Annotated in this window: 57 protein-coding genes and 1 tRNA gene (2 of these 58 running past the window's edge); 28 read left to right on the plus strand and 30 right to left on the minus strand. The window is 65.3% G+C overall.

Annotated features, from left to right (window positions below):
• On the minus strand, positions 1-287 hold the 5' end (the start) of the coding sequence (locus AC5RWO_RS14175) for an ArsR/SmtB family transcription factor (protein WP_498732061.1). 367 nt of this gene lie to the left of the window's left edge; only the first 287 of its 654 coding nucleotides appear in the window; the start codon lies at positions 285-287; the stop codon falls past the left edge of the window.
• 74 nt (positions 288-361) lie between these two features.
• A complete protein-coding gene (locus AC5RWO_RS14180) occupies positions 362-1,888 on the minus strand; it encodes a DUF7059 domain-containing protein (RefSeq protein ID WP_498732328.1) in 1,527 nt (508 codons plus the stop codon).
• Positions 1,889-1,991: 103 nt separating this feature from the next.
• Between AC5RWO_RS14180 and AC5RWO_RS14185 the strand changes: the two genes are divergently transcribed.
• Positions 1,992-2,609, plus strand: coding sequence for a GNAT family N-acetyltransferase (locus AC5RWO_RS14185; protein WP_498732062.1), 618 nt, complete (start codon positions 1,992-1,994; stop codon positions 2,607-2,609).
• A gap of 66 nt (positions 2,610-2,675) precedes the next feature.
• Here the strand turns inward: AC5RWO_RS14185 and trhO are convergent, their stop codons facing one another.
• On the minus strand, positions 2,676-3,569 hold the full coding sequence (trhO, locus tag AC5RWO_RS14190) for an oxygen-dependent tRNA uridine(34) hydroxylase TrhO (RefSeq protein WP_498732063.1): 894 nt from the start codon (positions 3,567-3,569) through the stop codon (positions 2,676-2,678).
• Positions 3,570-3,667: 98 nt separating this feature from the next.
• On the opposite strand from trhO, the gene AC5RWO_RS14195 reads away from it, so the two are divergent.
• Positions 3,668-4,342, plus strand: coding sequence for a GNAT family N-acetyltransferase (locus AC5RWO_RS14195; protein ID WP_498732065.1), 675 nt, complete (start codon positions 3,668-3,670; stop codon positions 4,340-4,342).
• A gap of 103 nt (positions 4,343-4,445) precedes the next feature.
• Complete coding sequence (locus AC5RWO_RS14200; RefSeq protein WP_498732066.1) at positions 4,446-6,788, plus strand: DEAD/DEAH box helicase; 2,343 nt, start codon at positions 4,446-4,448, stop codon at positions 6,786-6,788.
• Positions 6,789-6,792: 4 nt separating this feature from the next.
• Here AC5RWO_RS14200 and AC5RWO_RS14205 read toward each other — a convergent pair whose 3' ends face one another.
• The 7 genes from AC5RWO_RS14205 to ssd form a co-directional block, all read right to left on the minus strand.
• A complete protein-coding gene (locus AC5RWO_RS14205) occupies positions 6,793-7,182 on the minus strand; it encodes an Rv3654c family TadE-like protein (RefSeq protein ID WP_498732067.1) in 390 nt (129 codons plus the stop codon).
• Positions 7,179-7,571: a TadE family type IV pilus minor pilin gene (locus tag AC5RWO_RS14210; protein ID WP_498732068.1), complete on the minus strand. Its 393-nt coding sequence runs from the start codon at positions 7,569-7,571 to the stop codon at positions 7,179-7,181. Before AC5RWO_RS14210 ends, AC5RWO_RS14205 begins: the two co-directional genes overlap by 4 nt.
• Before the next feature lie 71 nt (positions 7,572-7,642).
• Complete coding sequence (locus tag AC5RWO_RS14215) at positions 7,643-7,945, minus strand: DUF4244 domain-containing protein (protein WP_498732069.1); 303 nt, start codon at positions 7,943-7,945, stop codon at positions 7,643-7,645.
• Between the two features lie 142 nt (positions 7,946-8,087).
• The gene (locus AC5RWO_RS14220) at positions 8,088-8,519 is read right to left on the minus strand and encodes a type II secretion system F family protein (RefSeq protein WP_498732070.1); all 432 of its coding nucleotides are present in this window, start codon (positions 8,517-8,519) and stop codon (positions 8,088-8,090) included.
• A 218-nt stretch (positions 8,520-8,737) separates the two neighbouring features.
• Complete coding sequence (locus AC5RWO_RS14225) at positions 8,738-9,523, minus strand: type II secretion system F family protein (protein WP_498732071.1); 786 nt, start codon at positions 9,521-9,523, stop codon at positions 8,738-8,740.
• Complete coding sequence (locus AC5RWO_RS14230) at positions 9,520-10,725, minus strand: TadA family conjugal transfer-associated ATPase (protein WP_498732329.1); 1,206 nt, start codon at positions 10,723-10,725, stop codon at positions 9,520-9,522. The genes AC5RWO_RS14225 and AC5RWO_RS14230 overlap by 4 nt, the downstream gene beginning before the upstream one ends.
• A gap of 8 nt (positions 10,726-10,733) precedes the next feature.
• Positions 10,734-11,828, minus strand: coding sequence for a septum site-determining protein Ssd (ssd, locus tag AC5RWO_RS14235; RefSeq protein WP_498732072.1), 1,095 nt, complete (start codon positions 11,826-11,828; stop codon positions 10,734-10,736).
• A gap of 175 nt (positions 11,829-12,003) precedes the next feature.
• Between ssd and AC5RWO_RS14240 the strand changes: the two genes are divergently transcribed.
• Together AC5RWO_RS14240 and AC5RWO_RS14245 are read left to right on the plus strand one after the other, a co-directional pair.
• A complete protein-coding gene (locus tag AC5RWO_RS14240; protein ID WP_498732073.1) occupies positions 12,004-13,713 on the plus strand; it encodes a bifunctional 3'-5' exonuclease/DNA polymerase in 1,710 nt (569 codons plus the stop codon).
• Positions 13,714-13,830: 117 nt separating this feature from the next.
• Complete coding sequence (locus AC5RWO_RS14245) at positions 13,831-14,697, plus strand: WXG100-like domain-containing protein (protein WP_498732074.1); 867 nt, start codon at positions 13,831-13,833, stop codon at positions 14,695-14,697.
• 524 nt (positions 14,698-15,221) lie between these two features.
• Here AC5RWO_RS14245 and AC5RWO_RS14250 read toward each other — a convergent pair.
• Genes AC5RWO_RS14250 through AC5RWO_RS14260 form a run of 3 tightly spaced genes read right to left on the minus strand, consistent with a single transcriptional unit; the run spans position 15,222 to position 18,464 of the window.
• Entirely contained in the window at positions 15,222-15,941 is a 720-nt protein-coding gene (locus AC5RWO_RS14250; RefSeq protein WP_498732076.1) for an NUDIX hydrolase, read from the minus strand.
• A complete protein-coding gene (nth, locus tag AC5RWO_RS14255; protein WP_498732077.1) occupies positions 15,938-16,765 on the minus strand; it encodes an endonuclease III in 828 nt (275 codons plus the stop codon). The genes AC5RWO_RS14250 and nth overlap by 4 nt, the downstream gene beginning before the upstream one ends.
• On the minus strand, positions 16,752-18,464 hold the full coding sequence (locus AC5RWO_RS14260; RefSeq protein ID WP_498732078.1) for a hypothetical protein: 1,713 nt from the start codon (positions 18,462-18,464) through the stop codon (positions 16,752-16,754). The genes nth and AC5RWO_RS14260 overlap by 14 nt, the downstream gene beginning before the upstream one ends.
• 284 nt (positions 18,465-18,748) lie before the next feature.
• On the opposite strand from AC5RWO_RS14260, the gene acs reads away from it, so the two are divergent.
• From acs to AC5RWO_RS14275, 3 genes are all read left to right on the plus strand, one after another.
• Positions 18,749-20,722: an acetate--CoA ligase gene (acs, locus tag AC5RWO_RS14265; RefSeq protein ID WP_498732079.1), complete on the plus strand. Its 1,974-nt coding sequence runs from the start codon at positions 18,749-18,751 to the stop codon at positions 20,720-20,722.
• Positions 20,723-20,854: 132 nt separating this feature from the next.
• Positions 20,855-21,313: a type II 3-dehydroquinate dehydratase gene (gene aroQ / locus AC5RWO_RS14270; protein WP_498732080.1), complete on the plus strand. Its 459-nt coding sequence runs from the start codon at positions 20,855-20,857 to the stop codon at positions 21,311-21,313.
• An 8-nt stretch (positions 21,314-21,321) separates the two neighbouring features.
• Positions 21,322-22,371, plus strand: a complete 1,050-nt coding sequence (locus tag AC5RWO_RS14275; protein ID WP_498732082.1) for a DUF2332 domain-containing protein — start codon at positions 21,322-21,324, stop codon at positions 22,369-22,371.
• 28 nt (positions 22,372-22,399) lie between these two features.
• Here AC5RWO_RS14275 and AC5RWO_RS14280 read toward each other — a convergent pair whose 3' ends face one another.
• Positions 22,400-23,587 (minus strand): MarP family serine protease, encoded by a 1,188-nt coding sequence (locus AC5RWO_RS14280; protein WP_498732083.1) that lies wholly within the window; start codon positions 23,585-23,587, stop codon positions 22,400-22,402.
• Positions 23,588-23,845: 258 nt separating this feature from the next.
• Here AC5RWO_RS14280 and AC5RWO_RS14285 point away from each other — a divergent pair, with 258 nt between their 5' ends.
• Positions 23,846-24,523: a Crp/Fnr family transcriptional regulator gene (locus AC5RWO_RS14285; protein WP_074701094.1), complete on the plus strand. Its 678-nt coding sequence runs from the start codon at positions 23,846-23,848 to the stop codon at positions 24,521-24,523.
• 74 nt (positions 24,524-24,597) lie between these two features.
• On the opposite strand, the gene AC5RWO_RS14290 is transcribed toward AC5RWO_RS14285, so the two are convergent.
• The 3 genes from AC5RWO_RS14290 to sp36 are packed head-to-tail and all read right to left on the minus strand — an operon-like array spanning position 24,598 to position 26,168.
• A complete protein-coding gene (locus tag AC5RWO_RS14290) occupies positions 24,598-25,533 on the minus strand; it encodes an NUDIX hydrolase (RefSeq protein WP_498732084.1) in 936 nt (311 codons plus the stop codon).
• Positions 25,517-26,011 carry a RidA family protein gene (locus AC5RWO_RS14295; RefSeq protein ID WP_498732085.1) on the minus strand — a complete coding sequence of 165 codons (495 nt, stop codon included), beginning with the start codon at positions 26,009-26,011 and terminating at the stop codon, positions 25,517-25,519. The genes AC5RWO_RS14290 and AC5RWO_RS14295 overlap by 17 nt, the downstream gene beginning before the upstream one ends.
• A 1-nt stretch (position 26,012) precedes the next feature.
• Complete coding sequence (gene sp36 / locus AC5RWO_RS14300) at positions 26,013-26,168, minus strand: Sp36 family protein (protein WP_074701091.1); 156 nt, start codon at positions 26,166-26,168, stop codon at positions 26,013-26,015.
• Positions 26,169-26,258: 90 nt separating this feature from the next.
• Here sp36 and AC5RWO_RS14305 point away from each other — a divergent pair, with 90 nt between their 5' ends.
• From AC5RWO_RS14305 to AC5RWO_RS14325, 5 genes are all read left to right on the plus strand, one after another.
• Positions 26,259-28,442, plus strand: coding sequence for a transglycosylase domain-containing protein (locus tag AC5RWO_RS14305; protein ID WP_498732086.1), 2,184 nt, complete (start codon positions 26,259-26,261; stop codon positions 28,440-28,442).
• A gap of 2 nt (positions 28,443-28,444) precedes the next feature.
• A complete protein-coding gene (locus AC5RWO_RS14310) occupies positions 28,445-29,389 on the plus strand; it encodes a metallophosphoesterase (protein ID WP_498732087.1) in 945 nt (314 codons plus the stop codon).
• A 150-nt stretch (positions 29,390-29,539) separates the two neighbouring features.
• Positions 29,540-29,613 (plus strand) — tRNA-Pro (locus AC5RWO_RS14315).
• Between the two features lie 101 nt (positions 29,614-29,714).
• Positions 29,715-30,872 carry an FAD-dependent monooxygenase gene (locus tag AC5RWO_RS14320; RefSeq protein WP_498732088.1) on the plus strand — a complete coding sequence of 386 codons (1,158 nt, stop codon included), beginning with the start codon at positions 29,715-29,717 and terminating at the stop codon, positions 30,870-30,872.
• Between the two features lie 60 nt (positions 30,873-30,932).
• A complete protein-coding gene (locus AC5RWO_RS14325; protein ID WP_498732089.1) occupies positions 30,933-31,610 on the plus strand; it encodes a hypothetical protein in 678 nt (225 codons plus the stop codon).
• Here AC5RWO_RS14325 and AC5RWO_RS14330 read toward each other — a convergent pair.
• Both AC5RWO_RS14330 and purD read right to left on the minus strand, forming a co-directional pair.
• Positions 31,588-32,544, minus strand: coding sequence for a phosphoribosylaminoimidazolesuccinocarboxamide synthase (locus AC5RWO_RS14330; RefSeq protein WP_498732090.1), 957 nt, complete (start codon positions 32,542-32,544; stop codon positions 31,588-31,590). The genes AC5RWO_RS14325 and AC5RWO_RS14330 overlap by 23 nt on opposite strands.
• A complete protein-coding gene (gene purD, locus AC5RWO_RS14335) occupies positions 32,541-33,851 on the minus strand; it encodes a phosphoribosylamine--glycine ligase (RefSeq protein ID WP_498732092.1) in 1,311 nt (436 codons plus the stop codon). Before purD ends, AC5RWO_RS14330 begins: the two co-directional genes overlap by 4 nt.
• A gap of 78 nt (positions 33,852-33,929) precedes the next feature.
• Between purD and AC5RWO_RS14340 the strand changes: the two genes are divergently transcribed.
• From AC5RWO_RS14340 to AC5RWO_RS14365, 6 genes are all read left to right on the plus strand, one after another.
• Entirely contained in the window at positions 33,930-34,934 is a 1,005-nt protein-coding gene (locus AC5RWO_RS14340; RefSeq protein ID WP_498732093.1) for an asparaginase, read from the plus strand.
• 22 nt (positions 34,935-34,956) lie between these two features.
• Positions 34,957-35,343 (plus strand): sterol carrier family protein, encoded by a 387-nt coding sequence (locus AC5RWO_RS14345; RefSeq protein WP_498732094.1) that lies wholly within the window; start codon positions 34,957-34,959, stop codon positions 35,341-35,343.
• 9 nt (positions 35,344-35,352) lie between these two features.
• Positions 35,353-35,709 (plus strand): hypothetical protein, encoded by a 357-nt coding sequence (locus tag AC5RWO_RS14350; protein ID WP_498732096.1) that lies wholly within the window; start codon positions 35,353-35,355, stop codon positions 35,707-35,709.
• Positions 35,710-35,863: 154 nt separating this feature from the next.
• Entirely contained in the window at positions 35,864-37,420 is a 1,557-nt protein-coding gene (gene purF, locus AC5RWO_RS14355; RefSeq protein ID WP_498732097.1) for an amidophosphoribosyltransferase, read from the plus strand.
• Positions 37,417-38,538 (plus strand): phosphoribosylformylglycinamidine cyclo-ligase, encoded by a 1,122-nt coding sequence (gene purM / locus AC5RWO_RS14360; RefSeq protein WP_498732098.1) that lies wholly within the window; start codon positions 37,417-37,419, stop codon positions 38,536-38,538. The genes purF and purM overlap by 4 nt, the downstream gene beginning before the upstream one ends.
• Before the next feature lie 32 nt (positions 38,539-38,570).
• Positions 38,571-39,074, plus strand: a complete 504-nt coding sequence (locus AC5RWO_RS14365; protein ID WP_498732099.1) for a 2'-5' RNA ligase family protein — start codon at positions 38,571-38,573, stop codon at positions 39,072-39,074.
• Between the two features lie 69 nt (positions 39,075-39,143).
• Here the strand turns inward: AC5RWO_RS14365 and AC5RWO_RS14370 are convergent, their stop codons facing one another.
• On the minus strand, positions 39,144-39,371 hold the full coding sequence (locus tag AC5RWO_RS14370) for a DUF3073 domain-containing protein (RefSeq protein WP_074701078.1): 228 nt from the start codon (positions 39,369-39,371) through the stop codon (positions 39,144-39,146).
• 273 nt (positions 39,372-39,644) lie between these two features.
• Between AC5RWO_RS14370 and AC5RWO_RS14375 the strand changes: the two genes are divergently transcribed.
• Positions 39,645-40,883: a septum formation family protein gene (locus tag AC5RWO_RS14375; RefSeq protein WP_498732100.1), complete on the plus strand. Its 1,239-nt coding sequence runs from the start codon at positions 39,645-39,647 to the stop codon at positions 40,881-40,883.
• A 95-nt stretch (positions 40,884-40,978) separates the two neighbouring features.
• Here the strand turns inward: AC5RWO_RS14375 and clpB are convergent, their stop codons facing one another.
• Entirely contained in the window at positions 40,979-43,579 is a 2,601-nt protein-coding gene (gene clpB / locus AC5RWO_RS14380; RefSeq protein ID WP_498732331.1) for an ATP-dependent chaperone ClpB, read from the minus strand.
• Between the two features lie 237 nt (positions 43,580-43,816).
• Between clpB and AC5RWO_RS14385 the strand changes: the two genes are divergently transcribed.
• Together AC5RWO_RS14385 and AC5RWO_RS14390 are read left to right on the plus strand one after the other, a co-directional pair.
• A complete protein-coding gene (locus AC5RWO_RS14385; protein WP_498732102.1) occupies positions 43,817-44,344 on the plus strand; it encodes a GNAT family N-acetyltransferase in 528 nt (175 codons plus the stop codon).
• 15 nt (positions 44,345-44,359) lie between these two features.
• The gene (locus AC5RWO_RS14390; RefSeq protein WP_498732103.1) at positions 44,360-44,962 is read left to right on the plus strand and encodes a HutD/Ves family protein; all 603 of its coding nucleotides are present in this window, start codon (positions 44,360-44,362) and stop codon (positions 44,960-44,962) included.
• A gap of 14 nt (positions 44,963-44,976) precedes the next feature.
• Here the strand turns inward: AC5RWO_RS14390 and AC5RWO_RS14395 are convergent, their stop codons facing one another.
• Positions 44,977-45,549: a YceI family protein gene (locus AC5RWO_RS14395; protein WP_498732104.1), complete on the minus strand. Its 573-nt coding sequence runs from the start codon at positions 45,547-45,549 to the stop codon at positions 44,977-44,979.
• A 240-nt stretch (positions 45,550-45,789) separates the two neighbouring features.
• Between AC5RWO_RS14395 and AC5RWO_RS14400 the strand changes: the two genes are divergently transcribed.
• A complete protein-coding gene (locus AC5RWO_RS14400; protein ID WP_498732105.1) occupies positions 45,790-46,260 on the plus strand; it encodes a pyridoxamine 5'-phosphate oxidase family protein in 471 nt (156 codons plus the stop codon).
• A gap of 5 nt (positions 46,261-46,265) precedes the next feature.
• Here AC5RWO_RS14400 and AC5RWO_RS14405 read toward each other — a convergent pair whose 3' ends face one another.
• Both AC5RWO_RS14405 and AC5RWO_RS14410 read right to left on the minus strand, forming a co-directional pair.
• The gene (locus AC5RWO_RS14405) at positions 46,266-46,715 is read right to left on the minus strand and encodes a YccF domain-containing protein (RefSeq protein WP_498732106.1); all 450 of its coding nucleotides are present in this window, start codon (positions 46,713-46,715) and stop codon (positions 46,266-46,268) included.
• A gap of 117 nt (positions 46,716-46,832) precedes the next feature.
• Positions 46,833-48,476 carry a DEAD/DEAH box helicase gene (locus AC5RWO_RS14410; protein WP_498732108.1) on the minus strand — a complete coding sequence of 548 codons (1,644 nt, stop codon included), beginning with the start codon at positions 48,474-48,476 and terminating at the stop codon, positions 46,833-46,835.
• 252 nt (positions 48,477-48,728) lie between these two features.
• Here AC5RWO_RS14410 and trmB point away from each other — a divergent pair, with 252 nt between their 5' ends.
• Positions 48,729-49,664 carry a tRNA (guanosine(46)-N7)-methyltransferase TrmB gene (gene trmB / locus AC5RWO_RS14415; protein ID WP_498732109.1) on the plus strand — a complete coding sequence of 312 codons (936 nt, stop codon included), beginning with the start codon at positions 48,729-48,731 and terminating at the stop codon, positions 49,662-49,664.
• A 30-nt stretch (positions 49,665-49,694) separates the two neighbouring features.
• Here the strand turns inward: trmB and AC5RWO_RS14420 are convergent, their stop codons facing one another.
• Both AC5RWO_RS14420 and AC5RWO_RS14425 read right to left on the minus strand, forming a co-directional pair.
• A complete protein-coding gene (locus tag AC5RWO_RS14420; protein WP_498732110.1) occupies positions 49,695-50,354 on the minus strand; it encodes a zf-HC2 domain-containing protein in 660 nt (219 codons plus the stop codon).
• Positions 50,351-50,842: a sigma-70 family RNA polymerase sigma factor gene (locus AC5RWO_RS14425; protein WP_498732111.1), complete on the minus strand. Its 492-nt coding sequence runs from the start codon at positions 50,840-50,842 to the stop codon at positions 50,351-50,353. The genes AC5RWO_RS14420 and AC5RWO_RS14425 overlap by 4 nt, the downstream gene beginning before the upstream one ends.
• A 208-nt stretch (positions 50,843-51,050) precedes the next feature.
• Here AC5RWO_RS14425 and AC5RWO_RS14430 point away from each other — a divergent pair, with 208 nt between their 5' ends.
• From AC5RWO_RS14430 to AC5RWO_RS14440, 3 genes are all read left to right on the plus strand, one after another.
• A complete protein-coding gene (locus tag AC5RWO_RS14430; RefSeq protein WP_139004525.1) occupies positions 51,051-51,596 on the plus strand; it encodes a COG4315 family predicted lipoprotein in 546 nt (181 codons plus the stop codon).
• Between the two features lie 51 nt (positions 51,597-51,647).
• Positions 51,648-51,824 (plus strand): hypothetical protein, encoded by a 177-nt coding sequence (locus AC5RWO_RS14435; RefSeq protein WP_498732112.1) that lies wholly within the window; start codon positions 51,648-51,650, stop codon positions 51,822-51,824.
• A 108-nt stretch (positions 51,825-51,932) separates the two neighbouring features.
• Positions 51,933-52,307, plus strand: coding sequence for a UPF0758 domain-containing protein (locus tag AC5RWO_RS14440; RefSeq protein ID WP_498732113.1), 375 nt, complete (start codon positions 51,933-51,935; stop codon positions 52,305-52,307).
• Here AC5RWO_RS14440 and AC5RWO_RS14445 read toward each other — a convergent pair.
• The 4 genes from AC5RWO_RS14445 to dnaK form a co-directional block, all read right to left on the minus strand.
• Entirely contained in the window at positions 52,237-52,662 is a 426-nt protein-coding gene (locus tag AC5RWO_RS14445; RefSeq protein ID WP_498732114.1) for a heat shock protein transcriptional repressor HspR, read from the minus strand. The two genes, AC5RWO_RS14440 and AC5RWO_RS14445, sit on opposite strands and share 71 nt — an antisense overlap.
• Before the next feature lie 21 nt (positions 52,663-52,683).
• Positions 52,684-53,661, minus strand: a complete 978-nt coding sequence (locus AC5RWO_RS14450) for a DnaJ C-terminal domain-containing protein (RefSeq protein WP_498732115.1) — start codon at positions 53,659-53,661, stop codon at positions 52,684-52,686.
• Between the two features lie 96 nt (positions 53,662-53,757).
• A complete protein-coding gene (locus AC5RWO_RS14455) occupies positions 53,758-54,429 on the minus strand; it encodes a nucleotide exchange factor GrpE (RefSeq protein ID WP_498732116.1) in 672 nt (223 codons plus the stop codon).
• Positions 54,430-54,431: 2 nt separating this feature from the next.
• Positions 54,432-55,313 carry the end of a molecular chaperone DnaK gene (gene dnaK, locus AC5RWO_RS14460; protein ID WP_498732117.1) on the minus strand. 996 nt of this gene lie beyond the right edge of the window, so only the last 882 of its 1,878 coding nucleotides appear in the window; the start codon falls outside the window, past its right edge; its stop codon occupies positions 54,432-54,434.

The raw sequence follows: 55,313 nt of genomic DNA on the forward strand, positions 1-55,313 counted from the left end.
TCGCCCTGGTTGGCGCTGCGCTTGACGAAGCCCCACTTTTCCAAGGCCCGTAAGTGGTAGCTCATGGCACTCGGCGTGAGCCCGTGCCGCTGCGCCAACTCCGTCGCCGTGGCCGGCTGCTGCGTATCGAAGAGTTCCTCGATGACTTTCAGGCGCACCGCATGGGCAAGCGCCCGGATGGCCCTCGCATCTGAAATGTTGACCCGGTCCCCCGAGCCCGCCTGCGCCCCTGCTCCGGAAATTTCGCCGGGCGCTGGGTCGGTAAATGGCGCTGCACCTTTGGTCATGGAAGGTAAGTCTAATGCCCTTCAGAGCGCGGCAGTGAGCCGGTTCACTTGCGAAACGGCAACGATTAAGGCACCTATCCCTCGGCAGGAACGAGGAAGCCGTCCGCCACGAGGTTGCGCACGTCGGAAGTCAGCTGCTCGGCGAATTCCGCGTCCGGCCTCTCCAGCAGGGCTGCGAGCGCAGCCACCAGCTGGCCGACGGTCAGTTCGCCGTCGCTGGCAGAGACGAAGCCCGCCAGCTCGGAACTCATCAGATTGGTGCGGCGGAAGCCGGCTCCCTGGCGCAGCAGGATCACCCCCGGGTGCTCTGCCCCCGGGCGCTGATGGCGTTCCTCCGTGACATCATCGGCCGGCTGCAGTCGCTGGTCCGCGAAGTCCCCCGCGTGCGCCTCGAGCCAATCGTGACGCTGAACGGCGGCGGCCAGGTGCGGACCGATGGGCTGCTCGATCGCGTAGCCGATTTCCTCGAACCGGCGCAGCCGGGCGGCGCTTTCGCTGCGCCGCAGCCAGATCATGCCGAACCCCACGCTCTCCACATCGCGGGAAGCGAAGTCCTCCAGATACGCTGCATAGGAACGCCCGTAGAGACCCGGGTCCCGGTTTTCCGAAGCGTCCCGCAGCCAGGTCTGTGCGTACGACGACGGGGTCAGCTGTTCTCGCTGGATCACCCAGGCCTCGGTTTTCGGATCGAGCCAAACTTCGAGCCGGTCATGCCAGGAACCTGCACCGCTGGGAACCTCCCAGTTTCCCAGCAGCTGCGCCACCCCGCCTGTCTCCAGCGCCGAGGGCAGCCGGCGGACCAGCGTGGAGACAATATCGTCGCCGGGCAGTCCGCCGTCGCGGTAGGTGAATTGCTCCTCGTCGGCCGTCTCCTCGGTCCGCGGTGTGATGACGAACGGCGGATTGCTGACCACCAGCCCGAACTCCTCGCCGGCCACCGGGTCGAGCAAGCTGCCCAGCCGGAGGCTGACCCGCGCGGCCAGGTTCCGCGGATCCAGATCCAGTGCGCCAGCGTTGAGCAGCAGGTTGAACCGGGTGAAGGCCAATGCGCGTTCCGAAATATCCGTGGCCGTGACATGCCGCGCATGGCCCAGCAGGTGGAAGAGCTGGATGCCGCAGCCGGTACCCAGGTCCAATGCGCGTTCCACCGGAGCGCGGACGGTCAGTTGCGCCAGCGTCAGAGAGGCCTGCCCGATCCCGAGCACGTGGTCGCGCCGCAGCACCCCGGGCGCCTGGTGCGCGCCCAGATCACTCGCCACCCATAGCTGCGTTTCGTCGAACGCATGCGGCCGGAGGTCAACGGCGGGACGGAAGCGTCCGCCGTCGTTATTGATCAGCCCCAGCGCCAGCAGCCCTTCCGGCGCGACGGCGGGAAAGGCCGATGCCAGCTGGTCCCGGTCCAGTGTGCCGCCCAGCAGCCACAAACGTACGACGGCGGCCAACGGCTTGGGCCCGGCAGCGGCAAGTTCGCGATCGGTTACCAGCTGGGCCGGAATCAGCTGGTCCCGGTCCAAGGCCTCGTAGGCTTCGGCGCCCAGCAATTGCTGGACCCCGTCCACCGTGTAATCCAGCGCCGTCAGGTCCTTAGCCAGGGCAGCCATCAGCTGCAGGTCCGTACTCTGCGGGGCGTGGGAAATGTTGCCGCTATTGAACTCAGTCACGCCTCAAAGTCTAGGCGCGGGGCAGGAATGGTTAGATGGCCGCATGCTTGTTACCACCACCCATCTGGAACAGACCGTGCCCGAGCAGCTGGTTCCGGGATCGCGCCCGCTGCCGCCGGGTAGCCGGATCGAGCAGGTCCGCCGCATTAGTCCTGACTTCAGCAAGTTCCTCTACCGGTCTGTCGGCAGCGGCTGGAACTGGTCGGCTCGCCTGGCGCTGACGCGCGCCCAGTGGGATGAAGCACTGCGCACTCCGGGTTCCGAGACCTGGGTGCTGTGGGTGGAAGGCTCGCCGGCCGGCTACGTGGAACTGATGGGGCGTCCGGGCGCGGCGGGCACCGAAGTTGAGATCGTGTACTTCGGGCTCTTCCCGGAGTTCATCGGCGAAGGGTTCGGCGGCGCGCTGCTGACGGAAGGGATCCAGCAGGCGTGGCAACTGGATACCCGGTGGGAGCGCTTTGCGCCCGTCAGCAGGGTTTGGGTCCACACCTGTTCGCTGGACGGGCCGTCGGCGCTGGCCAACTATCAGGCGCGCGGCCTGCAGATCTTCAAGACTGAAGAAGAGGTTATGGAGCCGCAGGATGCCTCCGGCGGGCTGTGGCCAGAGGCCGGCCCGATGGAATCCACCGGTTCCGCCCGCGAACTACCCGTGGAGGCCTAGCCAGCGCGCAAACCGGTCCTGTCTGCAGCGCCGGAGCTGGACCCGGCGCTGTACTCGCTTGCCCTCTTAAGCGGCGCAGCCGTCCGGGCAGCGGAGCGTCTCGGGGTTCGACGCGCACTCGGTGCAATACAGGGTGAGGTTGCGGCAGCTCGGATTCGAGCAGTTCTCGAACTTGTTCGTCGCCCCCTGGCAGCGGACACATTCACCGATGGTCTTCGCTTCGGGAGTGAACTCCATATGCATACGCTTGTCGAAGACATAGAGCGAGCCTTCCCACAGCCCGGCGTCCCCGAATGTCTCGCCGTAGCGGACGATGCCGCCCTTCATTTGGTAAACCTCTTGGAAACCGCGGTTGGCCATGAGCGAGGACAGCACTTCGCACCGGATTCCGCCGGTGCAGTACGTCACCACAGGCTTGTCCTTGAGATCGTCGTACTTGCCGGATTCCAGCTCTTTGATGAAGTCGTGGGTGGTGGCCACATCCGGGACTATGGCGTCCTTGAACTTGCCGATCTGCGCCTCGAACGAGTTGCGGCCGTCAAAGAAGACCACATCCTCGCCAGCCTGCTTCTTGGTCTCGACCAGTTCGTGCAGTTCTTCCGGCCTCAGGTGTGTCCCGCCGCCGACCACACCGTTCTCGTCGACCTTGAGCTCTCCTGGTGCGCCGAAGGACACGATTTCGTCACGAACCTTTACGCTGAGCCTCGGGAAGTCCTCGGCACCGCCTTCCGACCATTTAATGTCCATCTTCTTGAACGCCGGATACTCGCGGGTGGCCTTCACATACTGCTTGACCGCACCGATTTCCCCGCCGACGGTGCCGTTGATGCCGTCCGCGGAGATCAGGATCCTGCCCCGCAGCCCCAGTTTTTCGCAGAGGGCACGCTGCCACAGCCGTACCGTTTCAGGGTCCGGCAAGGGGGTGAACGCGTAATAAAGCACAATTCGGTTTACAGCCACGTATTTAAGGGTAAGCGCAGATGGCAAACCGGTTATTGTGACCTTGTTGTCATCTACTTCGGATGCCGCCCACGCTGTTGGTTCGGTACTGTCTACCTATGGGCCTCGATTTCACCGCAGACGTACCTGATAACTTGCTCCCGGCGTGGGTTGCCGGATGGTCAGCCTGCCGCGGCTATTCCCCGGCTCGCGAAGCCGGGCATCCGGCCATCGTGCTCGCCGACAAGACCGGTGACTGGGAGTTCTTTGCCTATGAGCCCGGTGACGAGGAGTTCGCGGATCTCGCCAGGAACACGCTGGAATCGCCCAAGCGCATGCTCACCGTGCTAACCCGTGATCCGCAGCGCTACCACATGCTGGCGCCACAGCACGGGCTGAGGGTCCATCACAGCGACCAGTCAATGATGGTCACCGACATGTCCGAACAGGACGCCGAGGATCCCTGGTACCGGGACACCGATTTCAAGACCGTCATCGATCGGGACGGCAACGTGCACCGCGCCCGCGTCATGTACGGCGAGGAGGAAGCAGCCCATGGCGTGATGGCTGTGGTGGATGGCGTCGCGGTCTTCGACCACATCGAGACCCATAACAACTTCCGCCGCCGCGGCCTCGCCACGCACATCATGCGCGCCCTGGCAGCTTCAGCGTTCGAGCACCTTGTGGAAACAGGCCTGCTGATCGCCTCGCATGACGGCCGCATGCTGTACCAGCATCTGGGCTGGGACACGGTGTGCGACGTTCTGATCCTCAAGCCCTCGGACGCCGCTTAGCCGGACCATGGCAGGCGTGCCCCGCCATCCTTCCTGCTGTCTGCTGCTGCTGCTCGGGTAGGCAGCGGCGCCGTCTGCTTCCGGCAGGTGACACAATGTTCGGGTGGCACTGCATGATTCCCTGATTCCCCTGCTCGGCTCCGGTCCGGATCCCGAACAGCTCATGCACGTCCGCGAACTGCCTGCACGGGATGCCATCCACGAACCCTGGCCCGATTGGGCGCACCCGGATGTCGTCGATGCCTACGCCACCTTGGGCATGCATCAGCCGTGGCGGCACCAGGTCCTCGCCGCCGAATCGGCCCACGCAGGCCGCCACACGATCATCGCCACGGGTACCGCGTCCGGGAAGTCGCTGGCTTACCAGCTCCCGGCTCTGGACTCGATCCACCGAACATCGCTGGAGGACCAGGCCAGGCTGGAACCCACTGGATCCGTCGCGTTGTATCTGGCTCCGACCAAAGCGCTCGCCGCGGACCAGTTGTCCGCCATCAAATCCCTTAAGCTGCCGACGGTGCGGGCCGAAACGTACGACGGCGACACGGACCCCGGTGCCCGCCGCTGGATCCGCGATCACGCCAATTTTGTCCTGGCGAATCCGGACATGCTCCACTTTGGCATTCTGCCGAACCACACCTGGTGGGCCCGGTTTTTCCGCCGGCTCAAGTACGTCATCATCGATGAAGCCCACAGTTACCGGGGCGTTTTCGGTTCCCATGTCGCCAACTTGATGCGCCGGTTGCGTCGGATCTGCGCCAGCTATGGCGCGGACCCTGTCTTCATCGGTGCCTCCGCGACGTCGTCTGATCCGGCCTCTTCCTTTGGCTGGCTGATTGGTGTTGAAGCCAACGCTGTGACGACGGATTGTTCGCCCCACGGCGCCACCACCGTAGCGTTCTGGGAGCCCCAACTGACGGAGCTCAAGGGCGAAAACGGCGCCCGAGAACGTCGGACCGTAGTAGCCGAAACCGCCGATCTGCTGGCCAACCTTGTCTCCGCACGCGTCCGGACCATCGCCTTCATCAAGTCACGCCGCGGGGCGGAAACCATCTCCAGCATTACCAAAAGGCTCTTGGAAGAGGTCCATCCGTCGCTGCCCGGACGGATCGCTGCCTACCGCTCGGGCTATCTGCCCGAGGAACGCAGGGAACTTGAAAACAAGCTCCGGTCCGGCCAGTTGCTTGGCGTTTCGAGTACTTCCGCGCTGGAACTAGGTATCGATATTTCCGGACTGGATGCGGTACTGGTCGCAGGCTGGCCTGGCACCCGGGCCTCGCTGTTCCAACAGATCGGACGGGCAGGCAGGGCCGGGCAGGATGCAGTGGCAGCGTTCGTGGCCAGTGACGATCCACTCGACACTTACCTCGTGCACCATCCCGAAGCGGTTTTCGACGTCTCCGTCGAAGCCACTGTGTTCGACCCGTCAAACCCCTATGTCCTCGGTCCGCATCTCTGTTCGGCGGCCCAGGAGCTGCCGTTGACTCCGGCAGAGCTGGGGCTCTTCGGTCCCACAGCCGAATCCCTGTTGGATAGCCTCACGGCGGACGGTTATCTACGGCGTCGTCCTGCAGGCTGGTATTGGACACACGCCGAAAGCGCAGCGTCCCTGGTTAACCTCCGGGGCGACGGCGGTGGTCCCATCAACATTGTCGAATCGGAATCGGGCATGCTGCTGGGCACCATGGACTCACCGCAGTCCCATTACCAGGCTCACACCGGAGCCATTTACGTCCACCAAGGCACCACCTACATCGTGGACGAGCTCAATGAGCAGGACCATTGCGCCATGGTCACCCGGTCCAATCCCGACTACTACACGCAGGCCCGGGACATCACCCAGATCGAGGTTCTGGAAGAACTGCGCGGTGCAGACTGGGGCAGGGTCCGTGCTTCCTTCGGTGAAGTCAAAGTCACGACGAAGGTGATCTCCTTCCAGCGCAAGGCCTTCATCTCCAACGAGATCCTGGGTGAAGAACCACTCGAATTGGGTGCGCGGGAACTGTTTACCAAGGCAGTCTGGTTCACCATCGACGAGGCCGATCTTGCGGCGGCCGGTCTGGTTACGGCTAGGATTCCCGGAGCGCTGCATGCCGCCGAACATGCCGGGATCGGGCTGTTGCCGCTGGTGGCGTCGAGCGACCGGTGGGACATCGGCGGAGTCTCCACGGCCCTGCATGCCGACACCGGGAAACCGACCATCTTCGTCTACGACGGCCATCCGGGCGGAGCCGGTTTCGCTGAGCGGGGTTACGATGCTGCCCGGACCTGGCTGACCGCCACCCGAGACGCCATCCGGGCCTGCGAATGCGAGTCCGGCTGCCCGTCCTGTGTGCAGTCACCCAAGTGCGGCAACAAGAACAACCCCTTGGACAAGTCCGGCGCCGTAATGCTGATCGACGCGCTGCTCGCCGCGGCCGATATGCCCGCGGCGGAAGCAGCGCGCTGACCGATCAGGGCGGCGGACCAGCCCTGGCCCGTCCCTCAGCCTCCTTCCACGGCGCATGCACCATACCGAACAGCTGCGGTAACGGGACGGCTACGTCGATGTCGACTACGGCTCCCGCCGCTCCGTCCCGGCGGCAACTCTCCAGCTCGGCTCCATGCTCGCGGGCAACTTCACCGGCCAAGCCGCACGGGTCCCCGGCCAGCAGCCCACGGGCGGCGTCGGCGGATGCCAGGGCTGCGAGGTCCGCAGCCTTGGACGCGCGCGCGACAGCGGTACTGGCTTGCATTCCCGCCGCCAGGGCCGCCGCCAGAAAGCACATCAACAGGGCCGCTGCCGCCGCCATCACGGTGCCGGAGCCGCGTTCGCGCAGCGGGGCGACGGCGTCTCGTGTCATTTCCCCGCTCCCGAGATCGTCGCCGATGAAACCGCGTGCTGCTCGGCCGGTGCAGTCGCTTCGGCCGCCAAGGTCCAGCCGCCGACGCCGGCCCAGGGAACCGGTACCGCCGCAGTAGTTCTCACGGTGATCCAGCCTCCGGCGTTTCCGCTCGCCAACGTGGCCCCGCTGCCCGCAATCCTGCGGACGGCGGAGGCCGCCACTGCTGTCGTTTCGCCCCGGGCTAACTGCCGGGCGGCTGTCTGTGCTGCCTTCTCCAACTGCAATTGTGTTGACCCGGCGGCGGCCCCGGCCAGCAGCATGGCCAGCACCGCCACGATTGCCGGCATCACGATGGCTGTCTCGGCGGTGACCGACCCGCGGTCACCGTTCTGCCGGCGGGATGCCATGGCCTTTCCTGCTGCCGCGCCGGGCGTACGTTTTGCGCGGCAGCAGGAATCGTGTCGCTTGAGCACAGGTCTCACACCGCGGTCAGTGCCATTTCCACGAGGCCCGTCAAGAGCCCCCGCACCTCCCCGCTGCGCAGGATGAGCACCAGCAGCCCGGCAAAGCCCACGGCGGCAAGTGTGGCGATGGCGTATTCGGCGGTCGCCATTCCCGCTTCCGAACCAGTCAGCCCGCGCCAGCCGCGGCGGGTGGTTTCGTCCGCATGCGGGAGCGGAAGCCGGATGACCTCGGCGAGCTCCTCCGATCCAGCAGAAGCTTCTGCCGCGGCGGCGCCGTCGAAAGAACGGGAGAACTGGGTTGATCGTGACAAGGACATTTCTACCTCCTGATTGAGCCGCAGTGTTGCGGTACATATGAGCCTGCCGCCGCGCAAACCGGCGTAACACCGATGTTTTCCCTCAAGTGCACAAGCCCACCTGCAGGAAGGTGTGTGGAGGATAACTGGCTCCGGAGCCGATTCACAGGTCGGGGAGCAACGAGATCAGCACCGGCACGATACCCAGGCTGATGAAGGACGGCAGCGCACACAAGCCCAACGGCAGGACCAGCCGCGTCCCCAAGGTTGCCGCACGCCGCTCGGCTTCCTGCCTGCGGCGGCGGCGCAACTGGTCCGCTTGGGCATACAGGATCGCCGCGGAGGGCGCGCCGGTGGCTGCTCCGAACCGCAGCGCCTCCTGTATCTCGTCCATGCGCGTGTCCCTACCGACGAGCCCCCAGGCCGTGTGCCACTCTGTTCCGAGCTGCAGGGCCGAAGCGACTTTATCCAGCCGTTCCCTGCTGTCAGGTTCGGCGACCTGGGCAAGCGTCGCCACCGCGGCAGGCAACGACGTACCGGATTGGATCATGGCCCCAAGCAGGTCCAGCATCAGCGCCGTGTCGGGTGCGCTCACCCCAACGTTGCCACCGGCGGCACCTGTGTGGGTGGCTCCGGCATCGGACGACTGCCGCTTTACAGCACGGAACCAGTGTGAGGTGCCGGCCCGGCCACGATCCCACCTGCGTTTCCCCAGACATGGCCAAGGACCTACGAGCAGCCACAGGGCTCCAAAGATGAGCAGCGGGATAATCAATCCAGCCATGTCGGTCCTCTCCCTCGGCGCATGAGGATTTATCCGTCTGCAGCGCGGCTGACCAGATGCTGGGACCAGAGCCGGCCCGCTGCCAGCAGCCCCAACCCCACTGCGAGGATGGCCCAGCCCGCCGGGGTTCCCAGAAGGATGCCAAGAGGATCGGCACCCATGGCAATGCCGAGGCCAAGGCCGAAGATCGGAAGCCATGTCAGCAGCGTGGTCGTGGCACGTGGGCCGGCCAATGCGGTACGCCGGGCGGCTGCCCCGTCCAGGGTGTGCTGCAAATGACCGGCGTAATTCTCCAGCAGGACTGCCAGCGGGGCTCCGGTCTGTTCGGCAGCGTCCCAACAGGCAGCCAGGTCCTGCCACATGCGCCTGGCCATTGCAGCAGCCGGCAACCGTGTCCCGGCGCCGGGTACGTTGGCCTGGCGCAGGGCGAAGCCGACGCTTAATCCAAGCTCGGCCGCTTGTCCGGCCGACCGCATACCAGGCAGAAGCAGCGCGGGCAGGCCCTCCCCAGAACGGTCCGGTCGCTCTGCCCCGGTTGAAGTCCGGCCTGCTTCCGCTTGGAATTCGTCAGGTCCGTAAACCCGGAGAATGTCTGCCCACATCTGGGCCGGGGTACGTCCCGAGCGCAGCAAGGAAGCCATCTGCCGCACGAACATGGGCAGTTCATCGGCGCTGTCCCGGCCACTTTTGCCTGTACCTTGGCGGGGTCGTGGCAGGCGTAGCAACCCGGGACTTATCGGAGCCAACCGGCGCTTCCCGCAGCCCAGGACCACGATGGCTGCCAGGCACAGCAGCATCACCAGCAGCGCCGTCATGATCCGGCTGTTCCCGCCTGGCCTGTTCGCGGTCCGAACAGCCTGGGCTCCAGTTCCCGCCAGCCTGGTCCGAATTCCATAGTGGTGCCGCGGGCCGCCAGTGCCGGCACCGTTTCGAGATTTCCCGCCGGCGTGGCCCGCAGCAGCGCCAGCTCCCTGATCTGCCTGCCGGCAGCTGTGCGGTCCAGATGAATGATCACGTCCAGTGCCGTACTGGCCTGCAGGGCCAGCGCCTGGGGTTCCAAACCGGCGAGCGCTCCCATGGCCGCCAGCCTGGCCGGTACACCAGCGGCTGAATTGGCGTGCACAGTGCCGCCCGCCCCGGCATGACCGGTGTTCATGGCAGCGAGGAACTCGCGCACCTCCGCGCCCCGGCACTCCCCCACAATCAGACGGTCCGGGCGCATCCGCAGGGCTTGGCGGACCAGCTCGCCGAGATCGACACTGCCGCTGCCTTCCAGATTGCTGTGCCGGCTTTGCAGACCGACAACGTGCGGATGGTCAGGATTGAGCTCGGCTGCGTCCTCGACCAATACCAGCCGTTCAAAGGACGCGGAGAGCCCGAGCAGCGCGGACAGCATCGTGGTCTTGCCCGAACCGGTGGCACCGCTGATCAGGAAGTTCAGCCGCCCGGCCACCACTGCTTCGAGGTACGGCAGCCAACCGGATGAAGACCCGACCAGTTCGGCGAGGGTAAACACGCGGGGCCTGCGGATGCGGATTGACAGCAGCGTTCCCTGGGTCGAAACCGGCGGCAGCACCGCATGGACCCGGTACCCGTCGAGGCGCACATCCACGCACGGGTTGCCGTCGTCGAGCCGGCGGCCACCGGCGGTCACCAGCCGGGTAGCCAAGGCGCGCACCTCTGCATCGTTACCGAAGGTGACTTGGCTTCGCTCCAGGCCCCGTTCCCCGTCGGTCCACACCTCCGAGGGCCCGTTGACCAGAATATCCGTGACTGTCCCTTCCAGGGCCAGCCGCTGCAGCGGTCCGAGACCCCGCAGGTCAGCCGTCAGGTTCTCCACGGCCTCCAGCACACCGTCGGTGCCCAGAAGCTGGCCGCTCGACTGTACCGCCGCCGCCACGCGGGCTCCCGTGACTGGCGACGGATCGGACAACACGGCGTCCCGGAAGGGAGCCAGGTTGACCGGGGACCCTACAGGCCCGGTTGCGGCACGGCGGCCGCGGGAGCCAGCTGATATGACCATGGTCACCGCTCCTTGCTCGGAAGATGCATGATCTGTTGCGCCAGCCGTCTGACCGGCCGCCGGATCCTGCGGCTCTGGCCTCTTTCCAACAGCCTTCCGGTTTCCTGCACCAGCCCCATCCCGCGAAGCCGGGGAACATACCCCGCGAGTTCAAGCCCGGCCGAAGCCGCCGCCAACACTTCGTCCAGCCCGGCCGGCAACGGCCCGCGGACCACCGCACTGACTGTCAGCGGATGCAGGATTTCCGCCGCTGCCCGGGCTGCGAGAACACCACGGGTGCCTGAAGGCATCAACAGCAGGGCCTGATCAGCGGTATCCAGCCAGCGGTCAAGCCCCTGCTGGACCCGTCCGGCGTCAATGACCACCAGCGAAAATCCTTCCGACGCCGCAGCCATAACTCCGCCAATGGCGTGTGCCGGCACGTCCAATGCCGACGAGGAGGTTTCGCCGCCTCCCCAGGACAGCACTGAGAATCCGTTCGTGACCGGCAACGAGGCCCGCAGCTGGGCCGGGTTGACGGCACCCTTCACCCCGGCGAGATCCGGCCAGCGCAACCCGGTCAGCGGTTCGGGTGCGAGCCCGAGGTCAAGCCCGCCACCGAGCTGGTCAGTGTCCACCAACAGGGTCGACACTCCCTGTGCCGCCGCTTCCGCGGCGAGCCAGCACGCCAGCGTGGAACAGCCAATGCCGCCGGTGGCGCCCAGCACGGCCACCACGGTCCCCGCGCCGTCCCGCTGCCTGTTCCTGCTCAAGTACTCTGCTAACCATGCGGCCGCTTCCGGCAGCACGGCCACCCGGTGGGCGGCAACCATCGCGGCCTGTTCCCAGAGCAGCACGGATTCCTCTGGGAAACCGGCCACAATGACATCCGCTCCCAGCCTAGGCAGCCGGGAGGCTGCATCGCTGCCCAGTACCAGGACGCTCCCGTCCGGAACCCGGCCCAGATCCTGCACGGCCACAATCCGCAGGCCCACTCCGGCTGCGGCGGCGATCCTCGCGACTTCATCACGCAGTCTGGCGGCCTCGGTGACCAGCAGCACCTCGGGCATGCCGTGCTCCGGTGTCCACGGCTGGACTGTTGAAATCTGCTCCTGCATGTTCCGAGACTGGCTGCCCCTGCCTGCCGCCGACACCTGCCCGCGCCGGATTGTGCAAACGGTGAGGGCCTTCCGGGCCTGTGGAGGAGAACTGCGGACAGCTCCCATCCGCTGTCCTCCGGCATCTCACGGCCAACCGGCAGAGCAAACTGGCGAAACAGGAGAAACTGGAGACATGTACATGGTCCTTGCCCCTGCTGCGTCCGGCACTGGCGCTGCTTCGCCGGACGAGCAGGCCTTCTGTCTCCAACCCGCGGACGCAACGGGCGCACCCAGCGGGCCAGCCGCCGTCGTAAGCTTTGCGGACCTTCCCGGCGCCGTCCACCGTGCCGAGCAAGGACGTGTCCGTTGGGTCTGGGACACGACGCGGAGCAGTTACCTGCCGATGTTCAAGGCGGGAGTGAGCGTGGAGCGTTGCCACGATCTGACTCTCACCCGCAACATCCTGTCGCTGTCCGAGTTCGTGCCCGGAAACGATTATGTCCGGTCCTTGCGGCAGGCCGCTGTGACGGATGAAGAACGTGATGGCTTGCCCCGGCAGGTCCTGCCCGTTCCTGATTCGCCGGACCAGTTCGCGCTCTTCGATTCGCCGCAGCCCCGCGGTAGAAGCGTGCACGAACTGGTCCGGGAGCTGCAGGACCAGCTGTCCGCTGTCGCCGGATCATCCCGGCGCGGACGGCTCCAGCTGCTGGTGGCCGCCGAATCCGCCGGCGCGCTCATCGCCGTCGAGATGGAATACGCCGGCGTGCCTTGGCGCGAAGACATCCACGAGCAGATTCTGGCAGGATTCCTCGGTCCGCGGCCGCGCACCGGCGAGCGCCCCATTGAGCTGGAGAGGCTCGCCGCCCGGCTGCGCGATCTGCTGGATAACCCGCGCTTTAACCCGGATTCCGCCCAGGAGCTGCTGCGCGCCTTGCACCGCGCCGGGATCGAGGTCAAGAGCACCAGATCGTGGGAACTGCAGGAACACAACCATCCGGCCATTGCCCCGCTGCTCGAATACAAAAAGCTCTCGCGGCTGCATTCGGCCAATGGCTGGACCTGGCTGGATACCTGGGTGCGGAACGGCCGGTTCCGGCCCGAGTACATTGTGGGCGGGGTGGTGACTGGCCGCTGGGCTTCACGCGGCGGCGGCGCGCTGCAGATTCCGCAGCAGATCCGCGACGCCGCCCGTCCGGATCCCGGCCACAAACTGGTGGTGGCCGATGCCGCCCAACTCGAGCCGCGGGTGCTGGCCGCGTTGGCCCAGGACTCCGCGCTCGCGGCGGCAGCCCGGGGCAAGGACCTGTACCAGGGCATCGCCGACGTCGGATTCGGCGGCGATCGGGCCAAGGCGAAAGTTGCCATGCTGGGCGCCATGTACGGCGCTACTACCGGCGAGTCCGGCCGGCTGGTGCCGCAGCTGACCCGGACCTACCCGCGGGCCATCGGCATCCTCGAACGTGCCGCGCGGACGGGCGAAGCCGGCGGCATCGTCAGCAGTTATTTGGGCCGGAGCTGCGCCGCTCCCTCGGAACGCTGGGCGCAGGCGCAGCTGACCACCACAGCGGAGGAGCAGCGCCGTGCGGACAGCATCGCCCGCACCCGGGGACGTTTCACACGTAATTTCATTGTCCAGTCCACGGCAGCGGAATGGGCCTTGTGCTGGCTCGCAGAATTACGACGGCGGCTGCGCGCCGCTGCGGCTGAGGGCACCTACGTGGGGGAACTGGTGTTCTTCCTGCATGACGAAGTGATGCTGCACGCGAAGGCGGACCAGATCCAACTGGTATGCCGGATTGTTGAAGAGTCGGCGGCGGAGGCTACGCGGCTGATGTTCGGTCCGATTCCGATCGAGTTCGCTGTCAGCATCGCGGTGGTGAATTCCTACGCCGACGCGAAATAGCGGTTATCCACAAGTAGCAGAAGTGCCATGGTACTGGCATCAGCAGTCCCCCTAGGCTCGAACCGACGTTGTTCGGCCGGCCCAGTCCGGCAGCTGACAGGGGTGCTGGTGGCAGTCTTGACCATCGATACAGAGGCAATGCTCGTCTCGGCTGCTGCGGCGGAGGGTTCCGCGGACAGAGCCGCGGACTTGCGCATCGACGCCGTCGGGCGGACTGCCGTGGCAGCGGGAATGTCCGGCTGGGAGACGGAGGCGATGGAATGGGGCCAGGCCTACGACGACGCGGCCATCCAGATCCTCACCTCACTTGAGCGGCTCGGCTCAGACTACGCGTCCGCGAACTTCCATACCCGGGCCGCGGCCGAGCTCTACCGCTTTACGGAGCAACTGGCCAGCGGGAAAGACGGTCCCTACGCGGCGCCGCAGGAGCCGGCTGCGCCCGGGCTGTGCCGGCAACTGCCGGTCTCCGCAGTTGGCGGCAGAATCCCGGTCCTGCCCGAGTTCGGACAGTTCATCGCCGATGCCGCCGGTGAAAGGTGGCCTTCGGGCGATGCCGAGGCCATGCGCGCCGCCGCTGACGCCTGGCGAATGGTTGGCGCAGATCTCCGGGCGCTTGGCAGCGAAGCCCTGCGCACCACCACAGCCCCGTTGGCCGGACAGCGGGGAGCGGACATCGCCCTGCTCGAGTCGCATCAGGAGGAGCTGTACCGCAGTGCCGCGGCCGTCGCCGAAGCATGTGATGCCTTGGGGAGTGACTGCGACGAGCTGGCCAGCGCGGCAGAGGAAGCACATGCCACGCTGATCCAGGAAGCCCGGGACTTCGCCCTGCAAATCGATCGGCATGGGAGCAGTCACGGCCTGGCTGACCGCCGGCGGCGGCCTCATCATTACCACCGGACTCGCCGCCTCCAGGGTTGGCCAGGCCGTGTTGACCTTCCTCGAAGCCACCGGCAGGCTCCGTATCCAGGTGAAACCGCTGATTGACAGAACCCTGGAGATAGCCCGGAAGCTGGTCGGCGTAGGAAGGCCGACTGAACTTTCACGGCGCTCGCAACCTGGCCCGCTGGGCATGCAGGCAGCGGCCATGGGCACCTTTGCCCGATCGGCGCTCCAGTCCGCCCCGGTAGCTGCTGCCCGCGGCTTTGCTGCCAAGCATGCAAGCTTTGCCGGCAAGCACGGTGAGAGGCTGCTCAGTGTTGCCGCCAGCGGGCCGGAAGCGCTGCTGACCGGGGCACTAACGGGAGCTGTGCGAAAAGAGGCCCAAGGCGCTGCGGGGATCGTGGCGAATCAAGTACGCCCGGTTGCCGGACGCGCCGGCATCCGTATGCTCAATCCCGACGTCGTCTCACCGGCAGTCCTCGGAGCCTACTCCGCGTTCGGCTGGTACTCCCGTGTGAACAACACGATGAAGGTCTGGGAGAAAGAGGGCTGGCTGGGTTCCTCCCGCTACCACTCCGGCCCGCCACGGGTGGAGCCGGTCAACGTCCGGTTTCCGGCGCCGCTGAAGTTCAGGCTTGGGACGGGTCCTCAACCGGAGCAACCGGGCGCAGCGGCGCGGGGATCTCATGGGACTGGTCCCAAGGGATCGTCCAGCCCAGATCGTCGAAAAGATGACTTAGCAGTATCGCGGTGAAACCCCAGACGATGACGTCATGGACCAGGAAGCCGGGGCTCTTGAAGACCTGTCCTTCCCGCTGGACAACTGTCATACGCCGGTTGGCGGGATTCAGCAGGTCGGCCACGGGCACCCGGAAGACCTGGGCAGACTCGGCGAAGTCGACCACGGCTACCGGCGACGGCGCAGACCACCAGGCAACGACGGGGGTGACCAGAAAGTTGCTGACCGACAGGGGAATCTCCGGCAGCGTGCCGAGGACTTCCACTCCGGTGGCATCGAGCCCCGTCTCTTCCACTGCTTCACGCAGGGCAGTGGCAATCGGCCCGTCGTCGTCGGGATCGATTCCTCCGCCGGGAAACGCCACCTGTCCGGGGTGGGAGGACAAGGTGGCGGCACGTTCCACAAACAGTACGTCCAGGTCATCAGGGACAGCCGACTCATGGAATTGGGATGGTGTGCTGTCCAGCGCCCCGAACAACAGCAGGACCGCTGCCGCCCGGGATTCCTCGTCGTCGAGTTCGACGTTGTACCAGCCCTCACGGTCCCGTACGGACAGCCGCTCTTCCATGGGGACGTTCAGAAGCTGCTGCAGGTCGGACTTCGCGCTCATGCATCCAGCTTAAAGCCGGCCGCGCGCAGTTCGGCACGGCTCTCGCCGGCCCGCATCCTGGCCAGCAGTTCCTCGCGCCCGGGAGCAAGTTCATATTTAAGCAGCTTTGCCGCCTTATCCGGGTCGACTTCGCCTTCCCCAAAGGACGGACAAAGCGCCGCTACAGGGCAGACGCCGCAGGCTGGCTTGCGCGCATGGCAGATCCGCCGGCCGTGGAAAATGACGCGGTGCGAGACCATCGTCCAGTCTTTGGGTTCGAAAAGCTCTGCAACATCGAACTCGACTTTGACCGCGTCGGTGGCATCGGTCCAGCCGAAACGGCGGGCCAGGCGGCCGAAGTGGGTGTCCACGCTGATGCCGGGAACGCCGAAGGCATTGGCCAGCACCACGTTTGCCGTTTTCCTCCCCACGCCCGGTAGCGTAACCAGGTCCTCAAGCCGCCCGGGGACTTCGCCGTCGAACTCGTCGACGATCCTGTTGGACAACGCCAGCACACTGGCCGTCTTGGCCCGGAAAAACCCGGTGGGCCGGAGCATCTCCTGCAGCTCGGCTTCATCGGCTTCGGCCATGGCCCGGGCGTCCGGATAACGCGCGAATAACCCGGGCGTCGTGGCGTTGATCCGGACGTCGGTCGTCTGGGCCGAGAGCACCGTGGCGATGAGCAGTTCGAAAGGGTTGCGGAAATCCAGCTCCGCAACCGCATAGGGGTACTGCTCTGCCAATATCTTGTTGATGCGGCGCGCACGGCGTTTGAGCGCCAGCGGGGATTCATCAGGACTGATCTTGCTTCGTCCCACGGACCGCTGGCCCTTAAGCGCGTTCAATGTTGGTCAGATCCCTCAGCACGCCAACCCGGCCGTCGGTGTGCTGGACAAGGAACTCGTCTCCGCGGTCCTGCAGCGCCAGGATCCAGGCGCCCGGTTGCAGCATGAAGGCGACTTCACCGGTGTTTTCGTCATATGTCGGACGGGTACGGCCGACAGCGAACCAGAAGGCTTCATAAGTGACCTCCTCGTCGGATTCCTCAATGTGTTCCCGGGTGGCACTTATCGGTTCAGCGGCGTCAAGCCTGGTCCCTTCGGTGCTGGCGCCCGCCACCGAACCCATGGCCGCAGTTTTCGGCATTTCGGACTCGAACCGTCCTTCGGTCCGGTCTTCGGAGCGTCCGGTCTCGACTGTCTGAGCGGCAGGAGCAGTCTGTGATGCGCTCGTCTGCTCGCCGGTGGATTCGCCGGAAGCAGCTGCCCCAGCATCGGGCTGCTCCTTGCCGGCATCCGGTCCTCTGGATCCCGCGCCGGCAATGCTGTCTGCCTCGGTCACTTCCCCGCGGTCCTGCGGCCGGGCCGAATCCTTCGCTGCCCGGGCCGACGCAGCTGCACTCGACTCCTTGGCCGACTGCTTGGCGTCGGCTGCAACCGCCACCTCGTCGTCGGACATCGGAATGCCCACTGCCTCGCCATCGGCCGCGCCGGGGGCCGTGAGATCCTCGTCGCCGGCTGCCTCACCGTTGCGCGCGGACAGTGTTTCCTTCTTCGAGTCTGTCTTGCCCGCTTCCGCTGCAGCGGCCACACCGGCCACGCCCGCGGCGCCTGTTCCTGCAGGCGCCGCGAAATCGGCGGCGGAACCGGACGGTGTTGCGGCACCGGCGGAAGCCTGGGGCTGGGCACCAGCCTTCGCCAGCTCGTTCGAAGCCTCAGTCCGCCCGGTAGCATCATGCGGGCGGCCCTGGGACCTAACGCCGGAACGGCCCTGCTCACGAGCTCCCTTGTCCTTGCCTGCAGCACCGGCCCCTGCGTTGGATGCCGTTGCGAATGCTCCGTGGGTGCCGGGGCTGGACAGACCGGCAGCCGCGCCCGACACGGCACCGGCTGCACCTGCTGCACTGTTCTTACCGAACCCCGTTGAGTTTGTGGCCTTCGCCCGCGCTGAGGGAGATCCTGCCGCGCCCGCCTTTGGTGCCGAGTCATTCGGTGCGTGCTGCTGCCCCGGCGCGGCTTCTGCCGTGACCGGTTTGGGAGCTTTGGCCCGGGCCGGAACCGCATCCCGGGCAATCGGATGTGCCGGCGTTTCCAGCCGGCCGGCGAAATCGGCCCGGAACTGCGGAATCCAGCGTGCGCAGACGGTCGCTGCGAGCAGACCGAGACTGCCGATGAAGCCGATCGTAGCGCTAAGGCTGAACGCGCTGACCAGCGTCAGGAAGAAATAACCGGCAGTAAACGAGGCCACCACCGAGGCGAACTGGTCCACGGACAGGGACCCGATGCGCAGCTTTGTCTTGGGTGCCAGCCGACGGATGATGAACAGCACCAGCACCATGGCCGGCAGCAGGATGCTCAGACCGAGACGGAAGAGGTTAGAGGAATTCCACTGATTCAGCCCGATTCCCTGAATGACGGCGGTGGGCAGCACTGATGCCAGGAACAGCAGTACCACGGACAGTGCCACGGCGACGTCCCGCACGGTGAACGGCCCGGCTACTGCCTCGCTGACGCCGTCCGAAGTGGTTACTGCATGATCTGTCATAGTCATTCTCCGATCGTCGCGGCCAAAGCAGGCCTTGGCAGAGCTTGCGCTGGTCTCAGCGTAGTCAAGGAAAGTAGCCATCACTAGCCGAATCGCGGTGTCCGCAGGAGCCGTTCAACACCCTTTTTCACCGCTCACCGCAGAATTACGTCCTTTTACATCCGAACCTGTGACCCGTGCCACGATGTCCGGACGCAGGGACTAATGTGATGATCAGCACGAGTGGCCGACCGTCCTGGCGGAATGTGCCACGCACAGCCGCAACACCACGAAAGGGCCTTCTTATGTCTGAAGCCAACGGAACCCAGCACGCCACGAGCGATGCCTTGGAAAACCTGCTGCAGGAGAACCGGAAGTTCGCGCCCAGCGAGGAATTCGCCGCGAACGCGGTGGTCAAGCCCGGCATCTATGCAGAGGCCGACGCCGATCATCAAGCCTTCTGGGCGAAGCAGGCACGGGAACTGTTGTCCTGGAACGAAGACTTCACCCAGACCCTGGACTGGTCCGACGCGCCGTTTGCCAAATGGTTTGTCGGCGGCACGCTCAACGCGGCATACAACGCGCTGGACCGCCACGTGGAGAACGGGCTCGGGGACCGGGTAGCCATCTACTTCGAGGGCGAGCCTGGCGACACCCGCACGTACACGTATGCCCAGCTGACCGAAGAGGTCAAGAAGGCGGCCAACGCATTCGAGTCCCTCGGCGTGGCCAAGGGCGACCGGGTTGCCATCTACCTGCCGATGATCCCGGAAGCCGTCATCACCATGCTCGCCTGCGCCCGCATCGGCGCCATCCACTCGGTGGTCTTCGGCGGTTTCTCTGCGGACGCCCTGCGCAGCCGCATCGACGATGCCGAGGCCAAGCTCGTGGTCACCTCGGACGGCACGTACCGCCGCGGCAAGCCCAGCCCGCTGAAGCCGGCCGTGGACTCCGCCCTGGAGGCAAAGGGTCATGCGGTCAGCAGCGTCGTCGTCGTCAAGCGCAACGGCGAGCCCGTGGACTGGCACGAGGGCCGCGACCGCTGGTGGCACGAAGTGGTGGAATCCGCTTCCGCGGACCACACCCCGGTTCCGCACGACGCCGAGCACCCGCTGTTCATCCTGTACACCTCCGGCACCACCGGCAAGCCCAAGGGCATCCTGCACACCACCGGCGGGTTCCTGGCGCAGAGCGCGTTCACGCACAAGGCCACCTTCGACCTGCACGCCGAGACCGACGTGTACTGGTGCACCGCGGATATCGGCTGGGTCACCGGCCACACCTACGTGACTTACGCACCGCTGATCAACGGCGCCACGCAGCTGATGTACGAGGGCACGCCGGACACCCCGCATCAGGGCCGCTGGTGGGAACTGGTGGAGAAGTACAAGGTCTCCATCATGTACACCGCGCCCACGGCGATCCGCACCATGATGAAGTGGGGCGAGGACATTCCGGCGAAGTTCGACCTGTCCTCCATCCGGGTCCTCGGCTCCGTGGGCGAGCCGATCAACCCGGAAGCCTGGATGTGGTACCGCCGCGTGATCGGCGGCGACAAGGCCCCGATCGTGGACACCTGGTGGCAGACCGAGACCGGTGCGCACATGATTGCCCCGATGCCCGGCATCACCGAAACCAAACCCGGTTCGGCGCAGACCCCGGTGCCCGGCATCGCCGTCGACGTCGTTGACGAGATGGGCCAGTCCGTGCCGAACGGCCATGGCGGCTACCTGGTCATCCGCGAGCCGTGGCCGGCCATGCTCCGAGGCATCTGGGGCGATCCGGAACGCTACAAGGAGACCTACTGGTCCCGCTTCGACAACATGTACTTCGCCGGCGACGGCGCCAAGAAGGACGACGACGGCGACTTCTGGCTCCTCGGCCGCGTCGACGACGTCATGAACGTTTCCGGGCACCGGCTGTCCACCACCGAGATCGAATCCGCACTGGTGAGCCATCCCTCGGTGGCCGAAGCCGCCGTCGTTGGCGCAGCGGACGAGACCACGGGTGAAGCAGTCGTGGCGTTCGTGATTCTGCGCGGCAACGCGGTGGAAGACCCGGAGATCGTCGCCACCCTGCGCAACCATGTGGGCAAGGAGATCGGTCCGATCGCCAAGCCGCGCCAGATCCTGGTGGTGCCGGAACTGCCCAAGACCCGGTCCGGCAAGATCATGCGCCGCCTGCTCAAGGACATCGCCGAAGGCCGCGAGGCCGGCGATGCCAGCACGCTGGCGGACAACACGGTGATGCAGCAGATCACTTCCTCGCTCAAGGGCTGACACGTCCGCAGCAGATGCGGCGGCCACCGGCAGGACATCCTGCCGGTGGCCGCCCTTCGTTTCAGGGTAGGTCCCGTCCGGAGGACGTAACGCGGCTCGGGAGCGTGTCCGCCGTTGAGGCATAGTTAAGCCATGACTTCGCAACCCGCCGGCACGGCAGACAAGACGATCCTGGTTCTCAACGGCCCCAATCTGAACCTGCTGGGCACCCGCGAACCGGCCATCTACGGCTCGGCCACGCTGGCAGACGTAGAGCAGCTCGCCGCGCAGACAGCCAAGGCCCACGGACTGGGCACCACCTGCCTCCAGTCCAACCATGAGGGCGAACTCATCGACGCCATCCACGGCGCCCGCGGCACCGCAGCCGGCATCGTGATCAATCCCGGCGCGTACACCCATACCTCCGTGGCACTGCGGGATGCGCTCTCCGGCGTCGAGCTTCCCGTGGTGGAAGTGCATATCAGCAACATCCACCGCCGCGAGGAGTTCCGCCACCATTCCTACATCTCCGGTGTAGCCCAGGCCGTCATCGCCGGCGCAGGCATCAGCGGCTACAAGTTCGCGGTCGATCTGCTCGCCGAAGCCCTCTAGCCAGCCCAATGGACACGGTCAACGGTGCCGACCCGGAACCTGGCCGGAGCGCCGGCGGCGACGCCGACCCGGGAACGGTTTCGGGCACGGCGGACTGGTACCGCAATTTCGGGCTGCATGAAGCCCGCGGCCAGTCTGACTGCTATGAGGAGTGGGCGCTGGCCATCAGCCAGGATCCGCAGCTACTGACCCTGATCGACACGCTGCCCTATGCCAAACGCCAGCCGAACCTCGTCCTCGCCGCGGCCCGGTTCCTCGGTGCCGGCATCACACCCTATGTCGAATTCCGGCGGTTCCTGCTCTCCCGCTGGCCACAGGTACGCCAGGTCATCCTGACCCGATCCACGCAGACCAACGAACCGGGCCGGTGCGCGGTTTTCCTGCCCTCCCTGGCAGGCATCGCCGCGGCCGAGGGCAGACCGCTGGCGTTGCTGGAGGTCGGCGCCTCCGCCGGACTGGTGCTGTTTCCGGACCGTTACCGCTACCAGTACAACGGCGGCCCTGTCCTTGCGGGGCCGGCCTCGGCCCCGGACTCCCCGGTGCTGCCCTGTGCCGTCACCGGACCTGCGCCGCTTCCGTCCGAGCCGCCGACAATCAGCTGGCGGGCCGGCATCGACCTGAATCCATTGGACAGCACCAACAACGACGACGTCGCATGGCTCCAGGCGCTGATCTGGCCGGAACAGGAGTTCAGGCGGCAGCGGCTGCGGGCTGCCCTGGCGATAGCCCGGCAGGATCCGCCGCGGCTGGTCGCCGGCGATCTTAACCAGCGCCTTGCGGAAGTGGTTGCCGAGGCACCTGCGGAAGCGGCCGTCGTCGTACTTCATTCAGCAGTGCTGGCCTACCTGGCTCCGCCCGAACGGAGGAAGTTCGCGCAGACAGTGCGGGAGCTTGGCGTGCACTGGCTGTCCAACGAAGGCGCGCACGTGCTGCCGCAGCCCGGCGACGAGCCCGAGGGCATCGACGGCGACCTTGTCCGCGGCAGATTCGTGCTCCGGCACAACGGGCGTCCGGTTGCGCTCACCGGCCCGCACGGGCAGTTGCTGGACTGGCTCTAACACCGCCCGGAAGCTCGGGGGCCTGCCGCTACTTCCGGATGCACTGCCCGGCGGAAACCGTCTCCTGGTAGACCATGGCGTTGTCGATGACCGTCTGGATTTCATCCAGGGACAGCGCGTAGCCTACCGGCACGTCGTCGGTGGCTTTGGCGAAAACGAGACCGGCAATGCGCCCGTCCTGGTCCAGCAGCGGGCCGCCGGAGTTCCCCTGTTCCACGTCGGCGGCCAGTGTGTAGACCTCCAGCTCCTCCGGGTCAGCGCCATAGATGTTCTGCACGAGCACGGTGGACAGGCCCTGCACCGTGGCGGGCTGGCTCTGGAACGGGCCGCCGGCCGGGTAGCCCTGGAAGGCGGCCAGCGTGCCGTCGGCCAGCTCCTCCCCCACAGGCAGCGGGCGCACGTCCAGGCCTTCCACGGCAAGCACGGCAATATCGTGAACCGGATCGAAATGCACCACACGGCCCGGCAGGACCCGGCCGTCCGGTATCTCCACCACGGGCTCGTTCACGGACGCAACCACGTGGGCGTTGGTCATCACGCGGTCCGGCGCGATCACGAATCCCGAGCCGGTCTGGTTCTGTCCGCACTGGAACGCGGTGCCGGCGATCTTCACCACGGACTGGGCGGCCTCGTTCAGCGCGGCTGTATCCGCCCCTGCGTCCGGAACCGGCACCGGGTCGGCGGGCGTCACGCCGTCGATCACTTGGGGAATGCCGTCCTGCACGGCGATGGAGCGGGCCTGCGCCAGCAAGGACTTTACCGGGGCCGGCGTGAGTGAGTCGATGGTCTGGATGACCTTCGAACCCGCAATCTGCTGCGAGACGAACGGCACACCCAAGGCGCTGATGCTGAAGGCCAGCATCGACATCACAAGCGCCGCGACGGCCACGTTGGCGGCTCCGCCCAGCAGCCGGTCCACTGGTCTCACCGGGGGAAAGTCGAGCCTTCGCCGGATTGCCCGGCCAATGCCCGAGCCCATGGCGTGGCCCAGGATCACCAGCAGGACCGCGGCGGCGATGATCGCGGTCAGGCGCCAACCGGGGTCCGGCACCCACATGCTCACAAAAGGAACCGACAGGAACGCGGCGATGGCGCCCAGGACAAACCCAACAATGCCACCCAGCGTCACCAGGAAGCCTTTGCGCAACCCCCCGACCAAGTAGGCGAGCAGGATCAGGATCAGGACAATGTCCAGGATCGTCAGGCCAAAAAGCAAGCTGTCTCCATCGGGGCCGGAAGTTTAGGCATTAGTCTAGTATCCGAGGCTGGGAATATGCCCGGCTGCTGCGACGTTCTGCGCTATGGCACCTCAGACAACGCTGTCTTCCCATTGCACTGACCACCATTTTCCTCATCCCTAAGCGAAACGCGCCTGTGGAAGATGTCACAAGTGCTTTACATACGGCAAAATGGGAGGCAGTGCCTAGCTGACGAGCAGCCGGCTGACCGCCGCAAGACTGAAACAGGAGACTCCATGGACATTGAGATACTACGCCGCGCACCGCTTTTCGCTTCCCTCGACGATGATGTGTTTGCCGCACTGACCGACGAGCTGACCGAAGTGGATCTTTCCCGCGGCGCCTCAGTGTTCCGTGAAGGCGACCAGGGCGACCAGCTGTATTTCATCGTCTCCGGCAAGATCAAGCTCGGCCGCACCGCTGCCGACGGTCGCGAAAACCTGGTGGCCATCCTCGGCCCGGGCGAGCTCTTCGGCGAAATGGCACTGTTCGATCCGAGCCCCCGCAGCACCTCGGCAACCGCCGTCTCCGAGACCCGCCTGGCCGGCCTGAAGAACGAAAACCTCCGCGGCCTGCTCGAGACCCGTCCCGAGGTCTCCGCCCAGCTGCTGCAGGCATTGGCCCGCCGCCTTCGCCGCACCAATGACTCGCTGGCCGATCTGGTCTTCTCGGACGTTCCCGGCCGCGTGGCCAAGGCCCTGCTGGACCTCGCCGACCGCTTCGGCCGTCCGGCCACGGACGGCGTCCTGGTGGCCCACGAGCTGACCCAGGAAGAGCTGGCCCAGCTGGTCGGCGCTTCGCGTGAAACCGTCAACAAGGCCCTCGCCGAGTTCGTCCAGCGCGGCTGGCTGCGCCTGGAAGCCCGCGCGGTGGTCATTCTCGACATCCAGCGGCTGCGCCAGCGCTCCCGCTAAACGCTTTTCATAACGACGGCGACGGTCACCTTGGAAGGTGACCGTCGCCGTCGTTATTTGTACTGCGAAAAACTCTATCGTCCGCGCTGCAGGGAACCGCCTTCGGGGGCGGTGAGGGTTTCGACTTCGAGCATCGGCTCGCCCTCCACCAGTACCAGTTCCGGATGGTAGACGCGCAGCGGCCGCTTGTGGGAGAGGTAGGCAATGCAGCCGCGGGCGGAAGCAATCTTTTCGAGAATGGTTTCCACCGCAGGTGAGGAGACCTCGCTGAGGTTCAGCCCGCGGGTGTCTTCCTGGTCTGCCAGATCCCCGAGTGCGGAGGTGCTCCGCTCGGCAATCACTTTGCCGGCGCAGACCCAGGACGCCCAGACACCCTTGCCAGCCAGCAGGCTGGGCTGCTGGCTGACCGGCTGTGCCGCGGCGAAGTACCTTGTGTCGAACCGGCGGTGGGCGAAGTCCGGGCTGAGCCACCGCGAGAGCGGCTTCAACAGGTCGGTGCGCAGCCCCAGTCCCCAGCGGTCCAGCAGCTGCGGAAAGCTCTTTTCCTGCTCTGCGACCGCCTGGCGGGCGCGCATCCATTCCTCGCTGTCGCCGCCCTCGACCAGGGATGACTCGTCCTGCCCGGCCAGCAGGATGCCGCTCTCTTCGAACAGTTCCCTGATGGCGGCCACCACGAGGGCCCTGGCGTGCTGATGATCTTCCAGCCCCATCAGCTGGGCCCATTTGGCCGCCGACGGCCCGTACCACGGCACCGGCTCGAAGTCCGCCTCGTCATCGATGGTTCCCCCGGGGAACGCGATGGCGCCCAGCGGCGAACTGCCGGAGCGGTACCCAAGGTAAGTCTGGGTACCCTCCGGGCTGTCGCGGATCAGGACCACGGACGACGCGTACCGCGGTTTGCGCGGCGTGCGCTCGCCATGGTCAAACCAGCTGCGGGCGGCCTCCAGCTGGTCCGGCGGAAGCCGGAACAGCCGCTTGGTCTGCCGAAGCGGACTAGCTGAACTCGGCAATCAGTTCCACCTCAACCGGAGAGTCGAGCGGCAGAACGGCAACGCCGACGGCGGAACGGGCATGTGCGCCCGCCTCGCCGAAAACCTTGCCAAGCAGCTCGGAAGCGCCGTTGATGACAGCCGGCTGGCCGGTGAAGTCCGGCTCCGAGGCCACGAACCCGACTACCTTGACGATCCGTGTGACACGGTCCAGGTCCCCGATGACGCTCTTGACGGCGGCCAGTGCGTTGATGGCGCAGGTGGCTGCGAGCTCTTTGGCCTGCTCCGCCGAGACAGAACTTGAGACGTTGCCCACTTTGCCCTTGGCGGCCAGTTCACCGTTAACCATCGGCAGCTGGCCGGACGTGTAGACATAGTCGCCGGACACGACGGCGGGCACATAGGCGGCTACGGGAGCGACCACCTCGGGCAGGGTCAGGCCAAGTTCAGCCAGGCGCTCTTCTACAGCGGAAATGCGGGACTGCTGCGGCTGCGTCATGTTACTGCTTCTCCCTCTTCAAGTAGGCGACGAGATTGGTGGAATCGGGGCCAGGAACTACCTGCACGAGCTCCCAGCCGTCCTCTCCCCATTGGTCCAGAATCTGCTTCGTGGCGTGAATAATCAGCGGAACTGTGGCGTATTCCCATTTGGTCATAAGTCAACCGTAACGCGTGCTTGTAAACTAGAGCCCATGGCGGCTCGTAAATCCCCTTTTTTTGACACTGCTACAACGCTGGGCAAAATCATGGCGTTCCTTGGCATCAGTGCGCTCTGCGGCGTGCTCGCTGCCGGATTGCTGGTGCCCGCAGCGGCCGTAGCCGGTGTGGGAGCGACCTCGTCCATCGACTATTTCGACCAGCTGCCGGATGAGCTGCAGACCAGCCCGCTCTCCCAGCCCTCCAAGATCTACTCGGCGGACGGCAAGCTGATTGCCACCTTCTACGCCGAGAACCGCGTCCCCGTGACGCTGGACAAGGTCTCGGAGCACATGCAGAACGCCATCATCTCCATTGAAGATGTGCGCTACTACGAGCATGGCGGCGTGGATCCGCAGGGCATCATGCGCGCGGCCATGAGCAACGTGGCCGGCGGCGACCTGCAGGGTGCTTCCACCCTGACCATGCAGTACGTGAACAACGTGCTCATCGACGCCGGTGCTTCCGCCGGCAAGAGCGCCGACGAACTGACCATCAGCGGCACCAAGTCCATCGGCGACAAGTTGCGCGAAGCCAAGCTGGCCATCGCCGTCGAAAAGGAATACTCCAAGGAAGAGATCCTGCAGGGCTACCTGAACATCGTGCTCTTCAGCGGCCAGACCTACGGCATTGAAGCCGCGGCGCAGACCTTCTTCGGGGTCCCGGCAGCCAAGCTGAACATCGCACAGTCCGCCATGCTCGCGGGCATGGTGCAGTCCCCCAACTACTTCAATCCGGTGTCCAATCCGGAAGCGACCATCGAACGCCGCAATACGGTGCTGGCCGCGATGCTGAGCAACCAGAAAATCACGCAGGAAGAGTATGACAAGGCGGTGGCCTCGGACCTGGGCGTCGACCTGCAGCCGGTTCGTTCGGGCTGTGTCGCCGCGAACTTCGCCGACTACTTCTGCAGCTATGTGCAGCACGTCATCATGCAGTCTGATGCTTTCGGCGCCGACGCCACCGAGCGGTCCAAGCTGCTGGCCCGCGGCGGCCTGAAGATCCAGACCACCTTGGATTCCCGCCTCCAGAAGTCCGCCCAGGAAAACGTTGAAGAGCAGGTTCCCATGGGCGACGAGTCCGGGGCCGGTTCGGCCATGGTGACCGTGGAGCCCGGAACCGGCAAGATCCTGTCGATGGCCCAGAACACCAATTACAGTCCGGAACAAGGTGCCGAGAACACCGAGCTGAACTTCAACGTGGATGCCGACATGGGCGGCACCGCCTACGGGTTCCAGCCCGGCTCGACCATGAAGCCGTTCACCACGGTGGCGTGGCTGGAGTCCGGCCGGAAGCTGAACGATCGGATCGATGCCAGCCGCACCATGTACCCGGCCGGCTACGACTGGAACGCCAGCTGCCTGCCCGCCGGGGCCTGGTTCGACAAGTGGGACTTCAAGAACGCAATCTCCGGCTGGGAGCGGACCATGACCGTCAGCGAAGGTCTGACAAAGTCGATCAACTCCGCCACCGCCGCGCAGGCCGCCATCCTGGACCTCTGCGATATCCGCGATGCCGCCACCCGCATGGGTGTTCATCGCGCGGTCGACGGCGAGCCGTTCGAGGTCAACAGTCCGTCCTTCGTGATCGGCGGCCAGGAAGTCGCACCGATCACCATGGCAGCGTCCTTCGCTACGTTCGCCAGCGGCGGCATGTACTGCAAGCCCATCGCGCTGACGTCGGTCAAGGATGCGCAGGGCAAAGAATACGAAGTACCCAAGGAATCTTGCGAGCGGGCCATCTCCAAGGATGTGGCCAACGCCGTGACCATCCCGCTCGAGAACCTCGTGGCGGACAGCCCCGGCTACATGCGGCCCATGGGCTTCCCAGCCGCTGCCAAGACCGGTACCACGGACGTGTCCGAGCAGACATGGACGGTCGGCTACACCACCGGCCTCGCCACCGCATCGTGGGTGGGTAACTGGACCTCGTACGATTCGCTCAACAACATTCCCATCAACGGCGTTACCCGCGACTATGTGGACGGCGCCACCATCGCCGGCGCCCAGTGGACCGACTACATGATGGAGATTGCACCGCTTTACGAAACGAATGCGTTCGACAACCCGCCGAACAGCATCGTGAACCCGGCGCAGTCCCAGTCCCCGCAGTCCCAGAACAACGGCGGCGGCTCGGGCAACGGCGGCGGATCCGACGACCGCGGCAACGGCAACAACGGCCGTGGCAACGGTGGAAACGGCAACGGTAACGGCGGCGGAAATGATGACGACTGACCATGGACGCTGAACACCTGCGCAAGCAGCTTCGCACTGCCGGCCGCGTGGCACTTGGTGTCACGGCGGCCGGCAGTGCCGCATTTGCCTATGGCAGCCTGATCGAGTGCAACCTCTTCGGCGTCCGTGAAGAAACCCTCGCCATCCTGCCGCCCGGACGCCGCCCGCTGAGGATCCTGCACCTTTCGGATATCCACATGACCCCCGGCCAGAAGCGCAAGCAGCAGTGGCTGCGTTCCCTGGCGTCGCTGGAGCCGGATCTGGTGGTCAATACCGGGGACAACCTCAGCCACCGCCGGGCCGTGGAACCGCTGCTCGAAGCCCTCGCTCCCCTGCGCGAGTTCCCCGGCGTCTTTGTCCCGGGCTCCAACGATTACTACGCGCCGGTACTGAAGAACCCCTTCGGCTACTTCACCGGCCCGTCCGACCAGCCCGAGGACTACGCGGACCGGGAGCTGCCCTGGCGCCACATGCACGCTACCTTCAGCACCTCGGGCTGGACGGATCTGACCAACCGCCACCAGTCCATGGTGCTCCACGGCCTCCGGCTGGACTTTACCGGCGTCGATGACCCGCATCTGGACCGCGACCGGTACACGGGCTATCCGCACGGCTCCTCGACTTCCGAGGCAGCGGACCATGTGCGCATTGCCGTGGCGCATGCCCCGTACCAGCGGGTGCTGGACTACTTCACCGCCGACGACCCGGACCTCATCCTGGCCGGCCACACCCACGGTGGCCAGGTCTGCATCCCCGGCTACGGCGCCCTGGTGAGCAACTGCGACCTGCCCACGTGGCGGGCCAAGGGCCTGACGTACTGGGAGCACGCGGGCCGCAGCGTGCCGTTGAACGTCTCCGCCGGGCTGGGCACGTCCCGCATGGCCCCGGTGCGCTTTGCCTGCCGCCCCGAGGCGGTCCTACTGACCCTCACGCCCCGCTCCCCCTGACGATCCCGGAGTCCGTCCAGGTGCGGCGGGACGGCTCCAGGACCTGTGTCCAGCGTCACCGGGTCCCCGATTTCAGCTTTCGGCCCTTTCTCCGCTATTCTTGAACAGTTGCTTTTGCTGCTGTGGACAACGACGGCGGAGCAAAGGTTTCGGGGTGTGGCGCAGCTTGGTAGCGCGCGTCGTTCGGGACGACGAGGTCGCAGGTTCAAATCCTGTCACCCCGACGAAACCAGCAGGAAAGGCCTCCGGCCGGCAGCAATGCCAGGCCGGGGGCCTTTCTTCTTGCCAGCTTGATCTTTCGGCCAAATACACAAAGTATTGGTGCATGGGTGCAACTGAACGCAAGGCAATCATCATCGGAGCCGGAATCGGCGGGCTGGCCACGGCCCTGGCCTTGCAGAACACGGACTGGAAGGTCCACGTACTGGAACGCTCCGGCACCCTGTCTCCTTCGGGCACCGGCCTGTCACTCTGGCCCAATGCCCTGGCCGCACTGGAACGGCTCGGCGTCCTGGAAGAGGTGCTGGCGGCCGCCGTTCCGGTCCGGGGCGACGTGCTGGACATGGACGGCAACCCGATCATGCTGCTGGAGCAGCTGGATGTCCGGCGCCGCTACGGTCTGCCTATCCAGATGATCCACCGCGCGGACCTCACCGCCATTCTGGCCAAGCCCCTGGAGGTCAACACGGTGCACCTGGGCCTCAACGCCGTCGGCTTCCAACCCGGCTTTCCCAGAAGTACTGTCGAACTCGACAACGGCGGCCGGCAGAGCGCCGAACTGGTGGTCGGCGCGGAGGGTCTCTACTCGGTGGTCCGCCCTGCCTTGATCGGCCGTGATAAACCGCGCAGCTCGGGGACCACGGCCTTCCGCGGCGTGTGCGACGCGGCGGGGCTGGACCTCGACTCCGTCCCGTGGGGCGAAATGTGGGGAGACGGCGGCGTTTTCGGTGCCACTCCCCTCTCCGGGAACCGCATCTACTGGTATGCCACCGCGCCCAACGAAGAGCTGGCAGACGCCGGCCACGACGGGTGGAAGATGACGGCGATCGAGAACTTCGCCCATTGGCACCCGGGCATCGAGTCCGTTCTGGTGAAGACCGAGGAAAGCGCCATCATCGCGCACGAGCTCTTTGACCGGAAGCCGGAGCCGGTCTGGTCCGGGCGGTCGGCCACGCTGGTCGGTGACGCGGCCCATCCCATGCTCCCCTTCCTGGGGCAGGGCGCCTGCCAGGCGCTGGAAGACGCCGTCGCGCTGGCAGACGCGCTGGCGGGCAAGGATTCCATTGCCGACGGTTTGGTGGAATACGAATCGATCCGGGCGCCGCGGGCCAACGAAATAGTGCAACGCTCACGCACCATGGCGCGCCTGGCCCAGCTGGACTCCGCGCCGCTGCGCAAGGCACGCAATACCACCATGCGGCTGCTGCCCAAGGCACTGCGGCTCCGCCGTCTAGACGCCGTGGTGGGCTACGAGGGGCATTGACTTACGTGCCGGTCCGTACTGCAATGGCTTAAAGGGCTGTGCAGTTAGGAGGTCCCGGCCATGAACCTCACGGACTTCGGTCAACTGCTGCTCGCCGGACTGGCCGTCGTCGCCATTATCGCGGCGACCACGTGGGCCGCCGGGCGGGGAATCGACCGTCCGGATGACCTGGACAATACCTTCTGGTACGCCTTTGCCGGCCTCTCCTGTGCCCTGACGCTCGTCTTCCTGGCATCGGCCCTCAGTGCCACCGCGGCATCGGTCCTGATGGCCCTGCTGCTGCTGACGCTGGTTCCGGCAGGCCTGCATCTGCGCCGCCGGTGGCTTGCGGGGAGCCAAGCCGCGGGTACGAATGCTGCAGCGCCCCTGGCCGCGCACCATGATGCGCTGATCAAACGGTGGCTGCAGTACGAGCTGGATCCAGCCGCCGCGGCCGCTGCCCCGGCCCTGAGCGACGCGGCCAACCCTGCAACTGCTGCCATGCTGCGCGGGATGCGGCGCGCCGAACTGCTGCGGCCTGGCCCAGGGCAGCACGGAACGGGCGGATACAGCCGAGGCAGCGAGGAACTGGCGGCCTATGCCGGAGCCGTTACCGAATTCGGGCGGCTGCTCGCCGCAGCCGAACGGGAGGCAGGAGTGGCGGCTGACGAGGCGGGATACTTAGTTGCCCGCCCCGTCAGCGAACCTGGCTCTGCAAGCCGCGTTATGCCTGTGGTCAGGAGAACTGCCGGCCCGTGAGCCGCTCGTACGCCTCTATATAACGGGCCCGGGTCTTCTCCACGATGTCCTCCGGCAGGGCCGGCGGCGGCGTGTCCGACGCCTTGTCCCAGCCGGATTCTTCCGAGGTGAGCCAGTCCCGGACAAACTGCTTGTCGAAGGACGGCTGGGCCTGTCCCGGGGCATAAGTGGCCGCGTCCCAGAAGCGGGAGGAATCCGGTGTCAGGACCTCATCGCCCAGGGTGATTTCCCCGGTTTCCGGATCCATGCCGAACTCCACCTTGGTATCGGCCAGGATGATGCCCCGTTCACGGGCGATCTCCTCGGCGCGGCGGTAGATCTCCAGCGTCTTCTTGCTCAGCTGCGCGGCAATATCGTCGCCCACCATGGACACCACGGCGTCGTACGTAATGTTCTCGTCGTGTTCGCCCACTTCGGCCTTCGCCGAGGGCGTGAAGATGGCCGGCTCCAGGCGGGAACCGTCTACCAGTCCTTCGGGCAGCGGGATGGCGCAGACCGTGCGGGACTCGCGGTACTCCGCCAGGCCGGAGCCGGTGAGGTAGCCGCGGGCGATGCATTCCACCGGGAACATGTCCAGCTTCTTGCAGACCATCGCACGGCCGGCAACGGCCTCGGGAACATCGGTGGACACTACGTGGTTGGCCACGCCCTCAAGCTGCTCGAACCACCACAGGCTCAGCTGGGTCAGGACCCGTCCCTTGTCCGGAATCGGAGTACTCAGCACATGGTCGTACGCGCTGATCCGGTCACTGGCCACTACCAGCACCGTCTGTGCATCATCCATCGGGTCCGGCAGCCGGTGCCGCGCCGCGGATTTGTTGTTGGACTGTGCGGAGCCCTCGGCCGATTGCGCCGGAATATATAGGTCGCGCACCTTGCCGGAGTACACGTGGGTCCAGCCGGGCAGCTCCAGGTGTTCGGGGTTGAAGTTCATGCCAGATCCTTTGCTGCTGTTTCGTTTCGCTGGCCGGGCAGGACGATCTCGCCGTTGGCCGCCTTAAGTCCGATGTCCGTGCGGTACTGCGAACCGTCCAGGTGGATCAGTTCCACAGCGTCGTAGGCTTTTTCCCTCGCCTCCACCAGGTCTTCACCCAGGGCGACGACCGCGAGCACCCGCCCGCCGGCGCTGACCACCTTGCGGTGCTCGTCCAGGGCGGTGCCCGCGTGGATTACGTGTACGTCCTCGAGGGCGTTGGCCTTCTTCAGGCCGCGGATCCGGTCACCCGTCCGGGGTTTGCCCGGGTAATTCTCCGAAGCGACAACCACGGTCACGGCACTGCGCCTGGACCAGTTCAGCTGTTCGGACGGGTCCAGCTCGCCCTTGGCCGCGGCGAGCAGCAGCCCGCCCAGCGGAGTGCGCAGCCGCGCGAGCACCGCCTGGGTCTCGGGGTCACCGAAGCGTGCGTTGAATTCGATCACGCGTAGGCCGCGGCTGGTCACCGCCAGGCCGCAGAACAGGACGCCGACAAAGGGCGTGCCGCGGTTGGCCATCTCGGTGATCGTCGGCATCGCCACGCGCGCCATGACCTCGTCAACGAAGCCCCGCGGCAGCCACTCCAGCGGCGTGTAGGCGCCCATGCCGCCCGTGTTCGGGCCTTCGTCGCCGTCGTAAATCCGTTTGAAGTCCTGCGCCGGCACCAGCGGAACGGCCCGCTCGCCGTCGGAAATCACGAAGAGGGAGACCTCCGGGCCATCCAGGTATTCCTCGATCACCACTTCCCCGCCGGCGTCAAAGCAGGACTGTGCGTGGGCCAGCGCCTCGACGCGGTCCTCGGTGACCACCACGCCCTTGCCCGCGGCCAGACCATCATCCTTAACCACGTAGGGAGCGCCGAAGGTGTCCAGCGCTGCGGCGGCTTCCTCCGCGTTGACGGCCACCCTGGCCATCGCCGTGGGCACGTTGGCCGCGGCCATGATCTGTTTGGCGAAGGCCTTGGAGCCTTCAAGCCGGGCCGCTTCCTTACTCGGCCCGAAGACCGCGATGCCCGCTTCGCGCAGCGGATCCGCCACGCCCGCCGCCAGCGGGGCCTCCGGTCCGATAACCACCAGATCCGACTCCAGCCGCTGCGCGAGCGCCAGCACTGCTGCCGCGTCGTTGGCGTCAATGTCATAGGTGGGCACTATCTGCGCGATGCCCGCGTTTCCGGGCGCTGCATGCACCTCGGTCACGTAGGGGTCGGTCAGCAGGGCTCGGACAATTGCGTGCTCGCGGCCGCCGGGGCCAATCACAAGTACCTTCACAACGTCTAAGCGTACTGGGCGGGAGCGCGCTGCCCGAAGTTGTTTCAGCCGCCCCAGCCGCCACCTACACTTAGGGGCATGCCCGAAACCTTTAAAGCTGCCGACGCCGTCGAACTGGCAGTCGTGGAACGCAATGGCTTCATCGAGTCCCGCCACCTGGGCTCGGCCGTCGTGATGGCCGCGGACGGTTCCGTGGTCACCGAACTCGGCGACATCAACGCGCCGATCTTCCCGCGCTCCGCGCTCAAGCCGTTCCAGGCCCTCGCCTCGATGCAGTCCGGCGTCCCGCTGCGCGGCGTCCAGGTCGCCCTGGCCTGCGCCAGCCACACCGGCTCGCTGGAACACATGGATGTGGTCAACGGCATGCTGAAGGCCGCCGACCTCACCGACGAAGACCTGCAGTGCCCGGCGGCCTGGCCGCAGGACGAGACGGCGCGGGGCTGGCTGGTGCGTACCGACCGCGGCCGGCAGCGCGTGGCGTTCAACTGCTCCGGCAAGCACGCCGGGTTCCTGTGGGCCTGTGCGGAAAACGGCTGGGACACCAAGACGTACCTGGATCCGAACCACCCGCTGCAGCGCCGCGTGATGGAGATTATCGAGGAGTACACCGGCGAGCGGATCTCCCATCTGGCCACGGACGGCTGCGGCGCCCCGGTGCCCGCCGTGTCGCTGACCGGGCTGGCGCGCGCCGTCGGCAAGCTGGCCAAGGCCCCCTCGGACAAGAACGCGGACGCCCGCGCGGCCACGATCGCCACCGCGATGGTGGACTACCCCTGGGCGGTCCAGGGCCACGGCCAGGAAAACACCGTGGTCATGGAGGACCTGGAGATCATCGCCAAGCTCGGCGCCGAAGGCGTAATGATGATGGGCACCGACACAGGTGTCTCCGTTGCCGTGAAGATTCTCGACGGCGGCGCCCGGGCGGCGTCGTTGGTGGGACTCACGCTGCTGGCTGCCGCCGGCGCCCTCGACGCGGAGAAGGTCGGCCCGGTCCTGGAGAAAGTGGTCAAACCCGTGCTCGGCGGCGGCGAACCGGTGGGCCGGATCCGGCTCGCTGCTCCGGTGATGGCGCTGCTGGACTGACCGGCCGGGAAGCGAAGAAAAAATGGGAGTACGACGGCGGATCACGGCTGCCGACGGCCACGCCGCCCTGGGCGCGTGGCTGGGCGGGGCGATGGACCGCAAAACCACCGCCACGGCCGTGCGGTTTTCGCTCGAGGAACTCGCGGAGCGCGCGCCGGGCAACAGCGTGGAAGTGCGGGTACCACCGTTCGGCGTCACTCAGTGCATCGAGGGCCCGCGGCACACCCGCGGCACACCTCCCAACGTGGTGGAATGCGACGGCGCCACCTGGCTGGCGCTGGTGACCGGCACCGAAAACTGGAGCACCGCCGTCGAAAGCGGAAAGGTTTCTGCCTCGGGACTGCGGGCTGAACTGGCGGATCTGCTGCCGCTTTTCGCTCCGGACCACGGCGCTTCCGGCAGCCGGTAGGCTTGAAGCATGAGTTCCGAGCACGTTCCCGCTGAACCAGCCGAGCCCCGCGAGCCGGCCGGGCCAGGTTCCCCCAACCGTCGCGAAGTGCGGTTGCGCCGCGCCCCCAAATTCGGTCCGTTCATGGGCCTCGGAATTGTCCTCGGTATCATCGTGGCCGCCATCTCCGCCTACACAGGCCCGGAAAACGCCGAGTTCACCCGCAGCTCCATTTTCGGTTTCCTGGCCGTGCTCTTCGGCATCGCGGGCATGCTCCTCGGCGCCCTGGTTGTCCTGATCCTGGACCGGATCAGCATCAAGCGCAGCGAGAAAATGATGGCTGTGGAAACCCCGGAACAGACGGACCCGGAACAAGAAGAGCGCTGAGCCGGATTTACCCGGCCGCCGGCCGCATCCACGGTTCATCCCCAGTGCCGTTGCTCACGCTGAACCCCTCCGGGCCCAAGGACGGCGCGCCCGGCCGGCCTTAGTTGCCGTAATCCGTTGCCCGGGTCCGTTATTAGCGTGAGACAATACTGAGGTGGCACGCGGTGACGGAAAACTTTCCCATGATCTTCTCCCCGGCGAAAAGGGACCCCAGGATGCCTGTGGCGTCTTCGGAGTCTGGGCCCCAGGCGAAGAAGTAGCAAAACTTACCTACTACGGACTGTACGCTCTGCAGCACCGCGGACAAGAGTCCGCAGGTATCGCCACGAGCGACGGCAAGCGCATCAATGTCTACAAGGACATGGGGCTGGTGTCCCAGGTATTCGACGAGACGACGCTGAACACGCTGAACGGCCATATCGCCGTCGGCCATTGCCGCTACTCCACTACGGGCGGCTCAACCTGGGCAAACGCGCAGCCGACCCTCGGCGCAACCGCTACGGGCACCGTAGCGCTGGCGCACAACGGTAACCTGACCAACTCCGCCGACCTCTACGACAAGGTCATCGAGAAATTCGGCAAGCCGGACCGCGGCGAGCTGGCCCAGGGCAACACTACGGACACTGCCTTGGTGACAGCGCTGATGGCGGGCGAGCCCGGCCAGAGCCTCGAAGAGCGCTCCATGGAGCTGCTGCCGAAACTGCGCGGCGCCTTCTGCTTCACCTACATGGACGAAGGAACCCTCTACGCGGCACGGGATGAGTCCGGTGTCCGCCCGCTGGTCCTCGGCCGGCTGGAACGTGGCTGGGTGGTCGCGTCCGAAACCGCTGCCCTCGACATTGTCGGCGCCTCGTTTGTGCGCGAAGTCGAGCCCGGCGAGTTCATCGCCATCGACGAGAACGGCCTCCGCTCCCAGCGCTTCGCGGAGAAGAAACCCGCTGGCTGTGTCTTCGAATACGTCTACCTGGCCCGCCCGGACACCTCCATCAACGGCCGCAGCATCCACGCCGCACGCGTCGAGATGGGCCGCCGTCTGGCCAAGGAACACCCCGTTGACGCTGATTTGGTAATTCCGACGCCGGAATCAGGCACGCCGGCGGCCATCGGCTATGCCGAGGAATCCGGCATCCCCTACGGACAGGGCCTGGTCAAGAACGCGTACGTCGGCCGGACCTTCATCCAGCCGAGCCAGACCATCCGCCAGCTGGGCATCCGGTTGAAGCTGAACCCGCTCCGCAGCGTGGTGCAGGGCAAGCGCCTGGTCGTCATCGACGACTCGATTGTCCGCGGCAACACCCAGCGGGCGCTGGTTCGCATGCTCCGCGAAGCCGGCGCGGCGGAGGTCCACGTCCGGATCTCCTCGCCGCCCATCAAATGGCCGTGCTTTTACGGCATCGACTTCGCCAGCCGCGCCGAACTGATCGCCAACGGAATCGGCGTGGCCGAAGTCCGCGCCTCGCTGGGCGCCGACTCGCTGGGCTACATCTCCGAAAACGGCATGATCGAAGCCACCGAGCAGCCGCGCGAGAAGCTGTGCACCGCCTGCTTCACCGGCGAATACCCGATCGAACTGCCGGACGCCAGCCGCCGCGGCAAGAACCTGCTCGAACGGCCGAATGCCGACGAACAGGAGCACGGCTCCTGCGACCCGGGCCCGGACTCGGATTTGGAAAACCTCCTGACTGACGATGACAAGAAAGAGCGAGTATGACCTCCCCTGACCTGGGCGCCAGCCAGATCACCTATGCCAGCGCCGGCGTTGACGTTGAAGCCGGCGACAAAGCCGTTGAGCTGATGAAGGGTGCTATCAAGGCCACTCACAACTCCAACGTCATCGGTGGGGTCGGCGGGTTCGCCGGGCTCTACGATGTCTCCGCGCTCCTGAAGTACCGCAAGCCCCTGCTGGCCACCTCCACAGACGGCGTCGGCACCAAGGTCGCCATCGCGCAGGCCATGGACATCCATGACACGATCGGCTTTGACCTGGTCGGCATGGTCGTGGACGACATCGTCGTGGTCGGCGCCGAGCCGCTGTTCATGACCGACTACATCGCCTGCGGCAAGGTTGTCCCCGAACGCATCGCCGCCATCGTCCGCGGCATCGCGGCCGCCTGCGAAGTCGCCGGTACCGCGTTGGTCGGCGGCGAAACGGCGGAACACCCCGGCCTGCTGGGTGAACACGAGTACGACGTCGCAGGCGCAGCCACCGGCGTGGTGGAAGACGACAACCTGCTGGGCCCGGACCGGGTCAAGGACGGGGACGTGGTTATCGCCATGGCTTCCTCGGGCATCCATTCCAATGGCTATTCGCTGGTCCGCCGCGTGATCAACCACGCCGGCTGGGCCCTCGACCGCCAGGTCTCCGAACTGGGCCGGACTCTTGGCGAGGAGCTCCTCGAACCGACCAAGGTCTACGCAGCGGACTGCCTCGATCTGGCACGGTACGAGGCGGCCGGCGTGCATGGCTTCAGCCACGTGACCGGCGGCGGTCTCGCTGCGAATCTTGCGCGCGTGCTGCCGCAGGGCCTGATGGCCACCGTGGACCGTTCAACGTGGGAACTGCCCGCCATCTTCAAGCTTGTCGCCCAGCTCGGCAATGTCCCGCAGGCAGACCTGGAACGGACCCTGAACCTCGGGGTGGGCATGGTTGCCATCGTGGACGCTGCCGGCGCCGATGCCGCACTGGCACGGCTGAACGAGCGCGGCATGACCGCGTGGGCCATGGGCACCGTCGGTGCTGTTGATGGCTCGCTGTCCGGGCCGGACTTCGTCCAGGGCGCCAAGGGTGTCGACGGCGGAGCCGTGCACCTCGTCGGCAACTACGCATAGCCTCACCGGGTCCCGGGTGCCAGACTGGGCACATGGGAGCATTCGTCGTCGTTGTTTTTGTGCAGCCGGTTGCTGCCGGTCTCACGTTCGAGCGTTCACGATGGCCGCTGCACATAACCTTGGCACGCTTTGACACGAAAGAAAGCGCCGACGTCGTCATGGGCCGCCTCGGTCCGGCGCTGACACGACACCTGGGCTTCGGGGTGCGGATCGGCGCGGACGACTATTTCGGCCGCAACGGCACGGTGCACGTCTCGCTGGTGGAACCGGTGCCCAGCCTGCAGCGCCTGCATGAGGAATGTCTTGCTGCTGTTGGTCCCGATGCTCATGTCCTGAGCCCGCACCATACCGGCAAATATTTCCGGCCACATGTCAGCCATACCGAGGGCCGGCTTCAGCCCGGCGACGAGGTCTTGGTGCGGCAGGCGGCATTGGTGGACATGCGCCCGGACTCGGACAGCCGGTTCCGCCGGGTCCTCGGAGTGTGGGATGGCAATGCGGAGGTCGATGTCAGCCTGCCGTTAAACGCCTCTTAGCGGCGCGCCGGGCACGCCGCTAAGAGATGAGATTCAATGCTGAAAGTGCCGGCAACTGCCCGGCGATGCTCAGCCGATGCGGCGAGTTTCCTCGTCCTCATCGTCGAATTGATCTGCGTACTTGTCCTCATACGCCGAATAGTCCGGCTCAGCCGGTTCCTCCGGATACCGGCTGGAGGCACTACTCTTAGACGCTGCCAGCTCACGCTGTAGCGCCGTGTAGTCAGTGTTCGGGGTGAAGTACTTCATCTCCCGAGCCTGCTTGGTTGCTTTTGCCTTTTGACGGCCGCGCCCCATGGCGTGACCCCCTTTATCGCCTCGATCCGGAGGTGGTCGCTCGGGCGACGAGCGAGGCCCCGGAATGTTTGATCAATTCTGTCGTATATCTAGGGTACATGCTTTCTGCAGGTCCCGTTGCCGCAGCACAGGCAGCGAAGTTCGCAAAATCCGGTCCGTCACAGCCCGGTCCCGTCGCGATAACCTGCATTGGCGCCTGATAGTTGGCTAAAGTCGGGAGTAACGGAAATTTCCGCAGAACGCGGGGCAGGTATCAGGAAGGCAATTTTCCCCATGAGCGAACAAGGCAAAAAGCCAGACGACGCCGCCCCGGCGGCCGAACCGGAGGCTGATGCCGCGCCCGTCGCGGAGCCGGAGCTTCAGACGAACCCCGAAGAGCTGAAATTTTCGGAGCCCAAGCTCGACCAGGCCCGGATCGGCAACGATGCCGCGCAGGAAGCCGAGCTTGATGCCGTTGCCGCCGAAACCGAGGCTGCGGCCAAAGAAGCCGAAGCGGCCGGTCAGCAACTCGGCCGTGGCCAAAGCCCGGATGTTCCGGCAACCGCAGCAGGGACCGCACCTGCCGGCGCGGCGGCCGGCGATACCGCGCCCGCTGCCGTGTCCGGCGACGAAACCAATGCTGGCCTGAGTCTGGAAGCGGTGTCGCCAGAGCCGCAATGGGCCCCGGAGGCCACCGATGGCAAACAGTGGGATCGGATCTTCGACGCGGTCCAGGTTTCTGCCGCGGCGCAACACGCAGAGGGCGGCGCCCCTGCCTCCGAGGAGGCAACCGCCGATGCCAGCCCGCCTGTGTGGACAGGAGGCAACGCCGAGGCGCAGCCCCGTGCAGCCACTCCCCCGCCCGCCGAGAATCCCGGCAGCGTACCGCCGTCGCAATGGGATCCTGCTCCGGGAACTTCCGACGGAGATACCCCGCAGAACACGTGGTATTCAATCGGCCAGCCAACCTCCGGGAAGAAACCGCCAGTAGCCCCTGGCAGCGCCGACAGACCGCGGGGCAAAGCCCTGCTGTTCATTGGCCTCGGCATTGCCGCCGCCATCGTGATTATCGCGGTGATCATCATCAGCCTCCTCAACAGGGGCGGCGAACCAACGGGTACCGCCACGAGCTCCTCACCGGCCGTTGCGGAGGAGTCGCCGGGCGCGGACGGGATCATTGCGGAAGACGTTTCGCCGTTCGACTTCAAAGAGGGCCAGTGCTTCATCGACTTCGAAGCGGCCACGCAGAATGCCACCGTCGTCAGCTGCGAGACCCCGCATGCTGCCCAGCTCGTCGGCACGTACTTCTATGAAGAGGCCGACGAATTCCCGGGCAAGGACGAACTCAACGTACAGGCCGAGGAATTCTGTTCAGCCATTGAGCTGAATGACAATGCCGACGAGTACGGGAACCTGCGCAATTCCTATGGCATGCCGTCGGAAGGCACCTGGCAGGAAGGTGACCGCCGCATCGACTGCTTTGTCATCTCCGACGAGGGCAACAACATCTCGGCGTCCCTGATCGGCGAATAAGCGCTACGGCGCCGGCGCCGAAGACAACCAGCAAAGCAGCAGCAGAGCCTGCCCTATAACCGGGGCAGGCTCTGCTGCTTTGCGCAGGGCGGGTGCTACTTCGCCCGGACGGTCAGGCCTTCGACACCGCCCTCGAGGGAGGCATCGGCGACGTCCACCAGGACGGTGTCACCATCCGAGATGTCGCCGGCGAGCAGGCCGCGGGCCAACCGGTCGCCGATCTCCCGCTGCACCAGGCGGCGCAGCGGACGGGCACCGTACGCCGGATCAAAGCCAGTCAACGCGAGCCACTCACGGGCTGCGTCCGTCACCTCCAGGGTGAGTCGGCGCTCATTGAGCCGGGCCGCGAGCGACTGTACCTGCAGGTCCACGATGCGGGACAGCTCTTCGATGCTCAGCGGATCAAACATGATCACGTCATCCAGCCGGTTCAGGAACTCTGGCTTGAAGCTCGCGTTGACCACCTTCATAACCGCTTCGCGCTTCTGCCCGTCGTCCAGCATCGGGTCAACCAGGAACTGGGAACCCATGTTGGAGGTCAGCACAAGGATCACGTTGCGGAAGTCAACGGTGCGGCCTTGGCCGTCGGTGAGCCGTCCGTCGTCGAGCACCTGAAGCAGGATGTCGAACACTTCCGGATGCGCCTTCTCGACTTCGTCCAGCAGCACTACGGAGTACGGCCGGCGGCGAACCGCTTCGGTCAGCTGGCCGCCTTCTTCGTAACCGACATAGCCCGGAGGGGCACCCACGAGACGGGACACGGAATGCTTTTCCGAGTACTCGCTCATGTCGATCCGGACCATCGCGCGCTCGTCGTCGAACAGGAAGTCCGCCAGCGCCTTGGCCAGCTCAGTCTTGCCGACACCCGTGGGCCCTAGGAACAGGAAGGAGCCGGTGGGCCGATCCGGATCGCTGATGCCAGCGCGGGCGCGCCGGACCGCGTCGGACACAGATGCTACCGCCTTCGTCTGGCCGATCAGGCGGCCGCCGATGAACTGTTCCATCTGGAGCAGCTTCTGCGACTCTCCCTGCAGCATGCGCCCGGCAGGAATTCCGGTCCACGCCGAAATGACCTCGGCGATGTCGTCCGCACCAACCTCCTCAGACACCATGAGTTCAGGTGCTTCTGTCTCGGTTTCGGCTGCCTGGGCAGCATCCAGGTCCTTCTGCAAGGCCGGGATTTCGCCATAGAGAATACGGGAGGCTTCGGCCAGGTCGCCGTCGCGCTGGGCCTTGTCCGCGAGGCTCCGCAGCTCATCGAGTTTCGCCTTCAGGTCACCAACCCGGTTCAAGCCGGCCTTCTCGGCTTCCCAGCGGGCATTGAGCGCGGCCAACTGCTCCTTCTTGTCAGCCATGTCAGCGCGCAAAACCTCAAGCCGCTCCTGCGACGCCACGTCCGTTTCATCGGCGAGGGCCAGTTCCTCCATGGTCAGCCGATCGACGGCACGGCGGAGCTGGTCGATCTCCTCGGGAGCCGAGTCGATTTCCATCCGCAGCCGGGAGGCGGCTTCGTCCACGAGATCGATCGCCTTGTCCGGCAGTTGCCGGCCGGCGATATAGCGGTTGGACAAGGTCGCCGCGGCGACCAAAGCCGAATCGGCAATGGAAACCTTGTGGTGCGCTTCGTAACGTTCCTTCAGGCCGCGGAGGATGCCGATGGTGTCGTCCACGCTGGGTTCCCCTACGTACACCTGCTGGAAGCGGCGTTCCAAGGCCGGATCCTTCTCCACGTTCTCGCGGTATTCATCCAGCGTGGTGGCACCGATCATGCGCAGTTCGCCACGGGCCAGCATGGGCTTGAGCATGTTGCCCGCGTCCATGGATCCTTCTGACGCACCGGCACCGACGACGGTGTGGAGTTCGTCGATAAAGGTAACGATCTGTCCGTCCGAATTCTTGATTTCCTCCAGTACGGCCTTCAGCCGTTCCTCGAACTCGCCGCGGTATTTGGCGCCGGCCACCATGGAGCCCAGATCGAGGCTGATCAGTGTCTTGCCCCGCAGAGACTCCGGGACATCGCCGGCGACTATGCGCTGCGCCAAGCCTTCCACCACCGCGGTCTTGCCGACGCCCGGCTCACCGATCAGTACGGGGTTGTTCTTAGTCCGGCGCGAGAGAACCTGGACAACGCGCCGGATTTCGGAGTCGCGCCCGATCACAGGGTCCAGCTTGCCGGAGCGTGCAATGGCGGTCAGATCCACGCCAAACTTCTCCAGGGCCTGGAAGGTATTTTCCGGGTCGGCACTGTCCACCTTGCGGTCGCCGCGCACGCCGGGCAGCGCCGCCCGCAGTGCTTCATGCGAAGCGCCGGCACCCTGCAGAATTGTCCCTGTGGCAGCCGAGTCAGCGGCCAGCCCCAGCAGCAGGTGTTCGGTGGAAATGTAGGAGTCACCCAGCTTTTCGGCCTCCTGCTTCGCCACATTGATGACCTGCAGTATGCCGCGCGAGTACTGTGCTTGGGCCACCGAAGTCCCGGACGATGCCGGCAAGGCTTTGATGGCAGAACTGGCCTGGACGCTGACCGCATCCGGATCAGAGCCCGCAGCTTTGAGCAGTGCGACGGCGACACCTTCACGCTGGTCCATCAGCGCCTTGAGTAGATGCGCCGGCTCAACCTGGGGGTTCCCCGCCGTCGAGGCGTTCATGGCAGCGGAGGAGAGAGCCTCCTGGCTCTTGGTAGTGAATTTTGCGTCCAACACAAGCTCCCTTCCATCGACTGTTGTGCATGACTTCAACGCAACTAAGTTGAGTGTACTACGCTCAACTTTGAAAGTAAAGTTATCCACAGCCTCCCCGACGCCGGCCACTCCTATCGTGGCATCGCAAAACAGGTACGTGAAGGAAACCTGCCGGATAGCGAGTACGGCACCTCGCGTGACGCGACTACGCTGGTGTCATGGCAGGAATTCCGGCAAGGCCACGGCAGGCAGGCGATGGAAACAACGCTGCAGACTGAGCGACTGATCCTCAACAGGCCACGGGGCGAGGACGTGGACGCCATGTTCCGGCTCCTCTCCGACCGGCGGACCACCCGGCACAATCCCGGCGACGCGCTGGGCTGGCGCGAAGAAGCAGAAGGCCTGTTCGCGCATTGGGAGGACCAGTGGGACCGTCACGGCGTGGGCTACTTTGCCGTCCGGCTGCCTGACCGCACTGACCCGATTGGTTTTGTCGGCGTCAAACATGTGCTGCTCGACGACCGTCCAGTCCTTAATCTGTACTACCGCCTGGAACACCGCTCGTGGGGAAAAGGCTACGGGACCGAAGCAGTCCGCGCCGTCGTCGTGCATGTGAACGAACTGTTGGAGTTGCCGCCCATCATGGCCCGGGTCAAGCCCCGCAATGTCGCCTCCGCAAAAATTGTTGCAGGTCTGGGTTTCATACGGGCACCTGGCCTGGATCTGTCGGCCGATGACGAGCATGAGGACGTCTATGTGTTGAACTGGGACAGACACCTCTGAGCGATAAAGGAAAACATGCGCATCATTGAATTCGCGTCGTTGAAAGTGCAGCCCTGGCGCAATGGCGGCGGCGTTACGCGTAAGATTGCGTTGGGTGGCACAGCAACGGAGCCGGTGTGGCGGCTGAGCATCGCCGACATTGCGGCGGCCAGCGCCTTCTCCTCATTCCCCGGCATGGAGCGCACTTTCACCGTGGTCGAAGGGGACGTTGTTGAACTGACGGTCGACGGCGTTGCGCGCCGGCTGGAGCGGTTCCGCCCTTTTAGGTTCGACGGCGACAGCACCACCTCATGTGCGCTTCCTACCGGTGCCTGCCGTGCCCTGAACGTCATGACCCGCAAGGATTCCTTCGGTGCCGGCGTCCTCATTGCAGAGTTATCCAAGAAACAACCGCTGCCCCTCCAGCCGGACCAGTTCCTTGTGCTGCTGCAGGGACAGGCACAGGTTCTGGATGGAAACGCTACGCGGACCTTGGCGCCATTCGACACCGTCGCCGGCAGCACTCCGCAGGATGAAGCAGCCACGGGGGTTCCGGGCGAGCCGCAAGACGATGTTACGCGCCCGCCCGAAATCAGCGGCCGAGGTTTCGCCGCCCTGGTGTCGGTCTTCGCCCTGTAACGTGGCCAGGCGTCCTATCCGCCGTCGTCCGCACTGTTTTCAACTTTCACCGCAGAGACCTCGAATTCGAGCACAATCCGGTCGGACACCAGTACCCCGCCGGAGTCCATCGCCGTGTTCCACTTAACGCCAAAATCCTGGCGGTTGATCCGGCGGGTGCCTTCGAAACCGGCGCGCAGTTGTCCGCCCGGGTCCCGTTCGACGCCGACGAACTCGATGGGAATGGAAATCTGCTTGGTGATGCCGCGGATGGTGAGGTCCCCGTTGACGATGAAATTGCGATCGTCCACCTGATCGATCTGCGTGCTGACGAAGGTGATCTCCGGGTAATTCGGTGCGTCGAAAAAGTCGTTGGTCCGCAGGTGCCCGTCCCGCTGTTCGCTGCGCGTATCAATGCTGGCTACTTTGATGGTGAGCTTGACTGACGAATTGGACGGATTTTCCACATCCGCATGGATGATCCCGTCAAACTCGTTGAAGGCACCCCGTACTTTGGTGACCATAGCGTGCCGGGTGGAAAATCCGATGCGGGTATGTGCCGGATCAAACCGCCACTCTCCGGACAAGTCGGCTGTGAGCTCAGACATTGCTGCCTCCTGAAAATAGGGCACAGGCACTGCCTCCCCAGGCAGATGGATGTGTCCGGCCCATGAGTAAATAGCCTGAACGGCTATGCAGGTAATTCCAGCACATCCGCAGGGAGATTGCACCTGTTTTCCCCGATGAATGATGCTTCCGAGGGCACTGCTGCTGCACCCTGCGAAGGCTGGCAAGGTGGCGCTGACCGGGGCTATCTTCCTGACCTCCAGCTCAAATAGACTGTGGTCATGACGGCACTAGAGGCATCTCAGGGCATTGAAAACCTTTCCTCCAGCCAGTGCTGGGAAATGTTCCGCAGTACCGATTTCGGCCGGCTCGCAGTGGTTGTGGAAGGGCATCCGGAGATTTTTCCCATCAACTACGTCGTCGATCATGGCTCCATCGTTTTCCGCACCGCGCGGGGCACGAAACTGGATGGTGCGCTCTCCGGCGTCAACGTCGCGTTTGAGACGGACGGCTACAACCCGGCAACCAATATGGCCTGGAGCGTGGTCCTCAAGGGTCCCGCCGAGCGCCTGAGCGGCATTGAAGACGTCTTGGCCTCGTCCATGCTGCCCCTATTTCCCTGGCAGGGCGGCGAGAAGAACAACTTTGTCCGGGTTGTCCCGTCGGACATCACCGGTCGGCGCTTCCGAGTGCAGTCCGTCGCTCGCCGCAATCCCGGGGTTAGCGATGCACGCCGGCTCAACGTCGAATAATCGCTCTAGCGTCCGTACTCCGGGTACTTCCGGTCGTAACCGATGACCGGGTACTGCTTGTCATAGCCGATGAACGGACGGTCCGTGGGCACAATTTCCTTGCCCAGCGGCGTCAGGGATACCGGAATCATTTTCAGGTTGGCGATCGCCATGGGGATGCCGATGATCGTCACCGCCTGCGCGATGGCCGTAGCCACGTGCCCGATGGCGATCCAGATCCCGGCCACCAGGATCCAGATGATGTTGCCCAGCGTCGACATTACATAGGTGCGGCCGCCTTTGTCCACCACCTTCCTGCCGAACGGCCACAGCGCGTACCCGGCAATCCGGAAGGACGCGATGCCGAAGGGAATGGTGATGATCAGCGCGCAGCAAATGATGCCGGCCAGGAAATACCCCGCCGCCAGCCAGATGCCGCCCAGCAGCAGCCAGATGATATTCAGTATTGCCCTCATACCACCCATTCTGGCGGCTGCAAACAATATGCGCCATCAGGCAAGGCCCTGACCAGCCCCTCAATCGGGGTCGGTCAGGGCCTTGGCTGGCGCGCTCGTTGAGCGCCGATGAGGGAACTAGCGGCTGCGGCGGGCGTTGCTGGCCGGCGCCGAGGCGCGGCGGTTGCCGCGGCGCGGGGTGGACGACGAGGGCGCCTGACCGGGGCCGCGTCCCTCGCCGCGTGCGCTGGATGGCTGCTGTCCGCCAGCAGACCCTGCCGTACGCTGCCCGGTGGCCCGCTGTCCTGTGGCAGGACGGCGCGAACGGCCCGGCTGAGCTACATCGGCGTCAGCACGGCGGCCACCCGGGGCAGCGGTATTGCGCGCTGCGGGTCCGCGGCCGGCACCGTCTGCCGCAGTTGCGCGGCTTGTTCCACCAGCGGATGCACCGGCAGTGCGGCCGCGGCCACCCTGGGACCGGGCAGCGCGCTTGCGCTGGGCATTGGCTCCGGTGGACTTGCCCTGCTTAGGGGCAGCACCCCGGTGGGCAGCCTTGGCATCCATTGCCGCACGGCGGGCTACCGGGTCTACCGGGGCCGCGACGTCCCCGACAAGTTTGGCCACCAGCGGAGAGGAAGCGGTCACGGATTCAAAGGCTACGTCAACGCCGGCAGCCTTCATCAGCTTGCCGACTTCGAGCTTCTGGTCCGGGATCACGATGGTGACAACCGTGCCGTCGGTGCCCGCACGAGCGGTACGGCCGGAACGGTGCAGGTAAGCCTTGTGTTCCGTGGGCGGGTCAACATGCACGACGAGTTCGATCTCATCGACATGCACGCCGCGGGCGGCCACATCGGTGGCCACCAGGACGCGGACGTCGCCCGAGGAGAACTCCGCCAGGTTCCGGTCGCGGGCATTCTGCGAAAGGTTTCCGTGCAAATCCACCGCGGGAATGCCTGAATCGGTCAGGGTCTTAGCCAGCTTGCGCGCGTGGTGCTTGGTGCGGGTGAACAGAATACGGCGGCCGGCGCCGGACGCCAGCGCCTTCACCAGCTGCTTCTTCACGGTTTGGTCCGGTGAGACCAGCACATGGTGCTCCATAGTGCTTACGGCGGCCTGCGGGCTGTCCACGGAGTGGGTCAGCGGGTTGGACAGGTAACGCTTGACGAGTTTGTCCACACCGTTGTCCAAGGTGGCGGAAAACAACATGCGCTGGCCCTGGCTCGGAGTGGTATCGAGCAGGCGCTGGACCACGGGAAGGAAGCCCAGGTCCGCCATGTGGTCCGCTTCGTCGAGGACGGTGATTTCCACCGACTCCAGCGTGAGGATCTTCTGCTTCATCAGATCCTCGAGACGCCCGGGGCAGGCGACCACAATATCGACGCCGGCGCGCAGCGCTTTTTCCTGCCGCTGCTGCGAGACGCCGCCGTAGATCACGGTGGTGTTCAGGCCCATTTCGCGGGCCAGCGGCTCGATGGTCGCGTTGATCTGCGTAGCCAGCTCGCGGGTGGGAGCGAGCACCAAGCCCAGCGGGCGGCCCGGCTTACGGCGGTAGGCTGCTTCCTGCTCGGCCAGCCGGGACACCAGCGGCAGGGCAAAGGCGAGCGTCTTTCCGGATCCGGTGCGGCCCCGGCCAAGGACGTCGCGTCCAGCCAGCGTGTCCGGGAGGGTTTCCACCTGGATCGGGAACGGTTCGGTGATGCCGCTGCCGGTCAACGAGGTGACGAGCGGCGAGGGAACTCCGAGCTGCTTAAAGGAGCGCACGGCAGTAGAGATAGTCATGAGAGTAATCAGGTACTTTCGGTCAGTGTCCCCGGCACCGGCATGGCCCAGGGTTTCGCCGAAGAAAATCATCAGACAGAGTCAACCGCTCGGCTTCTTACCTGTTGGTCAGGACTTCTGGAGAAGCGATGGAACTGCGGGAGAAATGTGAAAGCGTTCATCGACGCAGGGAACGTACACCAATGCACGCTCCAAGTAGGTCAAGTTTACCAGTCCCAAGGCACCTTCCCGACCACGGCTATTCTGAAGGAGATGACTCACGAGACCAGTTCTTCCCACACTCCTTCTTCCGGCGGCACCGGCAACGCTGACGGCGACACCGAAACCGCGCATGCAGCGGAGCCATTCCTGACCCGTACTGTCAGCTTTGTCCGCCGCGGCAACCGGCTGCAGGGACGCCGGCAGCAGGCCTGGAACGACTATGCGGAAAAGTACGTGATCGACGTCCCCCGGGACAAGACCGACACATCGGTGCATCCGGGCTTCGTTCTCGACGCAGACGCCGCTTTCGACCGTCAAGCACCGCTCGTCGTCGAAATCGGCTCCGGGCTGGGAGAAGCCGTCTGCCACGCCGCCGAGCAGGACCCCGCGCGCAACTTCCTGGCGCTTGAGGTCTACAAGCCCGGACTGGCGCAAACTCTGCTGCGGGTGGGGCAAAAGGGTCTGCGCAACGTCCGGGTGGTCCAGGCCAACGCGCCGGAGGTGCTCGCCACCATGCTCCCGGCCGGGTCGGTCAGCGAATTGTGGGTCTTTTTCCCTGACCCGTGGCACAAAACGCGCCACCACAAGCGCCGCCTCGTACAGGAAAGCTTTGCCGGTTTGGCGGCGCGCGTGTTGGAACCGGGGGGCTTGTGGCGGCTGGCCACGGACTGGTCTTCCTATGCCATCCAGATGCGCGACGTGGGCGAGGCCTCGGAGGACTTTGACAATGTCCATGCCGGCGAACGTTCAGGCGCGGACAGTCCGCTGACCAAAGTCTGGGAAAGCGGCGTCGAAAAGGTGGTCGGCGGCGCCCCGGTCCGCGAGGGCAAACTGCCGGTCAGCACGGGCAACGCAAGCGAAGGTGAAGGCATGGACGACATCGGCGGCTGGGCGCCTCGTTTCGAGGGCCGGGCGCTGACCAGCTTCGAGCAGAAGGCGCATGAGGCGGGCCGGGAGATTTTCGATCTGACGTATCGCCGCAGGTAGCCGTAGGCGCTGGCCGCAGGCCCCGGGCGTTCAGTCCCGCGTGACTACCGAGGCGACCGGGACAGCGTCATCATTCTTGATCTCGACCCTGACGATCTCTTCAGTTCCGATGTCGGTAGCTGCCGTGAGCCGTGCCCGGCCTGCGGGCGTTGCCTTCCACGTGGCCACCTGGCGGGCCTTGCCCGTGGAGTCGGTGACCCAGAGGGACAACACCCCGCTGTCGGGCAGCTGTTCGCCGTCCACAGCCAGCTCGGTGCCCCACCGCTTGTACACCAGGTCCAGATCCACCTGCAGGCCGCGGGAGGAAGCCATCGTATAGCTGTCCATCTCCTGCTCGGGCGCCGTGACCATCGGTCCGACAACCGCACCGATGATCAGCGATGCCGCCGCGACGGCGGCAACCAAGCCAGCCACCCGGCGTCGTGCTTTGCGGCGGCGCACCGCCAATTCGTTCAGCAGCCGCTTGGTATGCTGCTGGATTTCTTCGATGGGCGGTTGCGCCAGCTCCAGCGCTTCGTCCCGCGGCACGGCGTCGAGCATGCCTGGAAGGCTCTCCAGTTCCGCGGCCTCCTGGCGGCAGACCGGGCAATCGTTGAGGTGTGCTTCGAAGGCCCTGGCCTCATCCCGCCGGAGACCGCCGAGGATGTAAAGCCCGAGCAGTTCGCGCAACTGCTCATGGTCGGCTTTCATCGCTTGACTCCCATTTCATCAAGCACGGACCGTAGAGCTTTCACACTGTAAAAGGCACGCGACTTGACCGTCCCCAGCGGTACGTGAAGTTCCTCGGCCGCCTCGGCGGCGGTCAGCCGTTGGTAATGCAACGCCAGAATGACGTTCCTGTGGTCCACGCTGAGCCTTGTCAGGGCTTCCTCCATAATCACTTTGAGCAAGAGCCGATCCACTTGGTCGGCCGTTGCCAACTCTTCTTCCGGCATGTTTGTTTCCTGGGCCCTGCTGCTGCGGCGCCTGTGATTGTCGATAATGACGTGCCGCGCGGTCCGGTACAGGTAACCGCGCATGTTCTCGACCTCCGGGCCCAGTTTCCAGACGCGCAGGATCGTCTCCTGCACTACGTCTTCGGCCTGGTCCGGGTCTGAAGTGGCGGCCAGCACGAACCGCCTAAGTGCCGCCGCATGGTCGCGGTACAACTGCGCGACCGCTTCTTCTTCCATCGACATCGACGTTCCTCCTGACCGGACAGCCCGGGTTCCGGAGCCCTCCGCAATCAGGAAGACGTGCCCAACAGCGGAAAGGTTCACCGGTAGGGAAGAAGAACATCCCCCAGGCGTTGAACCATTTTCGCCCGGCACTACGTCTTTGCCAATAGCGGCCTGCAACGGGCGGGCCGGGACCGAGCGCAGCCCGGTTGATCGTTAGGAATTCCTCATGAAAATCAAACTCAGTGGTGCTGCTGCCCTTATGACCGCAGCCCTTCTCGGCCTCACCGGATGCGGAGGCGGCGACGAATCAGGCACGGAAGCCCCGCCGCCGGCCGAGGAAACGACCGCCATGCCCGAGACCACCGAATCGGCACCGGGCGGGGCAAGTGCCCCGGCCTCCGGTGAAGCCGGTGCGATGGCTGGTTCCCAGCTCATGACTGCCGAAACCGATCTCGGTGAGATTGTGGTCGATGGCGAGGGAATGACCGTCTACTACTTCACCAAGGACGAAAAGGATTCCGGTGTCAGCAACTGCACCGGCGACTGCCTGGTCGCGTGGCCGCCTGTCCTGACGGAAGGCGATGCCCCGGAAGTTGAAGGCATCACGGCGGAAGTCGGAACTATCGACACCCCTGATGGCAAGAAGCAGGTGACCATTGACGGCATGCCGATCTACTACTGGCAGAATGACAAGGCCCCGGGAGACGTCGACGGCCAGGGCGTCAACGACGTCTGGTATGTAGTGGCCCCGGATGGCGAAATGATCCGCTGAAAGAAAGAAGATTAGTCTTGGTTCCCGATTGAAACCAAGACGTGGCAGGGCATGATCGATACAACCGAGGCCATGCTCATTCGTCAGACAGGCGGAGGGTCCGACGCGCGGGTGGACGAGGCCAACACGGCCGGAGTATCCACCCGGGCGGGACTCTCCGCCTGTCTGACGTCCCAGGACATGACTGGTTACAATGCCATGACTGCCAGTGAACGCGCTGCCGGGTGATCGTTACGGCCGGGCCCCATCTCTACAGGGGCCGTTACACACCTGCCGTGTCCACATGGTCTCGGCGCGGCCTTCGGATCAGGCGTGCCTGCGCCTAGCGTCGACCGTATGAGCACAATCGAAAAGAACCATCTCGCAATTGCGCAGATGCAGGCGGAAGACCGGCCCAGGGAGCGCATGGCGCGGATGGGCATCCGCAGGCTGAGGGACGCGGAGGTGCTGGCGCTGGTCATCGGATCCGGGACGCGGGATGCCAGCAGTCTGGAACTGGCGCAGTCGGTCCTGAAAAGGCTCGGCGGTCCGGCCGGGCTGCAGCTCGCCGACCCCGGGGAACTTCAGGAAGTGCCCGGTGTCGGCGCTGCTCTGGCCGCACGGATCGCCGGCGCCATGGAGTTATCGCGGCGGGCAGCTCTCAGGAGTGCGGCCGCCAGACCACCAAGGCCTGGCTCCGTGGCCGCGGACGCTTCCCGCGGGCCAGAGTAACAACGTCTCCGGCCAGCCCGGCGGCGAATACCCGGCTCGCTTCCGTTCCACTCTGCCGCCGCGTGCTTTCGAGCTCGGCGGTCAGTTCCTGCACTCGGGAGCGCAGCGCGTTCACCTGGTTCTCCAGCTCCAGGATCCGCTTGATGCCCTCAAGCGACACGCCTTCCTGCGACAACCGCTGGACCTCACGCAGGGTGTCCACGTCGCGTTGCGAATAGCGCCGCTGGCGGCCACGCTGCCGGGACGGTGAGACCAGGCCCAGCCTGTCGTACTGGCGCAGGGTTTGCGGATGCATCTCCGCGAGCTCTGCAGCTACGGAGATCACAAAGATAGGCGCGTTGCGGTCAATACCCATTGCTCTCTCCATATCTGTCGCCTAAAGCCTGGCCTTGGCTGCCAGGTTGGCGCGAGGATTCGCATCCCCCGTGGCCGCGGCGAATGCCTTGACGGCTTCTTCGGCTTCCTTGTTCAGGTTTTGTGGAACAACGACGTCAATGGTTACCAGCAGATCTCCCGTCGCCTTGCCCGTCTTAACACCGCGTCCCTTGACCCGCAGCGTCCGTCCTGATGGCGTGCCGGCAGGCACCTTAACCTTCACCGCTTCGCCGTTCATGGTCGGAACGTCGATCTGCGCTCCCAACGCCGCCTCATCGAAGGTCACCGGGACATGGATCCGAAGGTTGTCACCGTCGCGCGTGTAGAAAGTATGGGGCTGTACATTCACGGTAACCATCAGGTCGCCGCTGCCGGCAGGGCCGGGCTGACCTTTGCCTCGGACGCGGACCTTTTGACCGTCCTTAATTCCGGCGGGAATACGGACGTCAATGACTTCGCCGGAAGGCTCGCGCAGTCCGATGGTGGTTCCCTTGATGGAACCGGCAAAGGAAATGCTGGTGGAGGCGGTCCGGTCCGCACCTTTGCGCGGCGGCGCCTGCGGCGGCTGGAACCCGCCCCCGAACCCACCGCCGAATAGGTCGGCAAACTCGGGCGGGATATTCCCGTTGCCGAATCCGCCGGCTGAACGGCTGCGGGTGCCCTGACCGAACATATTGCCGAAGATGTCCTCAAACCCGCCGCCACCGGGTGTGCCCGCTCCCCCAGCGGTAAAGCGGGCCCCACTGCCCATCGCCCGGATGGCGTCGTACTGCTGGCGCTCTTCCGGATCGGAGAGTACCGAATAAGCTTCGGAGACGTCCTTGAACATCTTTTCAGCCGTGGCATCAGAGGAATTCGTGTCCGGATGGTACTTCCGGGCAAGTTTGCGGTATGCCTTCTTGATGTCGGCATCCGACGCGTCCTTGGAGACACCAAGGATCTTGTAAAAGTCCTTCTCGACCCAATCCTGGCTAGCCATTCAGGCGCCTCCCTTCGTGTAGTTCAAAGTCTATGGTGGCCCGAGAGCCCATGAGAGCCGGGGACGCCTTTACGACGTCCCCGGCCTCGTTCGGAGCTACTCGGCCGGTACAGCCACGATCACCTGGGCAGCACGCAGGACGCGATCCCCGGACTTGTACCCGGTCCGAAGGATCTGGCTGACCGAATCGACCTGGACATCCGCGCTTTGCTGCTGCATCAGCGCTTCGTGGATATTCGGATCGAACTCCACGTCCGTCTCGGAGATCGGTTCCAGACCGTAGACCTTCAGGACGTTTTCCAGCTTGGCTGCGATTGCGGCGAAGGGTCCGTCCTCGAGGTCGCCGTGCTGGCGTGCGGCATCGATATCATCAAGTACCGGAAGCAGCGAGTTGAGAACACCGATGATGGCCATCTGGCCGGCCACCGCGCGGTCCCGTTCCACCCGCTTGCGGTAATTGACGTACTCCGCCTGAAGGCGCAGCAGGTCATTCCTCAGCTCTGCCGCCTGTTCCGAGTCCACGCCCTGGGCTACCGACTCCCCGGCGGGAACGTCGGTACTGTTCAGGATCGCCTCGGCCTGGGACAGAGCGTCACCCTCAACATCCTCGGATGCGGGTGCCTCCGCGGCGGCAGCCTCCTCGGCTGCCTCCGCTTCGGCAGGTGCTTCCTGGCCACGGACCTTGCCCGTCTCCGGGTCAATCTTACGGTTGTCGCGGAAGCTCACCGGCTCTGACTCGTGCTCGTGCTCGTTACCGTGGTGGGGCATAGTTACTTCTTCTCTTCTTCCTCGTCGACAACCTCAGCGTCGACGATGTCCTCGTCAGCGTTGGCAGAGCCCTGTCCGGCGGTGCCGTCTGCTCCCGGTGCACCCTCGCCGGCTGCGCCGGAGGCCTGGGCCTGCGAGTAGATGGCCTCGCCGAGCTTCGTCTGGGAAGCCTGCAGCTTCTCGAACGCGGACTTCACCTCGTCGTCGTTGTCCTGCTTCTCCAGTGCGGATTTCAGGGCATCGACGTCGGCCTTGACCTCGGTCTTGACCTCTTCGGGCAGCTTGTCGTCATTGTCGGCGAGCAGCTTGTCCACAGAGTAGGCCAGCTGTTCGGCCGAGTTGCGGACGTCTGCGGCCTCGCGGCGCTTCTTGTCCTCGGCCGCGTGTTCCTCGGCCTCGCGCACCATGCGGTCGATGTCATCCTTGGACAGCGCGGTACCGCCCGTGATGGTCATGGACTGCTCGGCGCCGGTGCCCTTGTCCTTGGCGGACACGTGGACAATACCGTTGGCGTCGATGTCGAAGGTGACCTCGACCTGGGGCACGCCGCGCGGAGCCGGCGCGATGCCGGTCAGCTCGAAGGTGCCCAGCGGCTTATTGTCCCGGGTGAACTCGCGCTCGCCCTGGAAGACCTGGATGGCCACCGACGGCTGGTTGTCATCCGCCGTGGTGAAGGTCTCGCTCCGTTTGGTCGGGATGGCGGTGTTGCGCTCGATCAGGTGCGTCATGATGCCGCCCTTGGTCTCGATGCCGAGGGACAGCGGGGTGACGTCGATGAGCAGCACGTCCTTGCGCTCACCCTTCAGCACGCCAGCCTGGAGAGCAGCGCCCACGGCGACGACCTCGTCCGGGTTCACGCCCTTGTTCGGCTCCTTGCCGCCGGC

This window comes from Arthrobacter sp. B055-34 (assembly GCF_059090425.1).

Bases quoted from the DNA above. Each gene is read 5' to 3' on its own strand.
- AC5RWO_RS14180 (WP_498732328.1), bottom strand. From the start codon at position 1,888: ATGGCTGCCCTGGCTAAGGACCTGACGGCGCTGGATTACACGGTGGAC.
- AC5RWO_RS14185 (WP_498732062.1), top strand. From the start codon at position 1,992: ATGCTTGTTACCACCACCCATCTGGAACAGACCGTGCCCGAGCAGCTG.
- AC5RWO_RS14195 (WP_498732065.1), top strand. From the start codon at position 3,668: ATGGGCCTCGATTTCACCGCAGACGTACCTGATAACTTGCTCCCGGCG.
- AC5RWO_RS14205 (WP_498732067.1), bottom strand. From the start codon at position 7,182: ATGACACGAGACGCCGTCGCCCCGCTGCGCGAACGCGGCTCCGGCACC.
- AC5RWO_RS14210 (WP_498732068.1), bottom strand. From the start codon at position 7,571: ATGGCATCCCGCCGGCAGAACGGTGACCGCGGGTCGGTCACCGCCGAG.
- AC5RWO_RS14215 (WP_498732069.1), bottom strand. From the start codon at position 7,945: ATGTCCTTGTCACGATCAACCCAGTTCTCCCGTTCTTTCGACGGCGCC.
- AC5RWO_RS14225 (WP_498732071.1), bottom strand. From the start codon at position 9,523: ATGACGGCGCTGCTGGTGATGCTGCTGTGCCTGGCAGCCATCGTGGTC.
- ssd (WP_498732072.1), bottom strand. From the start codon at position 11,828: ATGCAGGAGCAGATTTCAACAGTCCAGCCGTGGACACCGGAGCACGGC.
- AC5RWO_RS14240 (WP_498732073.1), top strand. From the start codon at position 12,004: ATGTACATGGTCCTTGCCCCTGCTGCGTCCGGCACTGGCGCTGCTTCG.
- AC5RWO_RS14250 (WP_498732076.1), bottom strand. From the start codon at position 15,941: ATGAGCGCGAAGTCCGACCTGCAGCAGCTTCTGAACGTCCCCATGGAA.
- AC5RWO_RS14260 (WP_498732078.1), bottom strand. From the start codon at position 18,464: ATGACAGATCATGCAGTAACCACTTCGGACGGCGTCAGCGAGGCAGTA.
- acs (WP_498732079.1), top strand. From the start codon at position 18,749: ATGTCTGAAGCCAACGGAACCCAGCACGCCACGAGCGATGCCTTGGAA.
- aroQ (WP_498732080.1), top strand. From the start codon at position 20,855: ATGACTTCGCAACCCGCCGGCACGGCAGACAAGACGATCCTGGTTCTC.
- AC5RWO_RS14275 (WP_498732082.1), top strand. From the start codon at position 21,322: ATGGACACGGTCAACGGTGCCGACCCGGAACCTGGCCGGAGCGCCGGC.
- AC5RWO_RS14285 (WP_074701094.1), top strand. From the start codon at position 23,846: ATGGACATTGAGATACTACGCCGCGCACCGCTTTTCGCTTCCCTCGAC.
- AC5RWO_RS14295 (WP_498732085.1), bottom strand. From the start codon at position 26,011: ATGACGCAGCCGCAGCAGTCCCGCATTTCCGCTGTAGAAGAGCGCCTG.
- sp36 (WP_074701091.1), bottom strand. From the start codon at position 26,168: ATGACCAAATGGGAATACGCCACAGTTCCGCTGATTATTCACGCCACG.
- AC5RWO_RS14305 (WP_498732086.1), top strand. From the start codon at position 26,259: ATGGCGTTCCTTGGCATCAGTGCGCTCTGCGGCGTGCTCGCTGCCGGA.
- AC5RWO_RS14310 (WP_498732087.1), top strand. From the start codon at position 28,445: ATGGACGCTGAACACCTGCGCAAGCAGCTTCGCACTGCCGGCCGCGTG.
- AC5RWO_RS14320 (WP_498732088.1), top strand. From the start codon at position 29,715: ATGGGTGCAACTGAACGCAAGGCAATCATCATCGGAGCCGGAATCGGC.
- AC5RWO_RS14325 (WP_498732089.1), top strand. From the start codon at position 30,933: ATGAACCTCACGGACTTCGGTCAACTGCTGCTCGCCGGACTGGCCGTC.
- AC5RWO_RS14330 (WP_498732090.1), bottom strand. From the start codon at position 32,544: ATGAACTTCAACCCCGAACACCTGGAGCTGCCCGGCTGGACCCACGTG.
- AC5RWO_RS14340 (WP_498732093.1), top strand. From the start codon at position 33,930: ATGCCCGAAACCTTTAAAGCTGCCGACGCCGTCGAACTGGCAGTCGTG.
- AC5RWO_RS14345 (WP_498732094.1), top strand. From the start codon at position 34,957: ATGGGAGTACGACGGCGGATCACGGCTGCCGACGGCCACGCCGCCCTG.
- AC5RWO_RS14350 (WP_498732096.1), top strand. From the start codon at position 35,353: ATGAGTTCCGAGCACGTTCCCGCTGAACCAGCCGAGCCCCGCGAGCCG.
- purM (WP_498732098.1), top strand. From the start codon at position 37,417: ATGACCTCCCCTGACCTGGGCGCCAGCCAGATCACCTATGCCAGCGCC.
- AC5RWO_RS14365 (WP_498732099.1), top strand. From the start codon at position 38,571: ATGGGAGCATTCGTCGTCGTTGTTTTTGTGCAGCCGGTTGCTGCCGGT.
- AC5RWO_RS14370 (WP_074701078.1), bottom strand. From the start codon at position 39,371: ATGGGGCGCGGCCGTCAAAAGGCAAAAGCAACCAAGCAGGCTCGGGAG.
- AC5RWO_RS14375 (WP_498732100.1), top strand. From the start codon at position 39,645: ATGAGCGAACAAGGCAAAAAGCCAGACGACGCCGCCCCGGCGGCCGAA.
- AC5RWO_RS14385 (WP_498732102.1), top strand. From the start codon at position 43,817: ATGGAAACAACGCTGCAGACTGAGCGACTGATCCTCAACAGGCCACGG.
- AC5RWO_RS14390 (WP_498732103.1), top strand. From the start codon at position 44,360: ATGCGCATCATTGAATTCGCGTCGTTGAAAGTGCAGCCCTGGCGCAAT.
- AC5RWO_RS14395 (WP_498732104.1), bottom strand. From the start codon at position 45,549: ATGTCTGAGCTCACAGCCGACTTGTCCGGAGAGTGGCGGTTTGATCCG.
- AC5RWO_RS14400 (WP_498732105.1), top strand. From the start codon at position 45,790: ATGACGGCACTAGAGGCATCTCAGGGCATTGAAAACCTTTCCTCCAGC.
- AC5RWO_RS14405 (WP_498732106.1), bottom strand. From the start codon at position 46,715: ATGAGGGCAATACTGAATATCATCTGGCTGCTGCTGGGCGGCATCTGG.
- AC5RWO_RS14410 (WP_498732108.1), bottom strand. From the start codon at position 48,476: ATGACTATCTCTACTGCCGTGCGCTCCTTTAAGCAGCTCGGAGTTCCC.
- trmB (WP_498732109.1), top strand. From the start codon at position 48,729: ATGACTCACGAGACCAGTTCTTCCCACACTCCTTCTTCCGGCGGCACC.
- AC5RWO_RS14420 (WP_498732110.1), bottom strand. From the start codon at position 50,354: ATGAAAGCCGACCATGAGCAGTTGCGCGAACTGCTCGGGCTTTACATC.
- AC5RWO_RS14425 (WP_498732111.1), bottom strand. From the start codon at position 50,842: ATGTCGATGGAAGAAGAAGCGGTCGCGCAGTTGTACCGCGACCATGCG.
- AC5RWO_RS14430 (WP_139004525.1), top strand. From the start codon at position 51,051: ATGAAAATCAAACTCAGTGGTGCTGCTGCCCTTATGACCGCAGCCCTT.
- AC5RWO_RS14435 (WP_498732112.1), top strand. From the start codon at position 51,648: ATGATCGATACAACCGAGGCCATGCTCATTCGTCAGACAGGCGGAGGG.
- AC5RWO_RS14440 (WP_498732113.1), top strand. From the start codon at position 51,933: ATGAGCACAATCGAAAAGAACCATCTCGCAATTGCGCAGATGCAGGCG.
- AC5RWO_RS14445 (WP_498732114.1), bottom strand. From the start codon at position 52,662: ATGGGTATTGACCGCAACGCGCCTATCTTTGTGATCTCCGTAGCTGCA.
- AC5RWO_RS14450 (WP_498732115.1), bottom strand. From the start codon at position 53,661: ATGGCTAGCCAGGATTGGGTCGAGAAGGACTTTTACAAGATCCTTGGT.
- AC5RWO_RS14455 (WP_498732116.1), bottom strand. From the start codon at position 54,429: ATGCCCCACCACGGTAACGAGCACGAGCACGAGTCAGAGCCGGTGAGC.